General features: G+C 70.7%; 49 protein-coding genes, 1 tRNA gene and 1 pseudogene (2 of these 51 running past the window's edge). 24 read left to right on the top strand and 27 right to left on the bottom strand.

Going from position 1 to position 57,671, the window contains the following annotated elements; translation table 11 throughout:
* The 3 genes from htpG to ACFY1J_RS21310 all read right to left on the bottom strand — a co-directional run.
* Positions 1 to 1,118, bottom strand: the 5' portion of a protein-coding gene (gene htpG, locus ACFY1J_RS21300) for a molecular chaperone HtpG (RefSeq protein WP_390707929.1). The gene continues 781 nt to the left of window position 1, outside the view; 1,118 of the gene's 1,899 nt are visible here — the first part of the coding sequence; the start codon lies at positions 1,116 to 1,118; its stop codon lies off the left edge, out of view.
* 170 nt (positions 1,119 to 1,288) lie between these two features.
* On the bottom strand, positions 1,289 to 2,152 hold the full coding sequence (locus ACFY1J_RS21305) for a choice-of-anchor K domain-containing protein (protein WP_390707930.1): 864 nt from the start codon (positions 2,150 to 2,152) through the stop codon (positions 1,289 to 1,291).
* A gap of 20 nt (positions 2,153 to 2,172) precedes the next feature.
* The gene (locus ACFY1J_RS21310; protein WP_390707931.1) at positions 2,173 to 2,787 is read right to left on the bottom strand and encodes a hypothetical protein; all 615 of its coding nucleotides are present in this window, start codon (positions 2,785 to 2,787) and stop codon (positions 2,173 to 2,175) included.
* Between the two features lie 704 nt (positions 2,788 to 3,491).
* Between ACFY1J_RS21310 and ACFY1J_RS21315 the strand changes: the two genes are divergently transcribed.
* From ACFY1J_RS21315 to ACFY1J_RS21340, 6 genes are all read left to right on the top strand, one after another.
* Positions 3,492 to 4,820 (top strand): serine/threonine protein kinase, encoded by a 1,329-nt coding sequence (locus tag ACFY1J_RS21315; RefSeq protein WP_390707932.1) that lies wholly within the window; start codon positions 3,492 to 3,494, stop codon positions 4,818 to 4,820.
* A gap of 169 nt (positions 4,821 to 4,989) precedes the next feature.
* Positions 4,990 to 6,075 (top strand): hypothetical protein, encoded by a 1,086-nt coding sequence (locus ACFY1J_RS21320; protein ID WP_390707933.1) that lies wholly within the window; start codon positions 4,990 to 4,992, stop codon positions 6,073 to 6,075.
* Complete coding sequence (locus ACFY1J_RS21325; protein WP_390731666.1) at positions 6,068 to 7,720, top strand: polyprenyl synthetase family protein; 1,653 nt, start codon at positions 6,068 to 6,070, stop codon at positions 7,718 to 7,720. The genes ACFY1J_RS21320 and ACFY1J_RS21325 overlap by 8 nt, the downstream gene beginning before the upstream one ends.
* A complete protein-coding gene (locus ACFY1J_RS21330; protein WP_390707935.1) occupies positions 7,717 to 8,415 on the top strand; it encodes a hypothetical protein in 699 nt (232 codons plus the stop codon). The genes ACFY1J_RS21325 and ACFY1J_RS21330 overlap by 4 nt, the downstream gene beginning before the upstream one ends.
* Before the next feature lie 132 nt (positions 8,416 to 8,547).
* Positions 8,548 to 9,018: a hypothetical protein gene (locus tag ACFY1J_RS21335; RefSeq protein ID WP_390731667.1), complete on the top strand. Its 471-nt coding sequence runs from the start codon at positions 8,548 to 8,550 to the stop codon at positions 9,016 to 9,018.
* 214 nt (positions 9,019 to 9,232) lie between these two features.
* The gene (locus tag ACFY1J_RS21340) at positions 9,233 to 11,383 is read left to right on the top strand and encodes an FUSC family protein (RefSeq protein ID WP_390707937.1); all 2,151 of its coding nucleotides are present in this window, start codon (positions 9,233 to 9,235) and stop codon (positions 11,381 to 11,383) included.
* 1 nt (position 11,384) lies between these two features.
* Here ACFY1J_RS21340 and ACFY1J_RS21345 read toward each other — a convergent pair whose 3' ends face one another.
* From ACFY1J_RS21345 to ACFY1J_RS21380, 8 genes are all read right to left on the bottom strand, one after another.
* Complete coding sequence (locus tag ACFY1J_RS21345; protein WP_390731668.1) at positions 11,385 to 12,083, bottom strand: hypothetical protein; 699 nt, start codon at positions 12,081 to 12,083, stop codon at positions 11,385 to 11,387.
* Between the two features lie 79 nt (positions 12,084 to 12,162).
* Positions 12,163 to 13,032 (bottom strand): carbohydrate ABC transporter permease, encoded by an 870-nt coding sequence (locus ACFY1J_RS21350; protein WP_390707939.1) that lies wholly within the window; start codon positions 13,030 to 13,032, stop codon positions 12,163 to 12,165.
* Positions 13,029 to 13,988, bottom strand: coding sequence for a carbohydrate ABC transporter permease (locus ACFY1J_RS21355; protein WP_390707940.1), 960 nt, complete (start codon positions 13,986 to 13,988; stop codon positions 13,029 to 13,031). The genes ACFY1J_RS21350 and ACFY1J_RS21355 overlap by 4 nt, the downstream gene beginning before the upstream one ends.
* Entirely contained in the window at positions 13,982 to 15,322 is a 1,341-nt protein-coding gene (locus tag ACFY1J_RS21360) for an ABC transporter substrate-binding protein (RefSeq protein WP_390707941.1), read from the bottom strand. The genes ACFY1J_RS21355 and ACFY1J_RS21360 overlap by 7 nt, the downstream gene beginning before the upstream one ends.
* On the bottom strand, positions 15,319 to 16,299 hold the full coding sequence (locus ACFY1J_RS21365) for a GNAT family N-acetyltransferase (protein ID WP_390731669.1): 981 nt from the start codon (positions 16,297 to 16,299) through the stop codon (positions 15,319 to 15,321). The genes ACFY1J_RS21360 and ACFY1J_RS21365 overlap by 4 nt, the downstream gene beginning before the upstream one ends.
* Before the next feature lie 123 nt (positions 16,300 to 16,422).
* Positions 16,423 to 17,619 (bottom strand): exo-beta-N-acetylmuramidase NamZ domain-containing protein, encoded by a 1,197-nt coding sequence (locus ACFY1J_RS21370; RefSeq protein WP_390731670.1) that lies wholly within the window; start codon positions 17,617 to 17,619, stop codon positions 16,423 to 16,425.
* Positions 17,620 to 17,778: 159 nt separating this feature from the next.
* A complete protein-coding gene (gene lexA, locus ACFY1J_RS21375; RefSeq protein ID WP_390707944.1) occupies positions 17,779 to 18,450 on the bottom strand; it encodes a transcriptional repressor LexA in 672 nt (223 codons plus the stop codon).
* 113 nt (positions 18,451 to 18,563) lie between these two features.
* Entirely contained in the window at positions 18,564 to 19,106 is a 543-nt protein-coding gene (locus ACFY1J_RS21380; protein ID WP_390731671.1) for a MarR family winged helix-turn-helix transcriptional regulator, read from the bottom strand.
* Positions 19,107 to 19,231: 125 nt separating this feature from the next.
* On the opposite strand from ACFY1J_RS21380, the gene ACFY1J_RS21385 reads away from it, so the two are divergent.
* Positions 19,232 to 20,587, top strand: coding sequence for a pyridoxal phosphate-dependent decarboxylase family protein (locus tag ACFY1J_RS21385; protein WP_390731672.1), 1,356 nt, complete (start codon positions 19,232 to 19,234; stop codon positions 20,585 to 20,587).
* 121 nt (positions 20,588 to 20,708) lie between these two features.
* On the opposite strand, the gene ACFY1J_RS21390 is transcribed toward ACFY1J_RS21385, so the two are convergent.
* The 5 genes from ACFY1J_RS21390 to ACFY1J_RS21410 form a co-directional block, all read right to left on the bottom strand.
* Positions 20,709 to 22,142 carry an alpha/beta hydrolase gene (locus tag ACFY1J_RS21390; protein WP_390731673.1) on the bottom strand — a complete coding sequence of 478 codons (1,434 nt, stop codon included), beginning with the start codon at positions 22,140 to 22,142 and terminating at the stop codon, positions 20,709 to 20,711.
* Between the two features lie 183 nt (positions 22,143 to 22,325).
* Positions 22,326 to 23,045: a DinB family protein gene (locus ACFY1J_RS21395; RefSeq protein ID WP_390731674.1), complete on the bottom strand. Its 720-nt coding sequence runs from the start codon at positions 23,043 to 23,045 to the stop codon at positions 22,326 to 22,328.
* A 145-nt stretch (positions 23,046 to 23,190) separates the two neighbouring features.
* Positions 23,191 to 23,829, bottom strand: coding sequence for an HAD family hydrolase (locus ACFY1J_RS21400; protein WP_390731675.1), 639 nt, complete (start codon positions 23,827 to 23,829; stop codon positions 23,191 to 23,193).
* A 111-nt stretch (positions 23,830 to 23,940) separates the two neighbouring features.
* Positions 23,941 to 24,894, bottom strand: a complete 954-nt coding sequence (locus tag ACFY1J_RS21405; protein ID WP_390731676.1) for an ArsR/SmtB family transcription factor — start codon at positions 24,892 to 24,894, stop codon at positions 23,941 to 23,943.
* Positions 24,895 to 25,045: 151 nt separating this feature from the next.
* The gene (locus tag ACFY1J_RS21410; protein ID WP_390707951.1) at positions 25,046 to 25,231 is read right to left on the bottom strand and encodes a hypothetical protein; all 186 of its coding nucleotides are present in this window, start codon (positions 25,229 to 25,231) and stop codon (positions 25,046 to 25,048) included.
* Positions 25,232 to 25,244: 13 nt separating this feature from the next.
* Here ACFY1J_RS21410 and ACFY1J_RS21415 point away from each other — a divergent pair, with 13 nt between their 5' ends.
* A complete protein-coding gene (locus ACFY1J_RS21415) occupies positions 25,245 to 25,550 on the top strand; it encodes a hypothetical protein (RefSeq protein ID WP_390707952.1) in 306 nt (101 codons plus the stop codon).
* Between the two features lie 111 nt (positions 25,551 to 25,661).
* Positions 25,662 to 26,567 (top strand): hypothetical protein, encoded by a 906-nt coding sequence (locus tag ACFY1J_RS21420; RefSeq protein ID WP_390731677.1) that lies wholly within the window; start codon positions 25,662 to 25,664, stop codon positions 26,565 to 26,567.
* A gap of 27 nt (positions 26,568 to 26,594) precedes the next feature.
* Here ACFY1J_RS21420 and ACFY1J_RS21425 read toward each other — a convergent pair whose 3' ends face one another.
* Positions 26,595 to 27,464 carry an LLM class flavin-dependent oxidoreductase gene (locus ACFY1J_RS21425; protein WP_390707954.1) on the bottom strand — a complete coding sequence of 290 codons (870 nt, stop codon included), beginning with the start codon at positions 27,462 to 27,464 and terminating at the stop codon, positions 26,595 to 26,597.
* A gap of 207 nt (positions 27,465 to 27,671) precedes the next feature.
* Here ACFY1J_RS21425 and ACFY1J_RS21430 point away from each other — a divergent pair, with 207 nt between their 5' ends.
* From ACFY1J_RS21430 to ACFY1J_RS21490, 13 genes are all read left to right on the top strand, one after another.
* On the top strand, positions 27,672 to 28,673 hold the full coding sequence (locus ACFY1J_RS21430; RefSeq protein WP_390707955.1) for a lytic murein transglycosylase: 1,002 nt from the start codon (positions 27,672 to 27,674) through the stop codon (positions 28,671 to 28,673).
* A gap of 54 nt (positions 28,674 to 28,727) precedes the next feature.
* Entirely contained in the window at positions 28,728 to 29,747 is a 1,020-nt protein-coding gene (locus tag ACFY1J_RS21435; protein WP_390707956.1) for a sigma-70 family RNA polymerase sigma factor, read from the top strand.
* Between the two features lie 108 nt (positions 29,748 to 29,855).
* The gene (locus ACFY1J_RS21440; RefSeq protein ID WP_390707957.1) at positions 29,856 to 30,785 is read left to right on the top strand and encodes an ABC transporter ATP-binding protein; all 930 of its coding nucleotides are present in this window, start codon (positions 29,856 to 29,858) and stop codon (positions 30,783 to 30,785) included.
* On the top strand, positions 30,782 to 31,552 hold the full coding sequence (locus tag ACFY1J_RS21445) for an MlaE family ABC transporter permease (protein WP_390707958.1): 771 nt from the start codon (positions 30,782 to 30,784) through the stop codon (positions 31,550 to 31,552). The genes ACFY1J_RS21440 and ACFY1J_RS21445 overlap by 4 nt, the downstream gene beginning before the upstream one ends.
* 3 nt (positions 31,553 to 31,555) lie before the next feature.
* The gene (locus ACFY1J_RS21450) at positions 31,556 to 32,371 is read left to right on the top strand and encodes an MlaE family ABC transporter permease (RefSeq protein WP_390707959.1); all 816 of its coding nucleotides are present in this window, start codon (positions 31,556 to 31,558) and stop codon (positions 32,369 to 32,371) included.
* Between the two features lie 5 nt (positions 32,372 to 32,376).
* Complete coding sequence (locus ACFY1J_RS21455) at positions 32,377 to 33,612, top strand: MCE family protein (RefSeq protein WP_390731678.1); 1,236 nt, start codon at positions 32,377 to 32,379, stop codon at positions 33,610 to 33,612.
* Complete coding sequence (locus ACFY1J_RS21460) at positions 33,609 to 34,646, top strand: MCE family protein (protein ID WP_390707961.1); 1,038 nt, start codon at positions 33,609 to 33,611, stop codon at positions 34,644 to 34,646. The genes ACFY1J_RS21455 and ACFY1J_RS21460 overlap by 4 nt, the downstream gene beginning before the upstream one ends.
* Before the next feature lie 179 nt (positions 34,647 to 34,825).
* Positions 34,826 to 35,806 (top strand): MCE family protein, encoded by a 981-nt coding sequence (locus ACFY1J_RS21465; RefSeq protein ID WP_390708101.1) that lies wholly within the window; start codon positions 34,826 to 34,828, stop codon positions 35,804 to 35,806.
* Positions 35,803 to 36,927, top strand: coding sequence for an MCE family protein (locus ACFY1J_RS21470; protein WP_390707962.1), 1,125 nt, complete (start codon positions 35,803 to 35,805; stop codon positions 36,925 to 36,927). Before ACFY1J_RS21465 ends, ACFY1J_RS21470 begins: the two co-directional genes overlap by 4 nt.
* A complete protein-coding gene (locus ACFY1J_RS21475) occupies positions 36,924 to 38,234 on the top strand; it encodes an MCE family protein (RefSeq protein WP_390731679.1) in 1,311 nt (436 codons plus the stop codon). The genes ACFY1J_RS21470 and ACFY1J_RS21475 overlap by 4 nt, the downstream gene beginning before the upstream one ends.
* Positions 38,231 to 39,508, top strand: coding sequence for an MCE family protein (locus ACFY1J_RS21480; RefSeq protein ID WP_390707964.1), 1,278 nt, complete (start codon positions 38,231 to 38,233; stop codon positions 39,506 to 39,508). The genes ACFY1J_RS21475 and ACFY1J_RS21480 overlap by 4 nt, the downstream gene beginning before the upstream one ends.
* Positions 39,505 to 39,996, top strand: coding sequence for a hypothetical protein (locus ACFY1J_RS21485; RefSeq protein WP_390731680.1), 492 nt, complete (start codon positions 39,505 to 39,507; stop codon positions 39,994 to 39,996). Before ACFY1J_RS21480 ends, ACFY1J_RS21485 begins: the two co-directional genes overlap by 4 nt.
* A gap of 70 nt (positions 39,997 to 40,066) precedes the next feature.
* The gene (locus ACFY1J_RS21490; protein ID WP_390707966.1) at positions 40,067 to 40,864 is read left to right on the top strand and encodes a hypothetical protein; all 798 of its coding nucleotides are present in this window, start codon (positions 40,067 to 40,069) and stop codon (positions 40,862 to 40,864) included.
* Between the two features lie 8 nt (positions 40,865 to 40,872).
* Here the strand turns inward: ACFY1J_RS21490 and ACFY1J_RS21495 are convergent, their stop codons facing one another.
* The 7 genes from ACFY1J_RS21495 to selD all read right to left on the bottom strand — a co-directional run bounded on the left by ACFY1J_RS21495 (position 40,873) and on the right by selD (position 49,626).
* Positions 40,873 to 41,484, bottom strand: a complete 612-nt coding sequence (locus tag ACFY1J_RS21495; RefSeq protein ID WP_390707967.1) for an AraC family transcriptional regulator — start codon at positions 41,482 to 41,484, stop codon at positions 40,873 to 40,875.
* A 76-nt stretch (positions 41,485 to 41,560) separates the two neighbouring features.
* Positions 41,561 to 43,960: a glycoside hydrolase family 65 protein gene (locus ACFY1J_RS21500; RefSeq protein WP_390707968.1), complete on the bottom strand. Its 2,400-nt coding sequence runs from the start codon at positions 43,958 to 43,960 to the stop codon at positions 41,561 to 41,563.
* On the bottom strand, positions 43,957 to 44,700 hold the full coding sequence (locus tag ACFY1J_RS21505) for an HAD family hydrolase (protein WP_390707969.1): 744 nt from the start codon (positions 44,698 to 44,700) through the stop codon (positions 43,957 to 43,959). The genes ACFY1J_RS21500 and ACFY1J_RS21505 overlap by 4 nt, the downstream gene beginning before the upstream one ends.
* Positions 44,701 to 44,823: 123 nt before the next feature.
* Positions 44,824 to 46,290, bottom strand: coding sequence for a glucose-6-phosphate dehydrogenase (gene zwf / locus ACFY1J_RS21510; RefSeq protein WP_390707970.1), 1,467 nt, complete (start codon positions 46,288 to 46,290; stop codon positions 44,824 to 44,826).
* Between the two features lie 3 nt (positions 46,291 to 46,293).
* Positions 46,294 to 47,325, bottom strand: coding sequence for a phosphogluconate dehydrogenase (NAD(+)-dependent, decarboxylating) (gnd, locus tag ACFY1J_RS21515; protein WP_390707971.1), 1,032 nt, complete (start codon positions 47,323 to 47,325; stop codon positions 46,294 to 46,296).
* Between the two features lie 209 nt (positions 47,326 to 47,534).
* Positions 47,535 to 48,374, bottom strand: coding sequence for a universal stress protein (locus ACFY1J_RS21520; protein WP_390707972.1), 840 nt, complete (start codon positions 48,372 to 48,374; stop codon positions 47,535 to 47,537).
* A gap of 238 nt (positions 48,375 to 48,612) precedes the next feature.
* Positions 48,613 to 49,626 carry a selenide, water dikinase SelD gene (selD, locus tag ACFY1J_RS21525; RefSeq protein ID WP_390731681.1) on the bottom strand — a complete coding sequence of 338 codons (1,014 nt, stop codon included), beginning with the start codon at positions 49,624 to 49,626 and terminating at the stop codon, positions 48,613 to 48,615.
* A 34-nt stretch (positions 49,627 to 49,660) separates the two neighbouring features.
* Between selD and ACFY1J_RS21530 the strand changes: the two genes are divergently transcribed.
* A tRNA-Sec gene (locus ACFY1J_RS21530) sits at positions 49,661 to 49,753 on the top strand.
* 35 nt (positions 49,754 to 49,788) lie between these two features.
* Here the strand turns inward: ACFY1J_RS21530 and ACFY1J_RS21535 are convergent.
* The 3 genes and pseudogenes from ACFY1J_RS21535 to ACFY1J_RS21545 form a co-directional block, all read right to left on the bottom strand.
* A pseudogene (locus ACFY1J_RS21535) lies at positions 49,789 to 51,531 on the bottom strand (SelB C-terminal domain-containing protein); the annotation flags it as partial.
* A gap of 12 nt (positions 51,532 to 51,543) precedes the next feature.
* On the bottom strand, positions 51,544 to 52,863 hold the full coding sequence (gene selA / locus ACFY1J_RS21540) for an L-seryl-tRNA(Sec) selenium transferase (protein ID WP_390707974.1): 1,320 nt from the start codon (positions 52,861 to 52,863) through the stop codon (positions 51,544 to 51,546).
* Positions 52,864 to 53,596: 733 nt separating this feature from the next.
* A complete protein-coding gene (locus ACFY1J_RS21545; protein WP_390707975.1) occupies positions 53,597 to 53,917 on the bottom strand; it encodes a hypothetical protein in 321 nt (106 codons plus the stop codon).
* A gap of 163 nt (positions 53,918 to 54,080) precedes the next feature.
* Here ACFY1J_RS21545 and ACFY1J_RS21550 point away from each other — a divergent pair, with 163 nt between their 5' ends.
* A protein-coding gene (locus ACFY1J_RS21550; protein ID WP_390731682.1) for an HAD-IC family P-type ATPase crosses the window boundary here: on the top strand, positions 54,081 to 57,671 show its 5' portion. 810 nt of this gene lie beyond the right edge of the window; only the first 3,591 of its 4,401 coding nucleotides appear in the window; the start codon lies at positions 54,081 to 54,083; the stop codon falls past the right edge of the window.

Raw genomic sequence — 57,671 nt, forward strand, 5'->3', positions numbered from 1 at the left:
TTGTCGGCGTCATTGGCCTTCATCTCCTTGACGGAGGACAGCACCTTCTTGGTCAGCCGACGCTGGATCAACCGGATGTGCCGGTCCTGCTGGAGGATTTCACGGGAGACGTTCAGCGAGAGGTCATGCGCGTCGACGACGCCCTTGACGAAGCGGAGGTACGGCGGCAGCAGCGCCTCGCAGTCGTCCATGATCAGTACGCGCTTGACGTACAGCTGCAGGCCGCGCCGGAAGTCCCGGGTGAACAGGTCGTGCGGTGCGTGCGCCGGGAGGAACAGAAGAGCCTGGTATTCGAAGGTGCCCTCCGCCTGGAGGCGGATCGTCTCCAGCGGGTCGCGCCAGTCGTGGCTGACGTGCTTGTACAGCTCGTGGTACTCGTCGTCGGACACCTCGTCACGCGCGCGTGCCCACAGCGCCTTCATCGAGTTCAACGTCTCGGGGTCGGGCGTGCCCTCGCCGTCCGTGGCCCCCGGAACGAGCCGGATCGGCCAGGTGATGAAGTCGGAGTACCGCTTGACGATCTCCTTGACCGTCCACACGGAGGTGTAGTCGTGCAGCTGGTTCTCGGGGTCGGCCGGCTTGAGGTGGAGCGTGACGGCCGTGCCCTGCGGGGCGTCGTCGGCGGTCTCCAGGGTGTAGGTGCCCTCGCCGCGCGACGTCCAGCGGGTGCCGCTGCTCTCCCCGGCCCTCCGGGTCACCAGGGTCATCTCGTCGGCCACCATGAAGCCGGAGTAGAAGCCGACGCCGAACTGTCCGATGAGTTTCTCGGCCCCAGCCGCGTCCTGGGCCTCCTTCAGCTCCTCCAGGAAGGCGGCCGTACCCGAGTTGGCGATCGTGCCGATGAGCCGCCCGACCTCGTCGTACGACATCCCGATGCCGTTGTCCCGGACGGTGAGCGTACGGGCATCCTGATCGATCTCGATCTCGACGTGCAGGTCGGACGTGTCGGCGTCGAGGCTGTCGTCCCGCAGCGCGGCCAGGCGCAGCTTGTCGAGCGCGTCGGAGGCGTTGGAGACGAGCTCCCGCAGAAAGACATCCTTGTTCGAGTAGACCGAGTGGATCATCAGCTGGAGCAGCTGACGGGCCTCAACCTGGAACTCAAACGTTTCGGTCGGCATGCTCGCGTGTCCCTCACAAGTACCTAGGTCACCGGAAACAGGTGAGAGTCACTTTAAATCACCAAGTCAGCGCAGCATCACCGTTGTTCGGCGAACTTCCGCACCGCACCCTGGATGTGCCCGCTGCCCGGACACATCCAGGAACCCCGGCGGGGGCCGGTGAGGAACCGCTACGGCGCCGCCGTCTTGTTGAAGCCCTTGTCGAGGTAGGGGTACTGGTCCACGACGAAACCATTGTGGACCAGGCGGCCGATGCCGCCCTCGTCACGCCAGACCTGTTCGCAGGAGCCGAAGGAGAATCCGCCGAACTCCTGGCGGACCTCGTCGGTGTAGACCCGGTAGCGCTGGCCGGGCTGGATGACCGTCCCCGGGGGGAAGGTGTAGGTGTGCCCCGTGGGCTTGGACTCCACGACCCAGCCGGTCAGGTCCTGGGGCGCGCCGCCCTTGTTGAGGATCTCGATGTACTCGTCGGGCTGGCCCGTGCCCTTGCCCAGGTAGCGCAGATCGGAGATGATCACGTCCGGCTCGTCGAAGGTGAACATGCAGACGACCTCGGCGAAGTTGACTCCGCCCTCGGGGCTGCGGAACTGCCGGACGATCTGGCCGCCCCGCTTGAACCCGCTCAGGACCGCCTTGTACTGCTTCCCGTCGATCGTGACGGGCTGAGGGTGGATGAACTCCTGCAGGTCGACCAGATCGTCGTCCACGGGACTGCTGCCGGTGCTGTTGGGTGTCTCGTAGTGATGGAAGGCGAAGTTCAGATCGGTCGTGCTGCCGTCCTCGAACATGACGTTGACGGTGAGCATGACGTTGAACTTGCTCGGGCTGACACTGGTGGGGAGATTGCGGTGCACGAAGGTACCGACGACGAACTCGGTGCCGTCGAGCTGGACGTCCGCGGCCGCACCGCGGAACTGGTACCCGCTCTGGGAGCCGCTGCTGCCCCACCTGACGTCTGCGGTGCCCAGCCCGTTGACCGGGGAGATGGCGGGGCTGGTGGTCGGGAAGACGCCGGAAGTGACGACGGTGGTCATGGTGTCTGACTCCTGCTCTCTCAGTCCTCGTCCTCGATGACCTCGGCCTTGAGCTTGGCCGGGGGTGCGGTGCCGATCTGGGCGACGCCGTCGGTGTGGCGGCCGGGCTTGGCGCCGTCGACGGCTTCGAGACCGCAGGTGTAGACGATGCAGTCCTTGTCCTGGTCGGTCGTGTTCAGGTGCACGTGGTAGGTGAAGGTCAGCGTGCGCCCGTCCTCGCTCACCTTGGCCTGGACGGGTGGCAGGCTGCCGCCCGTGGTCTGGTCCATGCGCTTGTACTGGGCGCCCACCATGCCGTTCCAGCGAAATCCGGTGGGGGCGGTGAAGACGTGCTCCCGTTCGCCGGCGTCGACGGTCTCGGTCCAGTTCGGTGTGCGGACGCAGATGTTGATGGTGGTGCCGAGGCCACCGGGTGCGTCCTCGACCCCGCCCTCCTGCCACACCACGAGGTCCAGCTTCTGCGCACGGCCCTGTTCGTAACCCCAGTCGTAGCCGTTCGCGTAGTGGTCCTTCTCGCCGCGTGTGCCGTCGCGCGGCGGGTCGGCGTACGGGCGTCCGGCGAGCGCGTCGGCACGCCCCTGTTCCTCTCCCCGTTTGTAGGCTTCCTTCTTCGTGGACTGCACGTCAGTGGTCATCTCCGGGTCCTCCTGGGGCTGTGATCGAACGTGCGGTGAAAGGGAGACGCCCTGGCGCGGCCACCCGGTCCGGCCCGCGGGGGCAGGCAGGGGCGGGCACGGCATGCCGCGCCGGTTCACGGAGCACGGGACGCCATGGGAGCGGTGTCCCCAGACGGAACGCGGAACGCCGCCAGGGGCTACGGCCGGGGTGTTGCGCAGGCATACGGATGCACCGGGCCGTCATCCGCCTCCATGGTTAGCCCAGGTCTGCGGGCGATATGCCGTCGTTCCTCCGTTTGGAATGAGGGATCGATTCTGCATCACTTGTTCGAGTGGAGCTGGGGCACGCGGGCGCACGGAATGCAGTGCGCAGCAGCCACGCGCCCGTTGACCGCTCTTCCCCCGTGCGGGTGGAGCGCTCGGTGCGCTGCTCTCGCGGTTGTGGCCCGGCCGGTATTCAGGGGGTGGCAGCGACGGCTCGGAAAGGAGACCGACATGCGGGTGACGAGGCCGTGGAAGGTGAGCGACGCCGAACGTGCACCACTGCGACGGTGCCGGGTGGTGACGGCGTGACGGCGAAGGCAGCGGCCCCGACGCGGGAGCGGTGCTCTTCGGACGAGCACGATCCACTGGTCACCGTGGCAGGAAACGGCACTGCCGGATTCTCGGGCGACGGGGGGTCGGCCGCACAAGCGCAGTTGGCCTTTCCCTCGGATGTGGCCGTGGGCCGAGGGGTCGTCTTCATCGCCGACCATGCCAACCACCGGGTGCGCCGAATCGACGGTTCCGGTGTGCTGACGACGGTCGCCGGTGACGGACTGCGGGGCTTCGCCGGGGACGGCGCGGACGCGGTGCGGGCCCGCCTGGGCTTCCCGGCCGCCCTCGCGGTCGACGCGGACGGGGGTGTGCTCATCGCCGATGAGATGAACCACCGGATCCGCCGGATCGACCCCTCGGGTGTCATCGACACGGTCGCGGGAGACGGGTGCCGCGGCGGCGACGGCGACGGCGGTCCCGCCGACCGCGCCCGGTTGGACGCCCCGTGCGCCCTGGCGGTGGACGGCGCCGGATCGCTGTACATCGGCGAAGCGGGCAGCCCCAGGGTGCGCCGAGTCGGTGTTGACGGCGCCATCAGCACGGTCGTCGCGGCAGACGGGCGTTCAGATGCGGCCGACGCCGGCGAGGCATTCCTGCCCGCAGGTCTGGCGACCGACGCGTCGGGCCGCCTGTACATTGCCGACCCGGTGGGCCGTCGGGTGCTGTTGCTGGGCACGGACGGGACTCTTCGGGTGCTGGCGGGGCCGCCGGGCGGGAACTCCGACGTCACCGCAGTCGACTGGAGTGCCCCGTGCGCCGTGGCGGTCGACGCCCAGGGGGTCGTCCACGTCGCCGACATGAACGGACACCGCATTTGGCGGCTGGCCGACGGAGTGGCCCGCGCCGTTGCGGGGCAGGACCCGGCAGTCGACATCTCGCTGGCCTATCCGTGTGGTCTGGCCGTGGACCCGGCGGGACGACTGCTCGTGGCGGACAACTTCCACCACCGGATCGTTGCCCTGCCTCTCGCCCCCGGTGCCTCTCAGGTCGCCGAGCCGGAACCGGAGGAGAACACCACCGCGGAGACGGCCGCTCGGCTGCTGGTGCGCCAGGAAGTCGGGGTGGAAATCCCGCGCGGCGGCAGCGAGTTGATCCATGTGCGGGTCTCCTCCACGGACGCCTGGGCCCCCGGGCGCGTGGAGCACCGCTTCACCGCTCCGACGGGGCTCTTCTTCGACGGCCGGGCGACATGCGCGTACTACCGCGTGGACGGCTCCGTGGTCGCCGCTCCGGAGCCGACGGCAGCCGTGCGGGAGGGCGGCAGGTCGCTGTCCATGACGGACGAACCTTGGCTGAACACCCCCGGCAATCCGGCGGCGGCCCTGGTGTACACCCTCGGCGTACGGGCCGGGACGGATGCCCGGCCGGGCCGGTATGCCGACGGGCGAGCGCTGATCGCGGGCCGGCCGGAAGTACGCCTGAGAGCAAGCGTTCTTGGAGACGACGAGGACTAGCAGAAGGTCGACGCAGAACCCGGAGCCGTCTGTGGCGGAGTGTCCGCCACAGACGGCTCTTCGCGCTTCAAACATCGAATATGCAAGTGAACGTTTCTTTGCTCCCAGGTCACCCGCTCGAACGTCACATGTTGTAATTGCAATGCCACGTTGCGTTAGCTTTCGGGACGTGTCCACGCCGATCCTCGCGAGACTCGGGCCCCCGGGGCCGTTCCCGCACACCCCCCTCACCCATCCACTCGACCGCAAGTGGCTCCACTACGCGTTCCTGTCACGGTGCGGCCGACAAGCCCTGATCGCCAACCTGTCCGTCCTGGGCTCCTCCACGGGCGCGGTTTTCGCGGATCCCGGCGCTCCGGACACTGGACGGCGCAGTGGTACCGGCACGGCGGCCGAGGGCCAGCACATGGCGATCCTCCTCGTCTACGCGAGGGATCGCGGCTGGAGTGCCACGCAGTTCAACGCCGACCAGCCCGAACTTCCCTGGTCCGCCTTCCGGTTACCACACCCGCACGGCGCGTCCGGCGCGTTCCGGTTGGCGGCCCGGTCGGCGGCACCGGCGGCCGATGTACGGCTGACCCGGACGAGCAGGCCGTGCACCTCGCAGTGCGCGCCCTTCGGTGAGGACGAGCACCTGCGCTGGCAGTCGGAGCCCGGCATCCTGGGTGCGGGCACCCTGAGGCACGGCGACGGCACGGCCACGGAGACGGAGCTGCTGGGCTACCACGAACGGGTGCGCGGCCGGTGGTCCTGGCCCACGCTGGGGGGCTGGGTGTTCGGCTTCGTCAACGACCCGTCCGGCCCCACCGGCGCCGCCCCGCCCTTCGCGGTGGTCTTCACCTTGATCCAGCCCGAGTACCCGGCGGACGCGGCCAACGGATCGGTCATGCTGTGGCGCGACGGACGTATGATCCGTCACTTCCCGCGCCGCAACCTGCGGGTCGCGGTCAGCGGCATCCTGGACCGCGACCGGGTGGTGATGGTGCCGCCGCTCGCGGGCACGCTCGGCACCCCGCCGACGGCAACGGTCCCCGGTCGGCTGCTGATCACCGCCCGGCTGGGCGATGACCGTCTGGTGCTGGACTTCCGCTCCCACACGGCGGGCCGGATCGCCAACCCGTCCGAGACCAGCCTGCACCCGTTCAGCGTGCACGAGACGCTGGGCCCGTGCACGGTGGAGGGCCGGGTCGGCTGGCACACCATCGGCTTTCACACCGAGGGCATCGTGGAGTTCGCCGGTGGCGCCCATGACTGAGACCGTGCCCGCGTTCACCGGTGCCCGGCTGCTGGACGAGACCCTCGCCGCCCTGTCCGACCGGGCGCCGGCCATTCTCGCCGCCGCGGCCGACCAACTGCGCGGCATCCGGCTCGGCCTGCGGTTCAACGACGACAGCCACGCCACGCTCACGGCACGGCACAGCCGTATCGTCGTACGCCAGGACCGGTGCCCGGATCCGGACGTCGAGGTCGTCTTCGACAACCGGGCCATGAATTTGCTGTTCGACCTCCAGCGCCCGCCCGTCGACCAGGTCCTGCCCGACAGCCTCGACGTGCGCGGATCCCGGGAGGACACCCTCGCGGTGTGGCGCGCCTTCACGCTGCTGTCCCAGCGTGCGGCGGGGCTGCGCAGCATGCAGGAACTCTGGGGCGCCTACCGCGAACAGGCCCCCCGCCTGTGGGGCGGTGCGGCGCCCGCCGCCGTGGAGGCGGCCGTCGCGCCGGTCGACTGGACGGCGCTGGACTTCCTCGCCCGGCGCTCGCCCGAGGACGGGCCCGCGCCACTCGCGCTGATCGGCGACACCACCGTCAGGCCTCCGCGTCTGCTGTGGGACGGCCGCACCAGTACGAGCTGGTCGCTGGAGGACACCGTCCGCGACGCGGACCTCATGGAGACCATGCGCCGGTGCCGGGCCCGCACCAACGAGGAGATCGAGCGGCTGCTGCCGGACCGGGAACCGCGCGCCGAGCTGTACGACCTCATGCGCTCCTACCCCGCCCGGCAGGGCAAGGGTCTGCGGCCCACCCTGACCATCGCGGCCTGCGCCGCCTTCGGCGGACGGCCCAACGACGCCGTACGCGCCGCCGCCGCGTTGGAGCTGTTTCACAACGGCTTCCTGGTCCACGACGACATCGCCGACGAGTCGACCCATCGGCGCGGCCTGCCCACCATGCACGAGCAACACGGCCTGGGCCTGGCGGTCAACGTCGGCGACGGGCTGAACCTCCTCGCCGTCGACGCCGTCCTGTCCAACCTCGAAACACTCGGCCTGGTGCGCACGCTCGGGCTCATCCACGAGGCGCTGCACATGTGCCGGGAGTCCATCGAGGGCCAGGCCATGGAGCTGGGCTGGATCCGTCACGACGTCGTCCCCGAGGCCGACGACGCCTACTTCACGATGAGCACCAAGAAGACCGGCTGGTACACCTGCATCAGCCCCTGCCGCATCGGCGCCGTCTGTGCCGGCGTCACCGACCCCGCCGTACTCGGCCGGTTCGACGAGGCGTTTTGTCTCATCGGCATCGCCTTCCAGATCCAGGACGACATTCTGAACCTGGTCGGCGAGGAAGCCCTCTACGGCAAGGAGCCCCTCGGCGACCTGCTCGAAGGCAAGCGCACCGTGATGCTGATCCACCTCTTCCGCACCGCCCACACCCACGAGCGGCCCCGCCTCTTCGACGTCCTGCGGCAACGCCGCGCCGACAAGACCCAGCAGCACGCCGAGGAACTCCTCGCCGCCATGCGGCGGCACGGCTCCATCGAATACGCCACCGACCTCGCCGACCGGCTCGCCGCCGAAGGCATCGCCCGCTTCGAAGAAGACCTGCGGATCATCCCCGAGAACGATGGCAAAGCCGTCCTGCGGCAGATCGCCCACTACGTCACCTCAAGGCCACTGTGACCACCACGACCACACCCCCGCCGGCCGACGACACCACCGGCCCGCCGGCCCCGACCGACCACCGGGCCTTCGCCTTCCTCGGCCAGGTCAACAGCTGTCTGCGCCAGTGCCTGTGCACTCTGGCCCGGCACGGCGTGGCCCTGCGCCGGCGCGAGCCCGAACGGGCCCGTGTCCTGCTCGACACGGTCCGGCCCTGGCCCCTCTACAAGGGCGGCCAGTTCCTCTTCGACCTCATGGAGTGGGAGGACCTCATGGTCGACGGCGAGCCCCCGCCCCTGATGTCCGCCGAACGGATCGTCTCCGCCTGCACGCTGCCCGTGCAGTGGCTCGGCGCCGCCACCGCGGAGGCCCCCACCGCGGCGAGGATGATCCCCGGACAGCGCACCGCCGCCGCCCTGGACCTCCCCCTTCGCCTGCTGGCCACCACCGCCCGCGCGGCCCTCCAGGGCGCCGCCATCGACCTCACCGACCTCCTCGGCATGCCCGCGGCGCAGGGCGAAGCCGACGACGACACGCGACACGACGCCGCTGCGGACGCCGGCGCCGGCGTCAAGGACTCCGAATCCGAACCGCCGCCCTTGGAAGCGGGGTTCTACCTCTACGAGGACATCATCCTCGGCGCCCTTGTCGTCCTCGGCCCGCTTCTGGCGGAGCACGCACCCCCCGCCATCCCGCCCATGCCCGGCAGCGACTGAACGCACGCCTGCTCCCGGCGCCCAGCGGAGCTCACGCCGCCCGTCATCACCCCGACGGCAGCCGCGCCCGCCACAAGCCCGCCACCGGCGGTTCCGTTCACGCGGACAACACCCATCCACAGAAGGGCAACCATGGCCACGCAGACTCAGGCACCCGTCAAGCCGGGCTCCGAGAATCAGCTGTACATCCTCCAGCAGGGCATCGTCGAAGACGCACCGGGCGGTGTACCGGCCCACCTCAGCTTCGGCGTGCTCAGCACCGTCCCCGACCCGGTGAACCCCGGCGACATCAACTTCGCCCTCAAGGCACCCACCGGCTTCGCCTTCACCGGCTGGCTCTCCTGGGCCTACCACGATGTCAACACCCTCCAGGCGAAGGGCAACCTCAAGACCACCCAGGGCACCCTGGGCGACGGAGGCCGCATGCTGACCTTCACCCACAACCCGTACCTGTCCACCAACCAGGAGTGCATCGGCTACGCGGCCCAGGTCACCGCCGTCGACGGCGCGACACCGGGCCGCTACACCGACGGAGAGCTCCGCGTGGGCATGGCCACCCCCGTCAAGCTCAAGGGCCGGGTCCTCGACCCTGACGAGGACTGATCCCACCGACCCACCCCCCATCGGTGGCTCCGGCGCTGAACCCGGAGCCACCCACGGTCCCGGGGGCCATGGGCCGGCCAACGGCGGCGCGCCACCCGATCGGCGCCGGGAAGGTGCCGGGTTCCCGGTCGTACGTGATCCTGTAGGGGTGTGGGGTGTGCCAGTCGGCCGGATCCGGGCGGCCTACGCGTCCTCGGGTCGCCGGGCGCTCCGCGTGACCTTGGTTGCCTCGGTCGCCTTCTACCTCTTCCGCTACGGCCTCGATCGACCCGTCGCCGCCACCTACGCCCTGTTCGCCACCGTTGCGCTGGGCGGACTCTCCAAGATCCCCGGCAGCGGCCGTCAGCGCGCCGCGCTGACGCTGCGCCTGGTGCCGGTGTGCTGGGTGCTGGTGGTCGTCGGCACCTATCTGTCGGTACGGACCTGGAGCGCCGTCGTCGGCATGCTCGTGGTCGGCTTCGCGCTCGCCTTCTCCGCCGTGGGTGGTCCACGTCCGGCGGGGGCGGCACCAGGCCTGCAGCTCCTCTACATCCTCCCGTCCTTCCCACCGTACGATCCCGGCTCGCTCGGCGACCGGCTGATCGGGACGACCACGGGGCTGGCCCTTTTCATCGCCGCCGAGGCGCTGATCCTTCCTGAGCCCGCTCCGCCGTCGTACCGGGAGCGAGCCGCCGAGGCCGCGCAGACCGCCGCGCACTGCGCGACACTGCTCGCCGCGACTCCGTACGCCCTCGAGGACGCGGACATCCGGGCGTTGAGCGACGGCGCGCAGGCGCTGCGGTCCCTGAACGTGCCGGAAGCGGAACGTCCCGCCGGACCGGGAGTGCACGACCGTGCCCTCGCCCACATCGGGCTGGCCACCCGCACCCTGCTCAGCCGCCTGGAGCAGTTGCCCGCCGCGCCGGCCGTCGGTCCCGGACCAGACGTGACGGGCGTACTGGAGGCGGTGGCGCGGCTGGCCACGGCCACCGCGGCCTGTCTGAGGTCGGGGCCGTCGCCCGTGGTGGCGTACGAAGAACTGGTCACGGCACGCGCCCACCTGTCGGCAGTGTCCGGCGGCGCCGCCCCCACGATGACCTCGGCCGCCGTGGTCACCGGCGGGAGCGATCCCGCGCCGGAGTTCCCGCCCGCAGTTCTGCGTCGGCACGCTGCCGTGCTGGAGATCGCCGACGCTGCGCTCACGATGGCCACGGCGGCGGATCTGGCGGTACGAGGCCGACGGGCCGCGGTGCAGGTCTCGCCGAGTCGCTTCTGGTACGCCACTGCCTGGGCCCCGTGCCTGTGGTGGCACCGGCTGCGCGGCCATGCCGGGCGCCGCTCGGTGTTCTTCCAGAACGCGGTTCGCATTTCCCTGGCCCTGACGGCGGCCAGGTTCGTGTCCGGGGTGGACACACTGCCCCACGGGTTCTGGGCCATGCTGGCGACCCTCACCCTCACCCGGACCACCATGGACGAAACCTGGAGCACCATCCGGGTGGCGCTTGCGGGCACCTTGGCCGGGGCTCTGGTGACCGCGGGGCTGCTGGACCTGGTGGGGCCCCACACCTTGGTGTATGCCGCCGTACTGCCGATCGGGATGCTGTTCGCCTTCACGGTGGGGCCGGTCAGAGGAGTCGGCTGGGCACAGGGCCTGTTCACCGTGGTCGTGGCCCTGGTCTTCGCCCAGCTGGCGCCGCCGACCTGGCGGCTGGCGGAGGTCCGGCTGCTGGACGTGCTGGTCGGCAGCGCGATCGGCGCGGTCTTCGGTCTGCTGGCCTGGCCGCGCGGGGCCCACAACGAGCTGTGCAATGCCTCGGCGGAACTCCTGCGCAGGGCGGCCGAGATCGTGGTGGCGACCAGTGCCTCGGTGGCGGGAGGCGGGGCGGCGGCCGCGCCGTCCGGGGTGCCCGGCCACCGGTCGCTCCAGCACGCGGTCATCCTCGCGGAGTCCGCGTACGCGCAGTACCAGAGCGAGCCGACACCCTTCGGCGGACCGACCAGGAGCGTGGCACTGCCCAAAATGGACTGGCAGGCGACGCTGATGGCCGGCCATCACACCCTGTGGGGGTCGGAGCGGCTGTTGGAGCCGCCGCTCACCGCAATGGGCCCGGCGCCGGCCGACTTGGTCGGCGGCCTGGGGGACCGGGTGTGCGGGCGTATGTTGCTGGTCTCGGCAGCGCTGGACCCCGGGGACGACACCCCCACCGCGCCCGTGCCGCTGAACGACCCGGCCTTCAAGGGGTTCGCCACGGAGCCGCCCGGCGCACCACGGCTGTACTACGCGACCGTGTCATGGCTGGACGCGCTGATGCACGATCTGGCACGGGTCGCACGCAGCGGCCCCGAAGCCGTGCAAGGCGGACCGACCCCTGCGCGGCCAGGCTGACTCATGCCTGCTTTGCCCCGCAGAACGGGCAGTTGGCGCTGTTCGCCTTCATCAGGAGTGTGGGAAGAGCGCCGTTGAGGATCTGTTCGCGCGGCAGCGTGAGGTTGAAGTGCTCCTCGATGGCGGCGAGGCACGCCCGATGGGTCCTGCGTCGGTCGTCCCAGCGGTCTTCGGGGTCGTCGAGGGAGAGACCGGCCGCCGTCAGCCTGGCTTCGAGTGCGCGGGCCGGCTCCGGGTCCCCCTCGACCCTGCTCGATCCCCATGAGCCGTCGAGGTGCAGGTTGAAGTGGCACAGTGGGCGGCCGTCGTGCTCGTAGGCGAAGTAGGGCGGCACGGGTTTGCCGTTCTCCTCCTCGTACCACAGGCGGAACACATGGGCGCCACCGCGGGAGACGGGCGGTTGGGGCCCGAACTCCGCGTACCAGAAGCCGTGCTGGACCACATAGGCCCACTCGCCCGTCTCGCCGTAGCGCAGAGCGATCGCGTCATGGGTGTCGCCGAACAGCCCGGTCATGACATCGTCGGCCTGGCCGGCGGTGAGGTTGCCCAGGAAACGTGGTTCTTGGAGGTTCCGGCCGAACCGGGTAGCCGCCACACGCCGGGCCAGCGTGTCACCGGCGAGGTCTTGAGCGATGATGACGCTGTAGCCGCCCCAGTCGACGGACTTCGGTTCGGCGAGCCAGGTGATTCCCTCGGTCATGACGATCACCTCAGCAGGCCCGGAGCACACTGGCTATGGCGGAGGCCACAATTCCGAGCCGCCTTCCATGGACGAGGCCTCACTTGAGGCCGCTGAGCATGACGCCGCGGATGTAGTACTTCTGCAGCAGCAGGAAGAGGATCAGGACCGGCAGGATGCTCAGCACGAGGCCTGCCATGACGATGGGCATCGTGCGGGTCGGGTCGACGTAGTCCTGCAGGAGCTGGATGCCGACGGGCAGGGTCATCACGTCCGGGTTGGCGGTCGAGACGAGCAGCGCCCAGATGTACTCGTTCCAGGCGTCGACGAAGGTCAGCAGCCCGAGCGTCACCACGACCGGCTTGGTCTGCGGCACCACGATGCGCCACCACACGGCGAACTCGCCTGCCCCGTCGATGCGCGCGGCCTCGAGGACCTCGTCCGGGATCGAGAGCATGAACTGGCGCGTCAGGAAGATCCCGAAGCCGTTGACGAGGAACGGCACGGCAAGCGCCGCGATGCTGACGGTCAGGCCCGCGCCACCGCGCCCGAACAGGTCGTTGCCGCCCGCCAGTGGCCAGTGCACAAGGATGAGGAAGTGCGGGATGAAGAAGAGGAACGGGGGGAACATCATCGTGGACAGTACGAGGCGGAAGATGAAGTTCCGTCCGGGGAAGCGGAGTTTGGCGAGCGCATAGCCGGCGAGTGACGACGTGAGCAGCACCGATCCGGTGATCACGGCGGTGGCGATGACGCTGTTGCAAAAGAGCACCGGCAGATCGAGCTGCTCGATCGCCGCCCGGTAGTTGGACAGGTCGAACGCCTGGGGCAGGAACCGGTACGGCAGTGTGGCGGACTCGCCGGGCCCCTTGAAGGACGTCATCACCATGTCGAGGAACGGCACCACCGTCAGCACGGCGCCGGTCACGACGACCAGGTACGAGAAGAGCGGGAAACGGCGGCGGTTCATGCGTCCTCCCCCTTGCGCCGGAAGATCCACAACTGCGCCAGTGTGACCGCGAGGACCACGACGAACAGCACGAAGGCGGCGGCGCTCGCGATGCCCCAGTTGCCGTACGAGAAGGCCTGTCGGTACAACTCCAGCGCGGCGACGTTGGTCGCGTCACCCGGCCCGCCCTTGGTCATCACGATGATCAGCGCGAACGACTGCAGGCCGGTGAGGAACTGGGTGACGCACACGAACAGCAGGGACGGCCTCAGCAGCGGCAGCGTGATCTTCCAGAAGACGGTGACGGGCCCGGCGCCGTCGAGCGCGGCGGCCTCGTAGTACGACTCGGGAATGGACTTCAGCCCGGCGGTCAGGATGAGGATCGCCGAGCCGACCGACGCCCAGGCCTGTACGACCACGACCGAGGGCAGCGCGGTGTCCGGGTCCTGCAAGAACGCCACCGAGCCGAGACCGAGGGCGTTGAGGACGCCGTTGACGAGCCCGCCCGGCTCGTACATGTACTTCCATACGTTGCCGACGGCGACGACGGTCGTGACGATCGGCAGGAAGTACAGGGTGCGCCACAGGCCCTGGAACCGCAGGTTGTCGATGCAGGTGGCGACGAGCACGGAGCCGGCGAGCGCGAGGGCCACGGTGCCCAGGGCGAACAGCAGCGTGTTGGTGAGGATCGGCGCCAGGAACGTCGATCCGTCCGCGAAGAGGTCGGTGAAGTTGTCCAGGCCGACCGGATCGATGTCACCGAGGTCGAACCCGGCCCAGCGGGACATCGACAGCAGCAGCGCGAAGCCGAGCGGCAGGATCAGGAACACCGCGAAGAACAGCAGCGTCGGCGCCAGGAAGACGTAGGCGACGACGACCTGGCGGCGCCGGGTACGGCTGCGGCCGTCGACGGCGAGCCCGGCGGAGCTCGGGCTGTGCGCCCGCTCGGTCGTCATGGACGTCAGGGTGTTCACCATGCGCGCGACACCTCCTGATCGACCTGACGGCGGGTGGTGCGCAGTGCCTCGTCGACCGACTGCTGACCGGTCCACAGCGCCTCGATGTTCTTGCGCAACAGCGACTTGGCCTGCTGAGCGCCCGGCACGTTGGGCTCCGGTACCGCATAGGCCAGCGCGTCCAGGAACGGGCGCAGGTTCGGATCGCTCCCCTCGCTCAGGAGTGTCCGCATGTCGTCGGCGCGGCCGGTCAGCGAGCCGACCGACACCTGCAGGGAGCTCATGCGGGTCGCCGTTGTCACCTTCTTGGCGCTCTTCACACCCACCTTCGCGGTGTTGAGCCAGCGCAGGAAGTCCCAGGCCGCGCGCGGGTGTTCGCTGGCCGCGTTGACCCCCAGCATGAAGCCGGTGGAGAGGGTGGCGCGCTGGTCGCCCGCCTCGGGCACGGGCAGCGGCGCGACGCCGACATCGCGGTAGTCCTTGCCCATCAGGGGCTTCAGGCTCCCGGTCCACCAGCCGGCGCTGATCACCATGGCCACCTGCCCGGACGGAAACGCCTTGTAGACGTTGACGCCGGGGGCGCTCGCACCTTTGGTGACCAGGCGGTGCTCCAGATCGAATACGGCACGTCCGGCCGGCGAGTCGATCGCGGTGCTCCTGCCGTCCGCGGAGACGAACGTTCCGCCGGCGGCGTTGAGGAGGGCGAGCGTCTGGCCGACGGTGGTGGAGTCGTCGTACGTCGACAGCCCGAAGCCCTGGACCAGCGTGTTGCCGTACCGGTCCCGCCTGCTGGTGCGGTAGGCCGCTTCCTCCAACTCCCGCCAGGTGCGCGGAGGACCGTCGATGCCTGCCTCGCGCAGCAGCCGTTTGTTGTAGTAGAGGGCGTACGTCTGCATCTCGGTGGGGTAGCCGTAGAGTCTGCCCCCCACCGATGAGGAGCCGACCGCGGCCTCGCCGTAGCCGTGTCTGATCTCCTCGGCGTGCTCGGGGGGAGCGGGTCGCAGGACGCCGGCCCGGACCAGTTGTCCGGTCCACAGGCAGTACGGGTGGAGGATGTCGGCGCCCTGGCCCGCGGCCTGCCTGACCATGAACGTGGTCAGCAGATCCGTGAACTCGACGGCCTTCGTCTGCACCTTGATCCGGTCGTGCGTGGCGTTCCACTCGTCGACCGGGCCCTGCAGGGCCGCCTTGAGCTCCCCGCTCGCGTAGTGGGAGAGCAGGGTGAGGACGATCGGATCCCCGGGCCGCCCGGTGCCCTGGTGCGGCGCGGTACATCCGGAGGCGAGCAGCGCCGAGGGGAGCGCTAGCGCGAAGTGACGGCGGCTCAGGCCGTGGGTGCGCCGTGCCCGCGTCATGGGGTGGCCTCCCGCCGCATCACACGGAACAGCCGGGTCGTGGTGAAGCCGGCTTTGCGGTACAGATGGCCCGCCGGGGATCGCTCGCCGGTCCACAGGAACCACGCGGAGTGCGCACCGCGCGCCCGCATCCGCTCCAGGACCAGATGGAGCAGGACCTTGCCGAGCCCGGTGCCGCGCATCTCCTCCAGCACACCGAACGGACCGAACCGCTCGACCACCGACTCGTACGCACCGTGCATCGCCCAGCCGACGAGGCGGCCGGAGGGTTCCCGGACGACGACGATCCGGTCGAGCGGCGTGCCCGCGGCCAGACACTGCCGGATGACGCGCGCCCAGTCCGGGTTGAAGTGGTTCCCGGCGAGGGCGACGAGTTCCACCAGGTCGTCGTCGGACGGGGTGGCGAACCGGTGGCCCTGCGCCGTCAGTTCGTCCAGGCGGCTTGCGACATCGTCCGGGAGGCGATGGCCGACGAGGCCGCGGTCCATCGCCGCCGCCTCGTACAGGGTGCGAAAGCCCAGCGAGTCAAGGAGCCCCGCCGCCTCCGGGTACGCCTCGGCGTCCAGGCCGGGGAGGATGTAGTTCGGGGTGTACGAGGAGAAGTCCACCCGGGTGCGGCCGTGGTTGTGCAGCCAGTCGAGGGCGTCGGTCAGCAGCCGCCGCCCGAGGCCGCGCCCGCGGGCCACCGGGTCGACGAAGAAGAACGGGATCCAGCCCTGCTCCGGCTCAAGGTCGGTGCCGGTCATCGGCGTCAGACGGCGCACCGCGTAGGCGGCGCCGACGACACGGTCGCCGTCGACGGCGACCCGAAGCCCCTCGGGGTCGAAGTTGGCGTCGAGCAGCACCAGGGAGCGGAAGCGGTCCGGGGTGATGGGGTCGGCAGGCGCACTTCGACACCACGCCTCCACCAACTGCGGGCCGTCCCCCGCGCGAAAGCCGCGCATCGCGGCAGGGGATGTCGTCGTGGGGTCGGTCATCGGCGGGGTTGTCCTTCCATGGGTCCGCGATGGCGAGTTGGGGGACTCGCCTGCCATCGCGCGCCCCTACGGAGTCTCGCGTCGGTGCCGGGCCGGCAGGTCGCGGCGGTGGGGCGGGAGGTCTCAGGTGTAGAGCAGCACGTCGTCGCCGACCCACCGGCCGGGCGGCGCCGGCGGATCGCACAGCGGCAGCGGGTCGTCGCCCGCGTCCACAACGCGCCGCAGTCCGTCGGACCCCCACAGCAGGTCGATGAAGTGACGATGGCCGGTCCCCTCCGCGCCGCCGTTGGTGGTGCGCCAGGCGAAGTCGTCCGGGTACAGCCGCCGCAGCGTGGCGAGCATGGCGACGGCCGTACGTACGGGAGCGAACACCTTGCGATCGGTGATGTGGAGCTGGACCCCGCGCAGCGGCTGTCCGGCGTGTTTGTGGAAGGTCGGTACGTACCGCAGATCACGGAAGTGCACTCCGGGCAGGGCGAGTTCAGCGAGCGAGGGCGCGAACCGGGCGTCGATGTACGGTGCTCCCACGATCTCGAAGGGCTGCGTGGTGCCACGGCCCTCCGAGACATTCGTCCCCTCGAACAGGCAGGTGCCGGGGTAGACGGTGGCGGTGGCGGGCGTCGGGATGTTCGGTGAGGGCGCGACCCACGGCAGGCCGGTGGACTCCGCACCCATGGCACGCTGCCAGCCGTCGACCTCGATCACCGTCAAGTCAGCGGCGCTGCCCGCCATTCGGGGCACAGCCGTGGCGTTGAGATGCCGGGCGAGTTCGCCGCAGGTGAGGCCGTGCCGGACGGGTATCGGTACGCGCCCGACGAAGCTGGCCCACGCCGGGTCGAGCAGCGGGCCCTCGCTGAGGAGTCCGCCCAGGGGGTTCGGCCGGTCGGCGACCACGAACCGTACGCCCGTACGGGCCGCCGAGACCATCAGGTCGAACATGGTCCACACGTAGGTGTAGAACCTGGCCCCGATGTCCTGCAGGTCGTACACCAGGGCGTCGACGCCGCTCGCGAGCAGCAGTTCATCGAGGCGTTCGCCGCTGCACCGGTATGTGTCATGGACCGGGAGCGCGGTCGCGGGATCCACCTGGGCGGCCTCGCTCTCGCCGGCCTGGCCGGTCCCGTACAGCCCGTGCTCAGGACCGAACAGGGCGACCAGCCGCGCGCCGGCCTCCAGCAGCGCGGGCGCGGCCGGGCGCAGGTCGGGGAGGACGCCGCTGTGGTTGGTCACCAGCCCGAGTCGGCCGGGCCCGGCAAGTCCGGGGCACACGGCCAGTCGTGCGATCCCGGTCGTCACCGCGACGCGGTCGTCCGTGCTCATCCTGTGGCCCCGTCTGCCGGTGACATCTCGAAGCAGTTGTCCGAAATTTACTGGCATGTCTTGCAATTTGGCAATGATCTACCAATAGCCCACACGGAGGGTGGCACAGGTCGAGCCGGACGCCTCACACACCCGTTGCGCGTGCCGGACGCTGCCTGATCACAGGCGCCGCAGGACGCCCACCACCTTGCCCAGGATCTGTGCCTGCTCACCGGGGATCGGCTCGTACGCGGGGTTGCGGGGCATGAGCCACACGCGCCCCTCCTGCCGACGCAGCACCTTGACCGTGGCCTCGTCCTCCAGCAGCGCGGCGACGATGTCCCCGTGGTCGGCACTGTCCTGCCGCCGGACGGTCACGATGTCTCCGTCACAGATCGCCGCGTCGATCATGCTGTCGCCGGAGACGGTCAGGGCGAACAAGTCGCCCTCCCCCACGATCTGGCGGGGCAGGGAGTAGACGTCCTCGATCATCTCCTCGGCGAGCAGGGGCGCACCGGCGGCGATCCGACCCACGAGCGGCACGTCGACCGGCGCGGCGCTCCTGCCGCCGAGGTCGGGCGCCCAGGAGGGCCGCACCTGGTAGGCGCGGGGACGGTGCGGGTCGCGATAGAGGACGCCTTTGCGTTCGAGGACGGTCAGCTGGTAGGCCACCGAGGACGTACTGGCGAGATCCACGGCCTGGCCGATCTCCCGCATCGACGGAGGGTAGCCCTGCCGGTCGACCGTCTCCGTGATGTATCGGACGATGGCCGACTGACGGCCGGTCAGCTCTCCCTCACCGGCCCGGACCCCTGGGGGACGGCCTCGGCGAGCGGGCGCGGCGTTCTCCATCCGGGCACCTCCGTACAAGATCGTTCGGGTTGACCATAACCCGCCATCCACCAAAAATGGAACACCTTGTCGAATACCTGGAGCCCGGGCGTCGTATGCCCAGCCAGACCGGGTCATTGCCCGCTCGGCTCCGTCGACCGGCGCCGGCCCGCCTTGCCTCCGACTCGCCGCCCGGCGCCGCCCTGCACGGCTCTGTCGATCTCGGTCAGGGCTCGAACGAGGGAACCGTAGTCGCCTCCCGCCACCGGGGTCACGAAGCATTCCTCGACCACCTCCGCGTGGACGGCGGCCGCCTTGAGGAAGACGGCACACCCCTGCTCGGTGGCCTCCACGACGGTGACGCGCCGGTCGGTTGGGGAGGGGCGGCGGCGGACGAGGCCGGACTCCTCCATGCGGTCGATCAGCCGTGTGGTGCCGCTGCTGGTGAGGACCAGCTCATCCCCAAGACTGCGCTGTGACACCTCCTCGCCGGGTGTGCGGTAGAGCCTGAGCAAGAGTTCGAACATGGTGTGGTGGATGCCGCACCGCTCCCGCAGGGCCGCGTCGATCCGCTGTTCGAGGCGGCCCGCAGCCTTGAAGAGCAGGCCGAAGTCGCGCACCAGATCGCTGCCCGCCGCCCGCGCAGCCCGCTGCTCCGCGTCGTCACCATTGCCCACCAGAGATTTTCCTTCGGACTCAAACGAATTCATTGACTGCTCACTCACTGACTGCTCAACTAAATCTAACGGGCCGGGCGCCACCTGTCGGCGGCGTCGCGTCATGAGCGAAAGGGAGAGCAGGCATGGACCTCAACCGATGGCTGGGCGAAGCTACCCAGGCGGTCCAGGACTGGTCCGCGGACTTCGGCCCCTACGAGCCGCACCCCGCGCTGAAAGTCACCGACGAGGCATTCGCCCCCGTGTTCGCCGACTTCACGGACCGGCTGCGGGACAACTATCCGTTCTTCCATCCCCGGTACGCAGGCCAGATGCTCAAGCCGCCGCACCCGGCCGCCGTGGTCGGCTACCTCACCGCCATGCTGATCAATCCGAACAACCATGCCCTGGACGGCGGCCCGGCCACCGCGCGGATGGAGCGGGAGGCCGTGGCACAGCTGGCGGCCATGTTCGGGTTCGACCAACACCTGGGCCATCTCACCACCAGCGGCACCATCGCCAACCTGGAAGCCCTCTTCGTCGCCCGGGAGAGTCACCCCGGCAAGGGAGTCGCCTACAGCGCCGAGGCCCACTACACGCACGGGCGCATGTGCGGCGTGCTCGGCATGGAAGGGCACCCGGTTCCCGCTGACGACGCGGGCCGCATCGATCTCCTGGCTCTGGAGGAGGTACTGAGCACCGGGCGGGTGGGCACGGTCGTACTCACCGTCGGGACCACCGGACTCGGTGCGATCGACCCCGTGCACCAGGCGCTGCCGCTGTGCCGACGCCACGGAGCCCGGGTCCATGTCGACGCCGCGTACGGGGGCTTCTTCACCCTGCTGGCCGGGGCCGAGGGGCCCGAGGCGCTCGCGCCGGAGCCCTGGCGCGCCATCGCGGACTGCGACTCCGTGGTGATCGACCCGCACAAGCACGGGCTCCAGCCCTACGGCTGCGGCGCGGTCGTCTTCCGCGACCCCGAGGTGGGGCGCTTCTACCTGCACGACTCCCCGTACACGTACTTCACCTCCACCGAGCTGCACCTCGGCGAGATCAGCCTGGAATGCTCCCGGGCAGGCGCGGCGGCTGCGGCGCTCTGGCTCACCTTCCAACTGCTGCCGCCCACCGCGCAGGGGCTGGGACGCGTGCTGGCTGCGGGCCGCAGAGCGGCCCTGCGTTGGGCAGAGCTCATCGACGCGTCCGATCTACTGACTCTGTATCAACAGCCCGAACTCGACATCGTCAGCTACTTCCCCGCCGTCGAACCGGCCACCCTCTCCGCCATCGACCATGCCTCGGCTCGCGTCCTCAACGACGGCATGACCGCCCGCGACGCCATCTTCGTCAGCACGCTCCGGGCCTCCGCCGACGCCTTTGCCCGCCGCCACCCCAAAATCGACCGCGACACCGATGGCGCCCGCATCCTGCGCAGCGTGCTCATGAAGCCCGAGAGCGAACACCACGTCGAGCAACTGCACGCCGCCGTGGAACGCCTCATATGACACCGCTCCTGCGTCCCCCGCACGAGCTGGAGCAAAGATGCGAGGTCGGCGAACCCGATCCGGGGTGGCGCAGTAGCCGTCACCCGTCACGTCATCGCAAAGTCGCGGGTCGCGGAGGCACTCACGGCGCCGGGGTCGCCGGACACGTGGCGTTGTCGGCCGGGAGTTGCCCGGTGAGGAGATAGCGGCTGCCGTGGCGGTCCATGCAGGTGTTGCCGGCGAACAGATACTGCCCGTGGTTGCCGCCGCCCGCGACGACCAGGCGGGAACCGGTCAGTGCCTGGTGCATGCGCCGGGCGCCCACGACCGGGGTCGCCGGATCGTCCTTCGCCTGGAGCAGCAGGACCGGCGGCACGTGAGCCGAGCCGATCTTCACGGGCCGGGCCGTCGGGGCTTTCCAGTATGCGCAGGGCGCGCTGTACCAGGTGTTCAGCCAGGCGAACAGTGGAGCCTTACGGGCCGACGCGGCCGTGTCCCGGTGCCAGGTCGCCCAGTCGCGGGGCCAGGCGTCGTCCACGCAGTTGTAGGCGAGCTGGGCCGGATCCACGCCGCCGAGGGCGAGCTGGTCGGTGGCGCTGAGCAGGCCGCTCGCATCCCCGCGCCGGTAGTCGGAGACGGCCTGGGCCACATCGCCCCAGGTCAGGTCCGTGTACATGACGGACGCCAGCAGATCGTCGAGCTCGGCGCTGCCCGCCCGGCGCCCGGCCGGCTTGGTGTCCAGCTTCTTACGGGTGGCCTCCCACGCGGCCGCCACCTTGGCCTGCGTGGCACCCAGGTGGTAGGTCCCGTCCTTCTTCGCCACCCAGGCAAAGAACTGGCCGGCCCGGTGCTGGAGCGCCGGATTCTGCTCGTACTGCGAGGCGTAGGTGGTGACGGTCGGGTCGACGACGCTGTCGAGAATCATGCGACCGGTGTGCGAGGGGAACAGTGTCGCGTACGTGGCGCCGAGCTTCGTCCCGTACGAATAGCCGAGGTAGTCCATCTTGTCGCGGTGGAACGCGGTACGGATCCGGTCCATGTCGCGGGCCGCGTTCTCGGTGGTGATGTACGGCAGCAGGGCCTTGGACTTCGCGTCGCACTGCTCGGCGATCTTGCGGGCAACGGTGCGCCGCGCCTGCTCCTGCCCGTCGTTCGCGGGCGTGTACGGCACCGCCGGGTGCTTGATCAGCCTGGTCGTGTCCCCGCAGGAGACCGGGGTGCTGGCACCGACGCCGCGCGGGTCGAAGCTGACGACGTTGTACTTCGCGCCGACGTCCTGGGGCAGCGAGCTCAACACGAGCTTGGCCGTACCGATCCCCGGTTCACCCGGCCCGCCCGGGTTGACCACGAGAGTGCGCGGGGCGTTCACATCACCCACCATCGACAGGGTGAGCTTGATCTGCCGTCCGCCCGGATCGGCGTAGTCGAGAGGGACCTTGAGGGTGGCGCAGTACGTGCCGCGGGGAGCGTCCGAGCCCGCGGGACAGGTGGACCAGTGGAGGGCGGCGGGTCCGGTGGCCGTGGTGGCCGGCGTCGCGGTGGCCGCCTGCGGCCCGGCGAGGGCGACAAGCCCCAAGGCGGTGACGACCGCCGCACCGCGTCGTGTCAGAGGAGAGCGCGCACTGGACAAGTGCTCCTGCTTTCAGGTCAGTTCTGCTGCTGCCGGCAAGCAAGATGAGGCGGAGGGCCAAAGGGTTGTGTTGCTGCGAAGGTTGTCTTGACTCTGACCCGCGCGACCGGCGCGACCGGCGCGACCGGGCTACCGAGGAGTGGCGGAGCGCACCCGCCACAGGTCGCGGAGCAGCGCGATCTCGGCCATGTGGTGGATGAATTCGAGGTTGGCGCCCGACAGCACGGCGATGAAGGGATTGTCGGCGTCGTTGCTGTACGGGTACTGCGAGAAGCCGACCATGTCGAACTGCTCGTCGGTGACGGCGGCGACGCTGTCGCGCCAGCGGTCGATCAGCGCCCAGAACCGCTCGAGCGCCAAGGCGGCGCAGGGGGTGAAGTCGACCAACCGCTTCGGTTCCTGCCGCCGTTCACCGAAGGTCCACTCCCATCCGCCCGCGAAGTGGAAGTGCAGGTGTCCCAGCCGCCACGCGATGGTCGTGATCGGCGTCTCGTCGGGCTCCGGTGCACCGGTGTGGGCGAGGACCTGCTCGACACGCTCGATGCTCACGCTCCAGTCAGCGGCGATCTTGGCGAGGGTCATTCCGTCTGCGGCCTGTCGGGCGACCTCGGCGTACTCGCTTGCCGGGATGTCCGGGGCGCCCAGGTCGAGCACCCACTCCCCCGGCCCGAACGCCCTGGGCGTCGCGGCCTCGCCCCGGCGCCGTATCGACCAGGAACCCGGCGCCGGTTCCCACAGGTACTCCTCGTCACCGAGCCCCGTCAGCCGCACCCGGGCCATCTCCCTGGCCTGGTCGAACTGGTCGAGCAGCAGGCCCAAACGGTCGGTTCGCGCACCCTCGGTCTCCATACGTGGCTCCCTTCGCGGTCGCGTCTCGTACGACACTGCGCTCAGGCGGAAGTTAACGGCTGGTCCATCGGGGCGCGACCGATTTTGGCCCAGCCGACCACGGAGATGCGCGCGAGGCGCCCGCCGGCTGTTCGGCCACCGTGACCTACTGATCGTCCCGGATCGGGAAGGCCACCACCTCGTCCACCGGTCCCCGCAGATCCACCGTGAAACCCGCGTGCTCAAGCGCTTGGGCACCCTGCCTGGTAGCCATGGCGAGTGCGAGCCGCTCGGAGACGAACTCCACGACAACGGCCTCGGCCTCGTCCACGGCCGTGGTCAACTCGGGCAAGCCCAGGCCGTCCGGCAGCTCGATCCTCGTCCGGAGTACCGGTCGGTCCTCCATCGCGGCAATGGCGAACACCGGGTGAGCCGCCGTACGCATTCCGGCCTCGCGTGCGCAAGCGCGCTCCTCGGCGTCCTCGCCCACGAAGACACAGTCGTCGGCTGCCGCTCCCCCGGTGCTCGCGAGCGCCTGGTCGAAGATCCTACGGCTGTCCTTCGTACCCCAGTGCACAAGTGCCTCGTCGGAGAAGTGGCCGGGGAACGCCTCCCGCAGCGCGGCTGCCGCACGTGCGGCAGCACCATTGCCCGGACCGGGGTCGGAGATGATGCCCTTGCGGACCTCCTGGAGGGCGTCGAGCACAGCCATGACACGCGGTCGGGGCTGAAGAGTCAGGGAGCCGTCGGGATCCACATGGGCATCCGCCAAGGTCGCCCCGATGTCGAAGAAAATCACTGGCATGTGCAGTGCCTCCCCGTGGTGAACGCCTTCGAGTCGCATCCACCCGGGTGATAGTCGCGAAGGTGCTCAGCTCAACGACCTGTGCGCGCGCTCAACGACCTGTGCGCGCGCTCAACGACCTGTGCGCGCGCCCAATGGTTGAGACCCGACCACCAGGGAGGCGCCGGTCGGAGTCAGTGTGTGCAGGACGTGCGCGGCATGCCGGCTGCTGGCCAGCAGGCCCGCGTCACGCAGGACTCCGGCGTGCTTGCTCGCGGAGGGTGCGGAGATCCCGACCGCACGGGCGATCTCCCCGGTCGTGGCGCCCGCGCCCGCCGCGACGACGCAGAGCACGGTCGCCCGGGTACGGCCCAGCAGCGCGGCCAGTGGGGTGGCCGGCCGGATGCTGAGGGCGGTCGGTTCGTGCAGCAGGGGGTAGACCAGCACGGGCGGCAGCTGGGAATCGGCGAGGCTGATCGGGCTGCTCCAGCAGAAGTAGGACGGCACGAGACGCAGCCCCCGGCCGTCCAGGTACAGATCCCGGTCGTCGACGGGATAGCGGACTTCCAGGATCGGAGGCCGCCAGATCAGCCCGGGGCCGAGCCCGGCCAGCATGCGGTCCACGCCGCCGTCGAGCAGATCGCGGCAGCACTGCGACCGCGCCGCTTCGATGCGCGAGTGCATCGCCTCGGTGAACGGGGCGACGGCCGCCTCGTAGTAGGCGCGGATCGCCGCGACGAGCTCCGCGCGCTCCTGTCGGTCCGTCAGTCGTCGTACCCAGGCCGGAGCGCCCACACGGTGGTCGAGCACCGTCAGCTCATCGCGCACACGGCGGGGCGGGGTGGACATGATGGTGTCGAGACCGGCGTTGAGCCCATCGTCCAGGGCGGGGGAAGGCGTCAGGAAGTCCGGAAAGTAGACGGCTCGTGGGTACAGCGGCAGGAGCAGATCACGCAGGGTGCGTTCGAGGTGGTTCTCCCGGATGCGGGCGCCGGCCGTGCGGTACCACTCGGCGTAGGCCCAGCGGCCGGCGCGGGTCTGGAAGCGGTGCAGACTGGCGGCCACCTCCCACAGGGGATCGGGCACCCGGGCCACTCTGGTTCTCGCCAGGTCGATCTCTGAGAAATGAATGCGGAGCATCCCGGTCCCCTGTCCGGCCTCGGCATTTTCCTCCTGGCGACACACCATGGACCACTGAGGCGGAATTGGCAACAGTGGACGCGACCAACCGCACACCTCAAGGGGGAATGGTGAGACGAATATTAGCCATGATCGCGGGAGTTGTGATTCTGCTCGGTGCGATGGCCGGAACATCGGCGGCCAGTTCGGCAAATGATTCCGCAAACCACGGCAAGGCATCCGCGGTGACATCCTTCACCTCGGTGAAGGCTGCCGCGGCACCTGCCGGCTGTACTTCCGGCAATTTCTGCTTCTGGGTGAACGCGGGATACTCCGACGGGCCGGGAAAGCTCTCCGGAAAGAACTCCGACTGGTCCGTCTTCGGTCACTCCAGCTGTCCGAGCCGCACCTGGAACGACTGCGCCTCGTCGGACTACAACAACGGAGTCAGCTGTGACGCCGTCGTGTGGACCGGCAAGTCCTACGGCGGAACCGGCGGCTGGATCCCGAAGGGCACCGGCGGGAACTTCAACTCGACGTTCAACGACGCCGTCTCGTCGAACAGCTGGGGCGTCTACGCGACCGGCGGCACCAACTCGACCTGCACCGGCCCCGTGCCGTAAGGGACGGGACAGCTGACGGGACAGCTCAACTCCCCAGGTTCCAGGTGCCCGCGGGCAGCAGTCCGCGGGCACCGCCCGGCCCACACCGCCAACCGAGAGGCCCAGGACACCATGCGACGCGCATCGCTCGCCTGCGCGGTGGCGGGAGTCCTCGCGCTCACCGCCGCGTGCGGTACGACCGACGACGCGCACGAGAAACGCGAGCGACCCCTCGCCGCTGCCGAACTCGACCTGCTCACCCGGTCCGGGACCTTCGTCAGGACCAGTACCGGGCTGGCGAACAAGGAATCCGAACTCATCGCGGCCTGCATGGCAAAGAAGGGATTCCGCTACCGCGCCGACAAGATGGCTCGGCCGGCCGGATCCGACGAGCAGCGGACGTTGAACATGCGAGACCGTCGAAGCCGTGGATACGGCCTGGGAGATCAGTACGCATCCGGATCACACGGTCGCGGTTCATCACCGAACGACGCCTATGTGTCGTCGCTGTCGGAGAAAGAGTCGGCCGCCTATATGAAAGCACTGCGCGGGAGCGGTTCGGATTTCCGCGAGATGCGTTTCGGGGGCGGCCAGAAGGTCACGTTCTCGGCACGGGGCTGCGAGGCCGAGAGCCGGAAGCACCTCTACGGAAGTGTCGACGACTGGGTTTCCGTCGCTTACTACCCGCAGAATCTCAACGGCCGCCTCACGCCTCTGGTGGAGGAATCCCCGAAGTACCGCAAGGCCATGACCGACTGGAAGACATGCATGCGGGCCGAGGGATACCCGTACGGCTCTCCTGACGACGCCTACGAACGGCTCAGGGCCGCCTATCACAAGCAGGGTGCCGACCCGGCGCTGCGCAATCGCGAGGTCTCCGTCGCCGTGGCGGACGGCAAGTGCGCCGCGAAACTCCACATCCCGAGCCTCGCGCTCGCTCTGCGCCGGAGCTACGCCAAGTCGCTGCCGGACGACGACAAGGCCCGGCTGCGGTACCTCACCTCCGTCTGGCGGGCGGCCGCCGCCCGGGCGCGTTGAGGTCCGGGCTGGGCACCTTCAGCAGGGTCACCACAACACCGGCGGCCCCTGCTCGATGCGGCGCAGCACCGGTGTGAGCCGGTCGAGCGCTTCGCTGGTCTGGATCTGCCGCTCGTCCCACCAGGTGGCTCCCGCATCGGCCAACGGACCGATCAGATCACGGGTCTTGGCGGCGTCGTCGCCCGGGGTGGCACCGCCGAGGACGATCTCGAAGGGAGCGCCGGACCGGTCGTCGCGCTCCTTGCGCACGAATGCGACCAGGTCGCGCACCTGACCGACAGGCGGCACATGACCGTGCCTGGCGTCGGTGAACAGGGGGACCGCACCGTCCCAGCGGGCGGCCCGGCGCATCGGCGGACGGTTCGGCCAGAAGCCGGCGACCCAGACCGGCGGCCGAGGGCGTTGCGCCGTGGCGGGCAGCAGGGTCACGTCCCGTACCTGGTAGTGCTGTCCGTCGTGGTTCACCGGTTCGCCCGACCAGAATCGCTCCAGCAGGTCCAGGCCCTCGTCCAGCCGCTCGGCCAGCACCTTGGGGTCCGTGGTGTCACCGAAGCTCGCGTACTCGTCCTCAAGGGGCCCGCCCAGCCCCGCGGCGAAGACGACCCGACCGCCGCTCATGGCATCCAGGGTCGCCACCTGGCGGGCGAGCTGCTGCGGGCGTCGCCGGGCGACCGGGGTGACCAGCGTGCCCAGCCTGATCCGGGAGGTCGCCAACGCGGCGGCGGTCAGCAGCATCCACGGGTCACCGAAGGGCCTGCCCTGATGCTTGCGATGCAGTACATGATCCCAGACGAACAGCCCGTCCCACCCTGCCTGTTCGGCCGCCACGGCCACTTTCGCGACGGTCCTGGGATCGGCGAAGTCACCGAAGTTCGCAATGTTGACCGAGAAGCGCATCCCCGCATCCTGCTGCACGGCAGGGGGACCGGCAACGGAATAGCGGACCCGCCTGCGCAGCCCACTTCCGAATTCGCCCACCCTTCGCGCGACGGACCCGCCGCCCTGCCCCGTAGAGCAGACGACATCGGTCCACAGGGAGGGGAGCACGACTTGGCAGGGCACAGGGTCAGAGGCGCCAGAAGTGCGGCGATCACGGCAGCAGCCATGGCGGCGCTGACCGCCTCACAGCCGCCGTGGGCGGTTCCGGCACGGGTCTCCGCACCCGCACGGTCGGCGGCACCCGCCGAGCGGGGGCCGAGCGTGACGGGCGACACCCCGTACCGCACCGATCTCCCGCCACTACGGACGGGGGAGCAGAAGCGTGGGGCGGCGGTGGCGAGCGCCGCGCTGCCGGTGAGTGTGTTCGCCGCCTACCGTCATGCCGAGGCGGAGCTGGCGCGCACGGCGCCCGGCTGCCGGCTGCGGTGGCAGCTGCTGGCCGCGATCGGCCAGGTGGAGTCCGGGCAGGCGAAGGGCGGTCGGGTGACGGCGGACGGTACGACCGTGACGCCGATCCTCGGGCCGCGGCTGGACGGCGGCGCGTTCGCCCTGGTGCGGGACACCGACGGCGGCGCCTACGACGGGGACCCGGCCTACGACCGTGCGGTCGGACCGATGCAGTTCATCCCCTCGACGTGGGCCCGCTGGGGCACGGACGGCAACGGCGACGGCCGGGCCGACCCGGACAACATTTTCGACGCGGCGCTCGCCGCCGGGCGCTATCTGTGCGCGGGCGGGCGGGACCTCTCCGATCCGGCCGGACTGGACCGGGCGATCCTCGGCTACAACCACTCGCAGGCCTATCTGAGCACCGTCAGAGCCTGGTACGCGTACTTCCTGGCAGGGCACCGGGTGGTGCCGGACAGCTCGGCAGGGTCGTCGGCGCGCCCCGAGCGGTCGCACCAGGAGCCCGCCCCGAAGCCGACACCGTCCGCCCGTCGGAGCCCCGCCCCGTCCCGAACCCCGTCCGCGCCCGCGTCACCGACTCCCGCCGACTCACGACCGGCGCCCCGGGCCGGTGAAACGGACGAGCCCCAACTCCCCTTGCCCCGCACGGACATCGAACCGCCCGGCGACGGCCTGTTGCCCAGCGACGGTCCGCTGACCAGCAACGGAGTGGTCTCGTTGACCGCCGCCCCCTCCCCAACCGCGGATACCGGGCGGTAATGTCGCCACCCGCCGGACAGCACGAGACCGGCGAGTGAGCGCAAAGGGGCCCTCATGGCGACGGACATGTCGGACATGCCTGCGGAGATACAGGCGGCCCACGACCGCTGGCAGCGCATGTGGAGCCACCGCGAGCAGTTGCTCAAGGTGGCCCGGCGCAGGTCGATGAGCCTGGAGGACGCCGAGGACGCGGTGCACGAGGCGATGCTGCGCGCCGCGGAGCGGCCCGACCTGGACGACGAGCGTCTCGGCGCCTGGCTGACGACCGTGACCATGCGGCTGTGTGTCGACCGGTATCGCCAGGTCAACCGTGAGGCCAAGGTGTCCGGCAGTCCCACGCTCGTCGCGCCGGGCCCGGTGCCCATCGACGAGGCCGTGTGCGACCGGGCCGAGGCCAGATGGCTGGCCGTACGCAGCGGGGAGCTGCCCGCACGCCAGGCCGAGGCACTCCGGCTGAAGTCGGAGGACCTCGACGTCGGCCAGGTCGCCGTGCGCATGGGGCTGAGCTACCGGACCGTCGAGTCGCTGCTCGCCCGGGCTCGGCGCACGCTGCGCAACTCACTGGCCGCCACTCTCGGGTTCGCGCTGTTCCTGTTCGGGCGGGGGCGACTGCGGGCGAGCGGCAAGGCACAGGCCGTGGCAGCCGCGTCGACGGCGGCGACCCTGGCGGTCGCGGGATTCGTACTGCCGCACACGCTCGGAGGGGGCGGGCCGGACGCGGCGCCCCTGCCCTCGGCATCCTCCGTGTCCGGGACCCCTGCCGAGACCGTCCGGCCCGACGGCACCGCCGGGACACCCGCCCCGAAGGCCCGCGAGCTGTCGGCCCCCGCAACGGCTTCCGGAGCGACGGCCCCACCCGGTGATCACCACGATGCGCTGCTGCCGCTGACGGTGCCGCCCGTGCCGGAGGCCTCCCTGTCACCCTTGCCGGCCGTTCCGGAGGTCCCGAGCGTGTCGGGCCTCCCGAGTATGCCCGCCCTTCCCGATCTGCCGGACGCGTCCACGATCCCGGCGGCTCTTCCGTCCGTCCCGGCGACTCCCACCGAGGTATCGGTGCCGACCGCACTGCCGTAGTCCCCCGGCGAGCCCTTCCGAAAAAAATCTCCGTTCCCCGCGACGGACACCCCGCCTCTCCCCGTAGAGCAGATGTCGGAGCTGCTCCGCGGCGGAAGGGTGGAACGGATGGGTGTCGAGATCTGTGTGGAAGGGCTGACCAAGTCCTTCGGTCACCAGGTCATCTGGCAGGACGTCTCGCTGACGCTGCCCGCCGGGGAGGTCTCGGTCATGCTCGGGCCGTCGGGCACGGGCAAGTCGGTGTTCCTCAAGACGCTCGTCGGACTGCTGAAGCCGGACCGCGGCTGCGTGAAGGTCGCCGGTCGTGACATCACCAGGCTGCGCGAACACGAGCTCTACGAGGTGCGGAAGCTGTTCGGCGTGCTGTTCCAGGACGGCGCGCTGTTCGGCTCGATGAGCCTGTACGACAACATCGCCTTCCCGCTGCGCGAGCACACCCGGAAGCCCGAGAGCCAGATCCGGCGCATCGTGCTGGAGAAGATGGACATGGTCGGGCTGATCGGATCGGAGGGGAAGCTGCCCGGTGAGATCTCGGGCGGGATGCGCAAGCGCGCGGGCCTGGCACGGGCGCTCGTGCTGGACCCCGAGATCATCCTCTTCGACGAACCCGACTCCGGCCTCGACCCGGTGCGCGTCGCCTATCTCAACCAGCTGATCGTCGACCTCAACGCGCAGATCGACGCGACTTTCCTGATCGTCACGCACGACATCGCCTCGGCCCGCCAGGTGCCGGACAACATCGGGCTGCTGTTCCGGCGCGAGCTGGTCATGTTCGGCCCGCGCGAGAGGTTGCTGACCAGCGACGAACCCGTCGTACGGCAGTTCCTGAACGGGCGGATGCAGGGTCCGATCGGTATGGCGGAGGAGAAGGACGCCGCGCAGGTGCAGCAGGAGCTGGCCCAACTCGTCGACAGGGCGCCCGTCCGCGAACCGACACCGCGGCTGCTGCCGGGACCCGGCATCATCCGTCCGCCCCGCTGGGAGGCGATCGCGCGACGGGAGGCCGAGCTGCGCCGGAAGGAGGTGGCGGACCGATGAGAGTGTCACCGACCGGGGCGCTCAGGCAGTCCGGGAACCTCTTCGCGATGGCCCTGGACGTCGTCCGGACCCTGCCCCGACGGCCGTTCCAGGCAAGGGAGTTCATCCAGCAGGCCTGGTTCGTCGCGAGCGTCACCATTCTGCCGACGGCCCTCGTGTCCATCCCGTTCGGAGCGGTCATCGCGCTGCAGATCGGCAGTCTGACCCGGCAGCTGGGCGCCCAGTCCTTCTCCGGGGCCGCCTCGGTGCTGGCGGTGCTGCGGGAGGCCTCGCCGATCGTGACCGCGCTGCTGATCGCGGGCGCGGGCGGTACGGCGATCTGCGCGGATCTCGGGGCGCGGAAGATCCGCGAGGAGATAGACGCGATGCAGGTGCTCGGCATCGATCCCATCCACCGGCTGGTCGTTCCGCGCGTGCTGGCGTCGATGGTGGTGGCGGTGCTGCTCAACGGCCTGGTGTCGGTGGTCGGTGTCGCGGGCGGCTATTTCTTCAACGTCGTTCTGCAGAACGGCACTCCGGGCGCCTATCTCGCCTCCTTCACCACGCTCGCCCAGCTCTCCGACCTGTGGGCGGCCGAGATCAAGGCGCTGGTGTTCGGTGCGATCGCCGCGATCGTTGCCTCGTACAAGGGACTCACCGCGAAGGGCGGCCCGAAGGGTGTGGGCGACGCGGTGAACCAGTCGGTGGTGATCACCTTCATGTTGCTGTTCGTGACGAACTTCGTGATGACCGCGGTGTACTTCCAGGTCGTCCCGCAGAGGGGTTAGCCAATGCGACTTCTCGAACGACCACTGCGCTCTCTCGAAGAGCTCGGCACCCAACTGTCCTTCTACGGCCGCTCACTGGCCTGGACCGGCCGCACACTGCGCCGCTACAAGAAGGAGATCCTGCGACTGCTCGCCGAGGTGAGCTTCGGTCGCGGCGCCCTCGCCGTCGTGGGCGGCACGGTCGGCGTCATCGCCTTCCTGTCGTTCTTCACCGGCACGGAGGTGGGCCTGCAGGGATATGCCGCGCTCAATCAGCTCGGCACCTCCAACTTCGTGGCATTCCTCTCGGCGTACTTCAACACCCGTGAGATCGCCCCGCTGGTGGCCGGGCTCGCGCTCTCCGCAACCGTCGGCGCCGGATTCACCGCTCAGCTCGGCGCGATGCGGATCAGCGAGGAGACCGACGCGCTCGAAGTCATGGGCGTGCCCTCGCTGCCGTTCCTGGTGACCACCAGGATGATCGCCGGTTTCGTCGCGGTCATCCCGCTGTACGTCATCGGCCTGCTGTCCTCGTATCTGGCGGCCCGCGCCATCACCACCGGCTACTACGGGCAGTCGGCGGGCACCTACGACCACTACTTCCAGCAGTATCTGCCGCCGGTCGACGTGCTGTGGTCCTTCGGGAAGGTGCTCGTCTTCGCCGTCCTGATCATCCTGGTGCACTGCTTCTACGGCTACTACGCGAGCGGCGGCCCGGCGGGCGTCGGTGTCGCCGTGGGCCGCGCCGTGCGGACGTCGATCGTCGCGATCAACGTCCTGGACTTCTTCCTCTCGTTGGCGATCTGGGGCGCCAACACGACCGTACGGATTGCGGGGTGAGCCGGATGAGGGTGCTGAGACTACGGCTGTACGGCGTCGTGTTCATCGCCGTACTCGCCCTGCTGCTGTCCCTGTCCGTCGCCGTCTACCAGCAGGCGTTCACCCCGGCCGTACGGATCAGGCTGGAGGCCGACAGCCTCGGCAACCAGCTCGATCCGCGCGCCGACGTCAAGCTGCGCGGGCTGCTGGTCGGCGAGGTCCGCGCGGTGCACGCCGACGGGACGAAGGCGACGCTCGACATCGCGCTCAAGCCGGAGTACGTCGCGTACATCCCGTCCGACGTGCACGCGCGCCTGCTGCCCAAGACGCTGTTCGGCGAGAAGTACGTGGACCTGGTCGCGCCCGTGCACTCCTCGGCTCGCCCCATCCACGCCGGGGACGTCATCACCCAGGACCGCACCCGCGTCGGCATCGAGCTCCAGCAGCTGATGAACGACCTGCTGCCGCTGCTGCGGACCGTGCAGCCCGGCAAGCTCAACGCCACGCTCTCCGCGTTCGCCACCGCCCTGGAAGGACGCGGCGACCGGATCGGCGACAACCTCATGCGCGTGGAGGACTATCTGCACCGGCTCAATCCTCATCTGCCGTCCCTCACCGAGGACTTCGCGCGCCTGGCCGATGTCGCCGGGGTGTACGGCGACGCGGCTCCCGACCTGATGGAGATCCTGCGCAACACCGTCACGACCAGCCGCACCCTGGTCGAGCAGCGCGGCCGGCTCGCCTCCGCGCTCACCACGACGGCGACCGCCGCCAGCACCACGGAGGACTTCCTGGACGCGAACGGCGACCGGCTGATCACCCTCGGCCGGGTCTCTCGCCCCACGCTCGCACTCTTCGCCCGCTACTCGCCCGAGTACCCCTGCCTCCTGGCCGGCCTGGTCCGCGAGGAACAGGCCTCCGAGCAGGCGTTCCGGGGCGGCAAGATGCACATCACGCTCGAAGTCGTACGACAGCAGGGGCCGTACGAGCCCGGTGAGGAGCCGCGCTACGACGACCGCTCGGGACCGAACTGCCGCGACCTGCCTCATCCCCCGGTGCCCGCACCCGGGGTTCACCTCAACGACGGTTCGAGCAAGGGGAGTTCGAGCGGTCCGCTCGGTGTGTCCGCCACCCGGGCCGAACAGCGTGCCGTCGGCTCGCTCGTGGCGCCCGTCATGGGCGTGCCCGCCGACGAGGTGCCACCGGTCGCGACGCTGCTGTTCGGGCCGATGGCGCGCGGGACGGCGGTGAGCGTCGCATGAGGACATCGAGTGCCCGGCAGACCGCCGCCCCGCTGATCAAGTTCAGCCTCTTCGCGCTGGTGACGATCCTGGCGACGGCGCTGCTCGCCGCCACCATCGTCAACATCTCCCTCACACCCGAGCACACCTACCGCGCGGTGTTCGCCGACGTGACCGGCCTGGAGAAGGGGGACGACATCCGGGTGGCCGGGGTGCGGGTCGGCGAGGTCGAGGGGATCCGGATCAAGGACCGGACACTGGCCGAGGTCACCTTCACCGTCACCGCGGACCGTCCGCTGTTCAACAGCACCGGCGCGGTCATCCGCTACCGGAACCTGGTCGGACAGCGTTACGTCGCCCTGACCGAGGGGGTGGGAGACGGCACCCGGCTGAAGTCCGGAGCCACCATCCCGCTCTCGCGCACGCAGCCCGCGCTGGACCTCAACGCGCTGCTGAACGGCTTCAAGCCACTGTTCGCGGCGCTCAGCCCGCAGGACGTCAACCAGCTCGCCACCGAGATCATCCGGACGCTGCAGGGCGAGGGCGGCACCGTCAACAGCCTGCTGGTGCACACGGCCTCGCTCACCACGACGCTGGCCGGCCGCGACAAGCTGATCGGCTCGGTGATCGACAACCTCAACACCGTGCTGGAGACGCTGGACAAGCGGGGCGCCCGCTTCTCCGGGCTGCTCAAGCAGCTGCGCCGGCTGGTCTCGGGGCTGTCCGCCGACCGCAAGCCCATCGGTCGGTCGCTGGTGAGCATCGGCGACCTGACGGACGCGACCTCGGGACTGCTCAAGGACGCACGTCCGCCGCTGAAGGACGACATCGCCGAGCTGACCGATCTCACCGGAACCCTGAACAGGAACGACAAGACCGTGGAGGGCGTGCTGAAGCGGCTGCCGAACAAGCTGGGCGAGCTGACGGGGACGGCGTCCTACGGCTCGTGGTTCAACTTCTACCTGTGCGACTTCGACGGCCGGATCATACTGCCGAAGACGAAGCAGGTGCTCACTCCCGAGCTGCATGTGGCGAGAGCGAGGTGCGGCGCATGACGAAGCACCTGCGCAAGCGCCGCCCGGAGCCGTTGGTCAAGGTCCGTATCGACCCGCCCAAGCTCCCGAGAGTACGGCTCCTGCCGCGCCGCGCGCCTCGCCCCCGCCGCCCGGAACCACTGATCAAGGTCCGCATCGAGCCGCCGCGGCTTCCCCGTGTACGGATACGCCGCCCGCGCCTGGTCCCGTTCCGGGAGCGCAACGCCGTGGTGATCGGGGCCGTCGGCCTCACCACGCTCGCGCTGCTGACCGTGGCCGCCTTCAACGTCGACAGCCTGCCGCTGATCGGTGACGGCGACACCTACAGCGCCGCCTTCTCGGAGGCGGGCGGGCTCAGGCCCGGTGACGAGGTGCGCATCGCCGGGGTCAAGGTCGGCAAGGTCGAGGGCGTCGATCTGGAGGAAGACCACGTCAAGATCACCTTCAAGATCAAGGGCGATCCCGGGTTCGGCACCGAGACCGGCGCCTCCATCCGGGTCAAGACGATCCTCGGCGCCAAATACCTCGCGCTGCACCCCAAGGGACCCGGTCAGCTGAAGCCCGGCAGCGAGATACCGCTGAGGAGGACGGTCCCGGCGTACGACGTCGTGCAGGCGTTCAGCGATCTCACCACCACGACGGAGCAGGTCGACACCGACCGGCTGGCGAAGGCCCTCGACACCATCTCCACCACGTTCCAGGACTCCCCCGCCGAGGTACGGGCGTCCATCAAGGGCCTGTCCAAGATCTCCCGGACGGTGGCCTCACGGGACAAGACACTCGGTGAACTCCTCGACCACGCGAACGGTGTCACGGGCGTACTGGCCGAGCACACCGAGGACTTCACCGCACTGGTCAAGGACGGCGACCAGCTGTTCAAGGAGATCAGCAAGCGGCGCGAGGCGATCCACAAGCTGCTGAAGAGCTCCGCCGCGCTCGGCATCGAACTGTCCGGCCTGGTCGAGGACAACAAGAACGAGATCGGGCCGGCGCTCAAGGGCCTCAACCGCGTGGTCGAGATGCTCGAACGCAATCAGTCGAGCCTCGACCGGAGCGTCGAGCTGCTCGCCCCGTACGTCCGGCTCTTCACCAACACCCTGGGCAACGGCCGCTGGTTCGACTCCTACGTCCAGAACCTGGTCGCCGCTCCGGTGGTGCCGCGCACGGGAGGCTCGCAGTGAACAACCTGAAGCGGCGCGTGGCCCTGGTCACCGCACTCGCCCTCGTCGCCGCGCTCACCTACCTGCTGTGGCCGCGCTCCGAGCCCGTGCACGTCACCGCGTACTTCCCGCGCACCGTCGGCATCTATCCCGGCTCGGACGTCCGCGTCCTCGGCGTCCGGATCGGCGAGGTCGAGAAGATCAGGCCGGAGGGCGACCGGGTGCGGGTGGAGCTGGAGTACGACGCAGGCCGCAAGGTCCCGGCCGACGCCAAGGCCGCGATCATCAACTCCTCCGTGGTCAGCGACCGTTACGTGCAGCTGCTGCCGGTCTACCGCAGTGGTCCGGCGATGCGGAACGGTGACGTCATCCCCGAGACGCGGACGGCCGTACCGGTCGAGCTGGACCGGATCTTCGACAGTCTGCACACGACGGCCGAAGCGCTCGGCCCCAAGGGCGCCAACAAGGACGGCTCGCTGTCGCGGCTGCTCGGGGTGAGCGCGGACAACCTCGACGGCCAGGGCGACAACCTCCATCAGACGGTCGAGGACCTCTCGCAGGCCGTCACCACCCTGTCCGACGGCCGCACGGACCTCTTCGGCACGGTACGGAACCTTCAGGTCTTCACGGCGGCCCTGGCCGCCGACGACCAGAGCGTGCGGTCGTTCAACTCCAGTCTCGCCAAGGTCGCCGGGCAGCTCGCGGGCGAGCGCAAGGATCTCGCCGCCGCGCTGCTGAATCTGGGGACTGCGCTCGGTGACGTGTCGGACTTCGTGAAGAAGAACAAGAAGTCGCTGACCTCGAACGTGGCGGGCCTGAGCAAGGTGACCAAGGTGCTCGTCACCCAACGGGCCGCACTGGACGAGCTGTTGAAGGTCGCCCCCGCGGGTCTGTCGAACCTGAACAACGCCTACAACCCGTCCGCGGGCACCCTCGACACCCGCAACAACCCCGACCGGCCCCAGGATCCGGCCTCGCTGCTGTGCTCCGTACTGAGGACGACCGGCGACGAAGGCGGCAAGAACCCCGACTGCAAGGAGCTGAAGGCGCTCTTCGACTCCCTGCCGAAGGTGCCTCGGGGATCCGCGGTGACGGGCACGGTCGACCGGACGCTCGGCGGAATCCTGGGGGCGAGCGCATGAACGCACTGCGCAAGGGTGGGGCGCTCGCCTGGGCGGCCGTCGGCTCGCTGCTGCTGTCCGGCTGCGCGTTCAACGGCTGGTACGACGTCCAGCTGCCCGGCGGAGCCGCCGCCGACGGCCACGCCTACCACGTCACCGTCGAGTTCCGTGACGTCCTCGACCTGGTGCCGCAGTCGGCGGTGAAGGTCAACAACGTCACCGTGGGCGCCGTGGAGAAGGTGGAGCTGGACGGCTGGCACGCGCGTGTACGGCTGAGGGTCGCCGACTCGGTGAGGCTGCCCGCCAACGCGGTTGCCGAGTTGCGGCAGACCAGCATGCTCGGCGAGAAGTACGTCGCACTCTCCGCTCCGTCCGGTACGGCCCCCGTGGGCAGGCTCGGCGACGGCGACCGCATCCCGCTGTCCCGCAGCGGCCGCAACCCGGAGATCGAGGAGGTGCTGTCCGCACTGTCCGCGCTCCTCAACGGCGGCGGAGTGGCCCAGCTCAAGACCATCACCGTGGAGCTGAACAAGGCCCTGGACGGCCGCGAGAACCGGGTGAGGTCGCTGCTCAAGGAGCTGAACACGTTCATCGGCGGTCTGGACGACCAGCGCAAGGACATCGTCCGCGCCCTCAAGGCCGTCGACCGCCTCGCCCAACGGCTCGGGAAGGAGAAGAAGACGATCGCCCAGGCCGTGGACACGATGCCGCCCGCCCTGAAGGTCCTCGCCGACCAGCGGCGCGATCTGACGAGGATGCTCACCGCCCTGGCGAAGCTGGGCACGACGGGCACCAAGGTGGTCCAGGCGTCGCACGACGACACGGTCGCGAACCTCGAAAAGCTGCGGCCGATCCTGCGGCAGCTGAACAAGGCGGGCGACGACCTCCCCAACTCCCTGGAACTGCTGACCACTTATCCCTTCCCGCGCAACGCGGTGGACGCCGTCAAGGGCGACTACGTCAACCTGGACATCACCGCCGACCTCGATCTGTCGGACCTCTACGGGAACCTGACGGGCGGGTCCGGCAAGTCCGGCGGGGGAAACGGCGGTTCCCAGCAGCCCGGGACTCCCGACCTGCCGGAGCTCCCGGACGTGCCGGGCGTCCCGACGCCCACCGCGCTGCCGAGCACGCCCGGCCTGCCGTCCGCTTCGGTGCCGTCGGCCCCGCCGGCCCCGTCAGGCGGGGGCGGGCCGCTCTGCCCGCCGGTGTGCACCAGTGCCTACACCGCCCGAGGAACGCTGCCCGAGGGGCTTGAGGGTCCCGAGAGTCCCGAGGGGATAGATCTCGCGCTCGCGGAGCTGATGCTGAAGGGGGTTCAGCCGTGATCACACGGACGGTCAAGGCCCAACTGCTCGCCTTCGCCACCGTCACCGCCGTCGGGGTGTCCTATGTCGGCGCCGAGTACGCCGGCCTGCTCGACGACATCCTGGACCGCGGCTACACGGTGCAGGCGGACTTCGCCGACTCCGGGGGAGTCTTCCCGGGCGCCGAGGTCACCTACCGGGGGGTGCCGGTGGGCCGGGTCGGCACGCTGCGGCTGACCGGATCCGGCGGAGTCTCGGTCTCCCTCGACATCGAGGACGGCGCGCCGCGCATCCCGGCGGACACCCTCGCCGTGGTGGCGAACCGATCGGCGGTGGGCGAGCAGTACGTCGATCTACAGCCCCGCACGTCCAACGGCCCGTACCTGCTCGACGGAAGCGCCATCCCGCGCGGCAGCACCCGCGTACCGCTGCCCACGACGGACCTGGTCCTCAGTCTGGACCGGCTCGTGAACTCGGTCGGCAAGGACGATCTGCGGGTCACCGTGGACGAGTTGGGCCGGGCCTTCGCCGGCACCGGACCGAACCTGAGCCGACTGGTGGACTCGGGCAACGCGCTCATCGCGTCGGCGTCCGACTCACTGCCCCAGACGATCGCGCTCATCGAGAACTCGCGGAAGGTCCTCAAGACGCAGGCCGACCAGGGCTCCTCCATCAAGTCGTTCGCGCACGACCTGGCGGCGCTCACCGCACAGCTGAAGTCGAGCGACGGGGACCTGCGCAAGCTGATCGGCAACGCGACGCCGGCCGCGCAACAGGTGAACTCGCTGTTGAAGTCCACCGGGCCACGGCTGTCGGTCCTGCTGGCCAACCTGATCAGCGGCGGCCAGGTCACGCTGGCGCACCTGCCGGGTGTGGAGCAGGCGCTCGTCACTTTCCCGGCGCTGGTCTCGGGCAGTTACACCGTCGTCCCGGGCGACGGCACCACCCACTTCGGCCTGGTGGTCAACGCCGACGACCCGCCGCCGTGCACCCAGGGATACGGGACGACGCGCCGTGACCCGGCGGACACCAGCACGCGCGAGGCGAACACCGACGCGCGCTGCACGGCCCCGCGCGGGAGCAAGTCGTCGGTCCGGGGCGCCCAGAACGCCCCCGGCCCCACGGCAGCTCCCGGCGGCGCGAACCGGACGGCGTACGTCACGCCGTACGACCCGGATACCGGCACCGCCACCGGCCCGGACGGAAGGCCCGTCGAGATCGGCTCTTCGGGCGGCCAACAGGCGGTCTTCGGAAAGGAGTCGTGGCAATGGTTGCTCGTCGGACCGATGGCATGAGCAGGGCCCTGTCGGGCAGGGCCGGGTCGGTGGGGCTCGTCGTGGCGACCGTCCTCACGACCGCGCTGACGATCTGGCTGAGCCTCGCGCTGTACGACCAGCACGAGACGGAGCAGCGGCGTCAGGACATCCTGGCCGCGGCTCGCCAGTCGGCGCTGAACTTCACCTCGCTCGACTACCGGCACTACGACCGGGACAGCGCGAACGTCCTCGAAGGCGCCACCGGCGACTTCAAGAAGCAGTTCGCCGCGCAGACCGAGGAGCTGACCAAGCTCGTCGCCGAGAACGAATCCGTGTCCGAGGGCCAGGTCCTGGAAGCGGGCATAGTCCGGTCCGACGAACACTCGGCGCGTGTCCTGGTGGTCGCCGACAGCAAGGTGACCAACACGGCCGCGCCGAAGGGCGAGGCGCGCACATACCGGCTGCAGCTCGACCTGGTGTACCGGGACGGCCGCTGGCTGACGTCCGACGTCGAGTTCGTCGGCTGACTCCAACCACCATCCTCCGCCCACCACCCTCCCTGCCCTCTCCGCCCTGCAAGACATGAGGAGTAAGACCGTGGCGAAGACGACCACCCGAGGCCGCGGCTCCGGTTCCGGCACCCGGCGCACCATGACCGCGGCCGCCCGCGCGGCGGCCAAGCGCGCGGAGCGCGGAAACAGCGAACCAGGGCCGACGGCCACCGATGAGGCCGGCCCGGGCCGGCCCGAGACGCGCGATGCCGGACGCACCGTGCTCATCGAGCCCCCGAAGCACGGCTGGGAGGACCCGCCCGAGCCCTCGCCGGAGTCCTTCGAGGAGGAGGATGCACCGCAGGAGGAAGGCGAGCCCGGCCCCGCAACGCCGACGCGGCGCGCTCGGCGGCTGCTGCTCACCGCGGTCCTGTGCGTCCTGCTCGTGGCGGGCCTGATCGCGGCGGCCGTGCTCGGCTGGCGGTACCGGGAGGGGGTGGCTGCCGAGCAGGCACGAGGGCAGGCGCTCGCGGCCGCGCAACAGGCCGCGCCCGTCGTGCTGTCGTACGACTACCGGCATCTGTCCCGCGACTTCGCCGCGGCAGGCACCCGGCTCACCGGGCACTTCCGCGACGAGTACCGCAAGACCACGACGACGGTGGTCGGCCCGACGGCCAGGAAGTACCACGGGGTCGTGAAGGCAACGGTGGCGACGCCGACCGACGGCCCTCCCGCAGCCTCAGTGATCTCGGCATCGGCGGACCGAGCGGTGGTCCTCCTCTTCGTCAATCAACTGACCACCAGCACCCAGGTCTCGGGCTCCCGCCTGGACCTGAACCGGGTACGGATGACGCTGACCCACACGTCCAACGGCTGGAAGGTGAGCGCGGTCGACGCGCTCTGACACGCGCGTCACCGCCCCAGTGCAACCTCGCCCGCGTGGACGGCACGCAGGGCGCGCTCGACGGTCTCCTGGTTCTCACCCACCGGAGCCACATGGCCGAGGACGTCGCGGGCGGCGTCCTCCCCGAGCGACCGGGCGATCACCCAGGTGGCGAGGTACTGAGACGCCAGGCAGCCGCCCGCCGTGGCGATGTTCCCCTCGGCGTGGAACGGCGCGTCCAGAACGGTGACGTCGCAGGCTTCGACAAAGGGCCGGCTCTTCCTGTCCGTGCAGGCGGGCATGCCGTCCAGCAACCCGAGCCGGGCGAGCACCAGCGCGCCGGAGCACTGGGCGCCGATCAGCTGTCGGGCAGGGTCGAGCGGCAGCCTGGAGATCAGCCGGTCGTCGGCTACCACGTCTCGCGTCTTCACCCCGCTTCCGATCAGCACGACATCGGCTTCGGTCACGAACTCCATCGGGCGCTGCCCGGTTGCCTGGACGCCGTTCATGGAGGTGACTACCGGGGTCGGTGTCGTGATGAAGGCCTCCAGGCCGTCCTTCCGGCATCGGTTGATCAGCGCGGAGGCGATGAAGCTGTCGAGCTCGTTGAATCCATCGAAGGTGACCACGGCTACCCGCACGGCATCTCCTCCCAGTACGGCACGGGAGGTGCAGTCTCTCAGATGCGCTGTGCGCAGGTCCCAGGCCGCTTCCTTTTCATTGCTCCTGGGGCGCGCCCCAGGATTCCTCCCCGCCGGGCAGCCCGACCGGACGCCGGCCCCGGGGCTGCTGCGGCTCGGGGCGGGCGGGTGCGGGAGGCACCGGGCGGTCCAGTGGTGTGCCGGTGGTCAGGGTCATCGGCTCGCCGTGGTGGAGTACCTCCAGCGGGTCGCCTTCCTCCAGGACGTAGCGTGCGTTGGCCGGGCCGATGTCCACCTTCAGCCGGCGCCCGCGAACCGTCACCGTGAACGCCAGCCGGGACAGCGCCTCGGGCAGGCGCGGCACGAAGCCCAGCCGGTCCGGATGCCCTTCCTCGCCGGCGTGCCGGCGCATGCCTCCGAAGCCGATGACCAGCGCGATCCATGTGCCGGCGAGCGAGGCGATGTGCAGCCCGTCGCGGGTGTTGTGCTCCAGGTCCTCCAGGTCCATCAGCGCCGCCTCACTGAGGTACGCGTAGGCCAGCCGCAGATGCCCGGTCTCGGCGGCCAGCGCCGCCTGGCAGCACGCCGACAGGGAGGAGTCGCGGACGGTGAGGGCCTCGTAGTAGGCGAAGTTGCGGGCCTTCTCGTGGTCGGTGAAGGCGTGGGGGCACACCATCATCGCCAGTACCACGTCGGCCTGCTTGACCACCTGCTTGCGGTACAGGTCGAAGTAGGGATAGTGGAGCAGCAGCGGGTAGTTCTCGGGCGGGGTCTCGTCGAAGTCCCAGTGCTGGAAGCGGGTGAAGCCGGCCGACTGCTCGTGCACGCCGAGGCCTTCGTCGTACGGCAGCGCCATGCGGCTCGCGGCGTCCCGCCAGGCCGCCGTCTCCTCGTCGTCGACGTCGAGTTCCTCGGCCCGGTCCGGATGGCGCGTGGCCGTTTCCGCCGCGGCCAGCAGGTTCTGGCGCGCCATCAGGTTGGTGTAGAGGTTGTCCCGGGCGACGGCGCTGTATTCGTCGGGTCCGGTGACCCCGTCGATGTGGAAGACGCCTTCCGCGTCGTGGTGGCCGAGGGAGCGCCACAACCGGGCGGTCTCCACCAGGAGTTCCAGTCCCTCACCGCGCTCGAACTGCTCGTCGCCGCTCACCATGACGTACCGGACCGCGGCCATGGCGATGTCGGCGTTCACGTGGAAGGCGGCCGTCCCGGCCGGCCAGTAGGCGGAACACTCGGCGCCGTTGATGGTCCGCCAGGGGAACGTCGCCCCCGCCAGCCCCAGTTGACGCGCCCGTTCCTGGGCAGCCGGCAGGGTTCCGTGCCGCCATCTCAGTACCGGGGCGACGGTCTGTGGCGCGGTGTACGTGAGCACGGGCAGCACGTAGGACTCGGTGTCCCAGAAGGAGTGGCCGTCGTACCCGGTTCCGGTCAGTCCCTTCGCGGGGATCGCCCGTTCCTCCCCGCGGGCGGCCGCCTGGAGTACGTGGAACAGGGCGAACCGTACGGCCTGCTGGATCTGCGCATCGCCCTCCACCTCGACGTCCGCGCCGGCCCAGAACTCGTCCAGGTAGGCCCGCTGTTGGGCGACCAGCCCCTCCCAGCCGGCACTGACGGCGGCCGCCACCGCCCCGTCGACCTGGTCGTGCACCGCGGGCAGCGAGCGCTGTCCGGACCATCCGTAGGCGACGAACTTGACCAGCCGCAGCCGCTGTCCGGGCGCCAGGTCCGCGGTCACCGTCAGGCGGCTGACGTCCGGCTCGCACTGAGCCGTCCAGCGGGTGCCGTCGGGCCCCTCGATGAGATGGTCGGCCGCCGCTCCCACGCGCAGTGCGCTGCGCTCGGTGCGGTGCACGAGCCGCAGCCGGGTGTCCTGGGCGAAGTTTTCCTCCGCCGTCAGCGGGGACTCGGTCGCCGCGGCGACCCGCGGGTCGCCCTCGGTGTGCGGCAGCGGTTCGTTGGCGACGAGTTCGGACTGCACGGCCACCGTGGCCGGTCCGTCGACCGGCTCGACCTCGTACATCACCGCGGCCACCGCCCGTTGGGTGAAGGACACCAGGCGCCGCGAGGTGATGCGGACGGTCCGCCCGCCGGGCGTGGTCCACCGCGCGGTCCGGCTGAGCACACCGGAGCGGAAGTCCAGGACCCTTTCGTGCGCCAGGAGTTGCCCGTAGCGCAGGTCGCACGGATGGTCGTCGACCAGCAGCCGGATGACCTTGCCGTCGGTGACGTTGATCACCGTCTCGCCGGACTCGGGATAGCCGTAGCCCGCTTCCGCGTACGGCAGCGGATGCCGCTCGTACACACCGTTGAGGTAGGCGCCGGGCAGCCCGTGGGGCTCCCCCTCGTCGAGGTTCCCGCGCCACCCGACGTGCCCGTTGGACAGGGCGAAGACCGATTCGCTCTGGGCGAGTACATCCAGGTTCAGCTCGGTCTCGCGCAGGCACCAGGGCTCGACCGTGTAACTGGGATGGGTGATCACCGCGACTCCAGGAGTTCGGCCAGGTCACTTACCACGACGTCCGCGCCGTGCGCCCTCAGCTGCTCCGCCTGGCCCATCCGGTCGACCCCCACGACCGTGCCGAACCGTCCGGCCCGCCCCGCCTCCACACCGGCCAGGGCGTCCTCGAACACGGCGGCCGCGGCCGGCTCCACCCCCAGGACGCGGGCCGCCTCCAGGTAGGTGTCCGGAGCCGGTTTCCCGTGCAGTTCGCGCTCGCGCGCCACGATCCCGTCGATCCGCTCGTCGAACAGCTCCTCGATGCCGGCCGCCACCAACACGTCCCGGCAGTTGGCGCTGGACGACACCACCGCGCTTCGCAGGCCGGCTTTCCGAACCGCGTGCACGAACCTGACCGAGCCTTCGTAGGGCTCCACCCCGTCCTCGCGAATCCGGCGCAGCACCAGGTTGTTCTTGCGGGTGCCCAGCCCGTTCACGGTCTCCGCCTCCGGCGGGTCGTCCGGCGATCCCTCGGGCAGGTGCACTCCGCGTGCGGCGAGGAAGGTGCGCACCCCGTCCTCGCGGGGGCGCCCGTCCACGTACTCGTCGTAGTCGCCGACCGCGTCGAACGGCACGAACGCGGTCCCCTCACGTGCCGCCCGCTCGCGGAGATAGCCGTCGAACATCTCCTTCCAGGCGGCCGCATGCACCTTCGCGGTCTGGGTGAGCACCCCGTCGAGGTCGAACAGACAGGCACGTACGTGATCAGGAAGACCCAGCATGGCGTCGAGGCTAGAAGTGCCCGGCGGGTTGCGTCGGGCAGTCGTCACCCGGCGCGCCGGAAGGAACCCGCTCGGTCGAGGCGCAGGCGGCATCCGGAGCAACGCGGCCGGACGACCCGTTGGTCAGTGCTGGTCCGGGAGACTCCACCGGTAGGGAGCGATGAGCTGCTGGATCCGGTCGGGCCCCCAGGAACCCGGCTCGTAGAGCTCCACGGGCGGCGGGTCCTTCAGCAGCGGGGTGGCCGCCTCCCACAGGCGTTCGATGCCGTCCGAACGGGTGAACAGGGACTGGTCCCCCAGCATGGCGTCCAGGATGAGCCGCTCGTAGCCCTCCAGCGCGTGCTCCTCGTTGTACGAGCCCGCGTACCGGAAGACCATCTCGGCGTCCTCCAGGCGCATCGCGGGTCCGGGTTCCTTGGTGAGGAACCGGGCCGTGATGCTTCCGGGATCGTCGAAGTCGATCACCAGTGCGTTGCTGCGCGCGCCGCCGCCGCATTGGTCGATGTCCACCGGGAACATACGCAGCACCGGCTCGCGGAAGCCCAGGGTGACCACGTGTCGGCCCTGCGCGAGGGATTTGCCGGACCGCAGGAAGAAGGGCACGCCGGCCCAGCGCCAGTTGTCCAGTTCGACGCGCAGGGCCACGAAGGTCTCGGTGTCCGAGCGCGGGTCCACTCCCGGTTCGTCGCGGTAGCCCGTGTACTGGCCGCGGACGACGTGGGCGGGGTCCAGTGGCCGCAGGGACTGGAACACCTTCTCCTTCTCGTCCCGCAGCGCCTGCGCGTCGAGCGTGGTCGGGGGTTCCATCGCCACGAAGCCCATGAGCTGGAAGAGATGAGTGACGATCATGTCCCGGAAGGCGCCGGTCCCTTCGAAGAAGCGGGCCCGGCCCTCGATGCTGATCTGCTCCGGTACGTCGATCTGCACATGGCTGATGTGGTCCCGGTTCCAGATGGGCTCGAACAGGCCGTTGGCGAACCTCAGGGCCAGGATGTTGTCCACCGACTCCTTGCCCAGGAAGTGGTCGATGCGGAAGATCCTCGACTCGTCGAAGACGGCGTGGATGGTGGCGTTCAGGGCCCGGGCCGACGGCAGGTCGGTGCCGAAGGGTTTCTCCACGATCACCCGCGCGTTCTGCGCGAGTCCCGTGTCGCCGAGCAGTTGGACGACGGAGGAGAAGGCGACCGGCGGCACGGCCAGGTGGAAGAGGCGGCGCGGCCGGCCGCCGAGCACCTGCTCGGCCTTCTGGACGGCGGCCAGCAGCGGCTGCGGATCCTCCGGGTCCGCGGCACCGAAGCTGAGCGCCGCTTCGAACGCCTCCCACACCTCTCCCTGCGGTTTCGACCGGCCGAACTCCGCGACCGCATCGCGGGCATGCGTGCGGAACTCCTCGTCGCTGAGGGCGTCGGCGCCGGGCGCGGATCCCACCACCCGGTAGTGCTGGGGCATCAGTCCGGCGTGGGCCAGATGGAACAGTCCGGGCAGTAGTTTGCGGCGGGCCAGGTCGCCGGTCGCGCCGAAGAGCACGATCACATGGTCGTCCGGGCGCGGCTCCGAGGACGAGGTCCGGGTGGGGGTCGGCTGCGCCACGGTTCAGCCCGCCTTCTCGACGTGCCCGCCGAACTCACCGCGCATCGCGGACAGCAGTTTGTCGGTGAACTCGCCCAGTCCGCGCGAGGCGTACCGCTGGTAGAGAGCCGTGGTGATCACGGGCGCGGGCACGCTCTCGTCGACCGCCGCCAGCACGGTCCAGCGGCCCTCCCCGGAATCGGAGACCCGGCCGGCGAAACCGTCGAGCTCCGGCGACCTGGCCAGCGCATCGGCGACCAGGTCGACCAGCCAGGAACCGACCACCGAACCGCGCCGCCACACCTCGGCGACCTCGGCGACGTCGATCTCGTAGGAGTAGGCGTCGGGATCGCGCAGTGGGGCGGTCTCCGCGTCGACCGTCCGCTTGCGCAGGCCCGCGTCGGCGTGCTTGATGACGCTCAGGCCTTCGGCGATGGCGGCCATCATCCCGTACTCCACGCCGTTGTGGACCATCTTCACGAAGTGGCCGGCGCCGCTGGGCCCGCAGTGCAGATAACCGTCGGGGGCGGTGCCGGTGGTCGCGGTCCGGCCGGGCGTGGGTTCCGCGCAGCCGGCGCCCGGGGCGATCGTCCGCAGGAGGGGGTCCAGGCGCTGGACCGCCTCCCGGTCTCCGCCGACCATCAGGCAGTAGCCGCGCTCCAGGCCCCAGACGCCCCCGGAGGTGCCGCAGTCCACGTAGTGGATACCGCTCGGCGCGAGCTGCTGGGAGCGGGTGATGTCGTCGCGGTAGTAGGAGTTGCCGCCGTCGATCACCGTGTCCTCGGGCGCGAGCAGGCCGGCCAGTTCGTCGACCGTGCCCTGCACCACGCCCGCGGGGAGCATCAGCCAGATGTTCCGCGGCCGGTCGAGCTTGCCGACGAGGTCTTTCAGGGAGGACGCGCCGGTGGCGCCCTCCTGCTCCAACTCGCCGACGGCATCGGCGCTGAGGTCGTACACCACGCAGGTGTGGCCGTCGCGCATGAGTCGGCGCACCAGGTTGGCGCCCATGCGTCCGAGCCCGACCATGCCGAGTTGCATGGGGGTGTTAGTGCTCATGGTCTGCCTCCCGCGCACTGGGGCGTCCTGGCTCCGCCTGCTGGACGGTGTCCATGCACAGGCCGCGCATGGTGTCCACCGGCAGCATGTCCTGGTCGGTCATGCGCAGCCGGTCCGATCCCTTCGGTGCTCCTGCGCTTCCAGTACACGCCAGATCACCGGTGCCCGCATGCCCGTGGCAGTCGGCCTCGCCGCCGGGGCCGGGCCGGTCAGGCGTGCGGGACGACGGCAACGGGGCAGTCCGCGTGGTGGAGCACCGCATGGGCGACGGCACCGAGATGGCCCAGCCGTTGCCTGCCCCTGCGCCGGCCCACCACCGTGATGCCGGCTCCGGCCGCGGCCTCGACGAGTCGGCCGGCCGCCCGTCCTGCGGTGGCCTCCTCCTGTACCTCCACCTGGGGGAAGCGCTCGCGGTAGGGCCGCACGGCCTCGCTCAGCGCCGCCCTGCCCGCCTCCGCCTCCTTGCTGCCCTCGCCGTGCGGGTGCATGGGGTGATGCAGGGCGGTCAGGCCCCAGGTGTGCAGGACATGGACGGGTACGGAGCGCCGTGCGGCGAAGTCGAAGGCGAACTGGAGCAGTTCCTCGCCGGGAGACCGGATGTCCAGACCCACGACGACACGGCCGCCCTTGTCCGGCTTGCTCCCGCGTACCAACACGACCGGGCTGTGCGCCTCGGCCGTCACCTCTTGGCCCACGGAGCCGACCGTGTAGCCCGCGCCGGAACCGTACGACCCGAGCACCACGAGGTCGGCGTCGGCGGAAGCGGACACCAGTACCGAGTCGGGCGCGTCCTCGATTTCCTCCTCGCTGGTGGTGATCCCGCTGTGGCGGGACCGGGCCCGATCCGTCATGGTGTCGAGCAGGTCCTGCGCGCGTGCGGCCAGCACGTCCCGGGACGGCCGGACCGCCACGAGGGCGTGCTCCTGCCAGAGCGAGGCGTTCACCAGGCGCAGTTCGGCATTCCGTAGCGCGGCTTCGTCCGCGGCCCAGTCCACCGCCCTCATGCTCTCTTCGGAGCCGTCCACTCCCACCGCGATGCGTCCCGGCATGGCTGCTTCTCCTCGTTTAGGGGTCATGCACGGTGGCCGCCCCGGCCCTGAGCCCGGAGGGCGCCCACGAGGAAGCCACAATGCATGCCGAATCATGCCATTTCGGGTGCATCAGGTGAGGTATCTCAGGCCTGCTGCTCCATCTCCTGGCTTCACCATGCATGTGCGTACCAGTCGGCGCGAGCGCGGGGCGTCTTGCGGTCACCTCCACCGTCACGTCGTCTCCCTTGCGCGGCGATCACCTGAGCACGATCGAGTGCGCCCCGGACGGCACCAACTCCCCCACCACCGGCGCTCCGGGCACCTCTCCGGCGACCAGCAGTCCGCCGGAGGTCTGCGCGTCGGCCAGCAGCAGCCGGGTGTCGGTGTCCGTGGTCCCGAAGTCCGTGTGGGGCGCCACCCACTCCAGGTTGCGCCGGGTGCCGCCGCTGACGTACCCGTCCCGGACCGCCTCCCTGGCACCGTCGAGGTAGGGCACGGCGGCGGTGTCGACCACGGCCGTCACGCCGGACGCCCGGGCCAGCTTGTGCAGATGGCCGAGGAGGCCGAAGCCGGTGACATCGGTGGCGCAGGTGACGCCGGCCGCGAGGGCGGCAATGGACGCGTCCCGGTTCAGGGCCGCCATGGTGGCGATCGCCTGCTCGAACCGCTCGCCGGTGGCCTTGTGCCGGTTGTTGAGGACACCCAGGCCGAGTGGTTTGGTCAGCGAAAGGGGCAGGCCGGGCCGGCCGGCGTCGTTGCGCAGCAGCCTCGCGGGGTCGGCCAGTCCGGTGACGGCCATGCCGTACTTGGGTTCGGGGTCGTCGACGCTGTGCCCGCCGCCGATGTGACAGCCCGCCTCCGTGGCCACGTCCAGTCCGCCACGCAGCACCTCACGGGCCAGATCGAACGCCAGCCGGTCGCGGGGCCAGGCCAGGAGGTTGACGGCGAGTACGGGACGGCCACCCATCGCGTACACGTCGGACAGGGCGTTGGCGGCCGCGATGCGTCCCCAGTCGTACGGGTCGTCGACGACGGGCGTGAAGAAGTCGGCTGTGCACACGAGCGCCGCACCCGGATGCGCGGGCAGGGCGGCGACGGCCGCGTCGTCGCCGGTGGCGAGGCCGACCAGCAGCGGGGTGTCGCCCCCCGCAAGCGGTGCGCCCAGACCGCTGACGACCTCCTCCAGTTCTCCGGGCGGGATCTTGCAGGCGCAGCCGCCGCCGTGGGCGAACTGCGTGAGCCGTACGGAGGCTTGGCGGGTCGGTGTCATATCGGTCTCCCGGGGAACTAGCCTGGCGGTCGATGGAGGCGTGTGGGTGCCTGGTGGCCCTCCCGGTCTTCAAAACCGAGGTGCCCGAGGATCTCGGGCAGGCGGGTTCGATTCCCGTCCGCCTCCGCTCCCCGCACCGTCCCGGCAGCGCCGCCGCCGGTCGTCCACACGCTCCGTGTAGCCCTGGGCGTCCAGGTGCTCCAGCAGCGGCACGGCCACCCGGCGCGTGGTGTCCAGCGCCTGCCGGGCCTCGCTCGCGGTGAACGGCTGCGGCAGCCGCGCGAGCACGGCCGCGGCCCGCGCGTCCGCGCCCGGCAGCAGCACGATCCCGTCGGCCACCCGGAGCAGCGCACCCGCCGCCACAGCTGCGGCCACCGCCTTACGGGTGAGGCCGAGTTCGGCGAGGCGGCCGGCCTCCGGCGCGCGGAACGGTGCCGTCGCCAGATCCCGGCATACGGCGTCGACGCCCTCCTGTACGTCCTGCGGAAGGGGCGGCCGGAGGCCTTCGGAGCCGTACAGCCGCCCTTGCCGGCACGTGAGCCGGGAGGTCCCCGCCGCGAGGGCGTCCACCAGCGACCGGTCGGGCAGGCCGAGCAGATGACGGGCGGCCTCCAGGGAGAGCCCGGGGTCCAGGGCGTGCTCCTTCGCGTGCCGCTCCACCTCGGTGACCAGGCGCTCGCCCAGCTCAGCCCAGTGGGTGGGGTCGGCGAGCCAGTCCCCTGCCACGGGAGCGGCCGCGGACGGTACACCCATCGCGAGCAGTTCCGAGCGCGTGACCAGCCTGCGGCGCCGCAGCTCGGCCGTGGCGTCCGGCAGGCCCGTCATGGTGGCCAGCTCGGCCGCTCTGGCCCGCGCCGCGCCCCGTCGGCGCAGCCGCGGCGGGCGAACGTCCAGCACGGTCACGCCACAGGGCACGCGCCGGCCGCCCGGTTCGCGCAGGACCGCGCGGTCGCCGACGCGCAGCGCCAGCTCCCGGCTCGGGGTCAGCCGGGCGGTGTCCTCGCCCAGGGGGCGGACGGTCACCGGGACGGCGGCCGTGCCGATGTGCAGGGTGACGGTCCGGGGCAGGTCGGCAACGGGCTGCCCGACGACCCGGACGTCGAGAAGATCCGAGCACAGCCAGCGCTCCGGCGCCAGCAGCACGTCCCCGCGTCGCAGGTCGGCGGCGGCGGACCCGTGCACGTTGACCGCCACGCGCGCCACCCCGCTGACCTCGGAGTGATCCTCGTGCAGGGACTGCAGCCCGCGCACCCGCAGTGCGGCCGTCCCGTCGCCCGTCACCAGCCGGTCCCCAACGCGCAGGGTGCCGGATCCGAGCGTGCCGGTCACCACCGTGCCGTGGCCGCGCACCGTGAAGGCCCGGTCCAGCCACAGCCGTACGTCCGCGTCGGCGGGCGGGTCCGGCAGCGCGGCCGCCAGCCGGGACAGCTCGGTGCGCAGGCCGTCGAGCCCCGAGCCGGTCACCGAACTGACCGCAACGGCCGGTACGGCGCCGAGCGAGGTGTCGGCCATGCGCGCGACCGCATCGGCCAGGACGGGCCCCGGGTCGGCCAGGTCGCTGCGGGTCACCGCGAGGACGGCGTGCCGCACGCCGAGCGCGTCCAGGATCGCCAGGTGCTCCTCGGACTGCGGCTGCCAGCCCTGGTCGGCGGCGACGACGAAGAGCACCGCGGGGACGGGGCCGACCCCGGCGAGCATGGTCGGCACGAACCTCTCGTGTCCCGGCACGTCGACGAAGGCGAGGTACTCGCCGGCCGGACCGAGCCGGGTCCATACGAAGCCGAGGTCGAGGGTCAGTCCGCGGCGCCGCTCCTCCTCGAAGCGGTCGGGTTCCATGCCGGTCAGCGCCCTGACGAGGGCGGACTTGCCGTGGTCGACGTGTCCGGCGGTGGCCAGCACCCGCATGACGCCTGCCTCCTAGCTTCCCGCCGCCGCCCGCACGGCCTCGGCGAGCCGTTCGTCGTCCTCCGCAGGCACCGCCCGCAGATCCAGCAGGCAGCGGCCCGCCTCCAGACGCCCGACGACCGGGACGCGTCCGGTGCGCAGCGCGGCCGCGAACCGTTCCGGCAGGGACAGTGCGGCGCTGGGCAGCGTCACTCCGGGTGCGCCGCCCCCACCGACCGTCGCGTCGCTCTCGACGGCCCGTAGGTCGATGCCGTGCGGGCGCAATGCCGAGGCGAGCCGTTCGGCGCGGGCCCGGAGAGTGGTGGGGTCGGCGGTCAGCGAGTCGTCGGTCGGGGTCGGCGGCCCGGTGAGGGTGGCCTCCAGGGCGGCCAGTGTCAGCTTGTCCACGCGTACGGCGCGGGCCAGCGGGTGCCGGGACAGGGTGCGCACGATGTCTTCCCGGCCCAGCAGGAGTCCGCACTGCGGTCCGCCGAGCAGTTTGTCGCCGCTGGCGGTGACGAGGGAGGCACCGGCCCGCAGCTGCGTCTCGGCGTCCGGCTCCTCGGGCAGCAGGGGATGCGGGGCGAGCAGCCCGGAGCCGATGTCGACGACCACCGGGACGCCGAGTCCGGCCAGTTCGCCGATGTCGGCGGCGCGGGTGAAGCCGGTGATGCGGAAGTTGGAGGGGTGCACCTTCAGCACGAAGCCCGTGTCCGCACCGATCGCGGCGGCGTAGTCGGCGGCGGTCGTGCGATTGGTGGTGCCGACCTCACGCAGTCGGGCGCCGGTGGAGACCAGCAGGTCCGGGAGCCGGAAGCCGTCCCCGATCTCCACCATCTCACCGCGGCTCACGACGATCTCCCGGCCCGCGGCGAGCGCGGTGGCGGCCAGGACCAGTGCGGCGGCTCCGTTGTTGACGACGTGCACGGCTCCCGCGGACGGCACGCGCTCGTGCAGCGCCCGCAGTGCCGTACGCCCGCGGCGGGCCCGTACACCGGTGCGCAGGTCCAGCTCCACGTCGGTCGGCCCGGCGGCCTCGGCCACCGCGCGCCGGGCCGCGGCCGACAGTGGCGCGCGGCCGAGGTTGGTGTGCAGCAGCACCCCGGTCGCGTTGATCACCGCACGCAGTCCGCCGGCCGTGTCCGGGAGCAGGGCGGCCGCCTCGTCGGCCACGCTTCCTGGCGCGACGCGGCCGGTCCGGGCCCGTTCCTGCGCCTCCCGGACCGCCGCCTTGACGACGGACGCCCCGAGCAGACGGGCCGCCTCGACCAGCCGTGGATCACGCAGAAGGGCGTCCGTCCGCGGAATCCGCCTCCGTACGTCGTCATCCGGCCCCGCGAACGCCTCAGGCATACGACCCCTGCCTCTCCCGCCTGCCTCCCCCACTTCATGTCCGTGGACGCCCATCGTCTCCGACTGCCCCGAGCCGGTCGTCCAACACGCCCGAGCGATGGGTGTGACTCCGGAAGATGTGCCTGTTCATCGCCGTCGACGTGAATTACCGCCCAGCGAGGGAACCCGCAGAAGTGAGGTTGGCGAGTCATCGTAAGGAGCCCCACATGGATCACGGGGCCAGTCACGCATTCGATCCCGCCCCGCGTGCTGATCTGCTGCTGTCGAGGGACTGCAGGGAGTGCTGGGGCTGGGGAACGGTAGTAACTCTGGACGGCCGTCACGAGCTCTGTCCGGTGTGCCAGACAACCGAGCAGCACACCACCACGGTCGCCACCGCGGCACACGCCCACAAGGCATGACTCCGCTTCCGGCGCGGCGCCACCCCGTCTGTTCACCTACGTGACTTCATAGGTACATCTGCGCGGCACCCACAGCGGAGGAAAAGGCTGCATTGTCTGGTTTCGGACACCCGTATCCGAGCACAGAAAGCCAGCCGACATGGGCGAATTCCTTGTAGCCATGGCAACGAAGGTCGCCATGGCGCTCGCCGAGGCGATCATCATGCGCCTCGTGTGGGAGCTGTGGGCCGCTTGCTCACGCTCGCTGCGCATGAACTTCGCAGCGGCTGCCGCGTGACCCCCATGGCGCCCGGCAGCGTCGCTCACGCCACCGCGCGCCATGGGGGTATGAGCTAGCGCTTGGCGCCTGAGCCCTGCTTTTCCTTCCGCCCGCTGCGCAGCAGCCAGGTGGCTCCGCCGACAGCGAGGGCGACCGGCCATTCCAGGGCCCCTGCCACGGTCAGTGCTCCGAGACCTCCGTAGTACAGGAGATCCTTGGCGGGCGGCGCACTGGGCAGTCGTGCCGTGGCCGCGTGGGCCGTGCTCGTCATCTCCTCCTTGGTGAAGTACGGAACCGGCACGGGGGGATGAAGGGTGCGCATGTGCAGGTGCAGACCGGCACCGTCGTGCGCCTGGGGTTGCTGTCGTGTGGTCTCCGTTGCCGTCTTGGCCATCCCCCTCCTCCTTTCTCCGGAGTCGGTGTGGTTGTGCCTCCTCAATTGTCGCGCGCCTCCGGTGGCGGGTGCGCGGTCAAGGCGTTGCGATGGAAAACGGGGGTTGCCGAGCCACCCGTGCATACGGGGAGGGTGCCGGGCCGCAGGGAGCTGGTGATGCGCTGTGGCACTTCCGGGACGCGGACTGCTGAGGACTGTGGTGTCGTCCGCGGCCGGTGTGCTGCGGACCGAGACCCGGGTACGCGTACGGTTCTTCGGCAACCGCGCGCACGTGGCCGTACGGGGTCTGCGCCCCGGCGACCTGCCCGAGGCCGCGGCGACGAAGCTGGCCAAGGAGGTCGAGCGGCGCCTGGCCGCCGTGCCCTCGGTGGACTGGGCCGTGGTGAACACCGTGCTCGGGCACGCAGTGGTCGGCACCGACGGCTCGTCCGAGATGGAAGCCATCACGGACGCCCTGATCGAGGCGGTCGAGGCGGTGGAGGAGGCCCACGGCGTCGCGCACCCGCTGCCCGAGCACCCCACGTCGGGTGCGGCGGTCCGCAGGTCCACCTCGGCGACGGCCCTGCATGTGGCGGCTGCCCCCTTGGCAGTGCTAGCAGGTCTGACGCGGCGGACCCCCATCCCCGCGGGCATCGCGGCGCTCGCTCCGATCGTCGACGCCCACCCGCGCCTGAGGCATGTCGTGGAGGACGCGGTCGGCACCGAGAACGCCGGACTGCTCCTGGCCTCGCTGACCGCATTGGGGCAGGCCGGCTCGGGCGGTCTCGCCGGGGTGGTCGTGGATACCGCCCGGCACGTCCTGCGCACGATCGAGGCCGACGCGGAGGCCGACGCCTGGGCCGCGGCCGAGCCGCGCCTCGCGGGCAGCGCCGCGGCGGGGGCCCATGGCGCACCGCCCGCGCCGCTTGCCCGGGAGACGCCGCTGAAGCCCGGTCCGATCGAGCACTACGCCGACCGGGCACCCGTCGTGGGCGCGGCGTCCTTCGCCGGATCGCTGCTGTTCACCCGGCGTCCCGGGCGGGCCGCCGGCGCGGCGCTGGCGGCGGTCCCGAAGGCACCGGTCCTTGCGCGCGAAGGCTTCGCCTGCATTCTCGGCCGGGGCCTGGCCCACCGGGGCATGGTCGTGGCCGATCCGGAGGCGCTGCGCAGGCTGGATCGGATCGGGGTCCTGTTGCTCGACACGGACGCGCTGGCCACCGGGTCCCATCGGCTTGCCGATCTGGTGGCCCTCGACGAGGACACGTCCGCGGGTGAACTCGCTGCCACGGCGCACCGGCTCTTCGACGGCTCCGCCCCACAGCGCGTACAGCGGGACGCGGAGTGGAGCCTGGGGCCGGTCGAGCGTCTGACGCTGCAGGGGCGAACGGGCAAGCGGGCCCGGGAGGGTCTGCGGCGGGACGGTGCGCGGTTCGTGCTGGGCCTGGCGCGCGGACAGAGCCTGCTCGCCGTGATCAGCGTGCTGCCCGAGATGCACGACGCCGCGAGCACCATCGTCCCCGCCGCGCATGCGGCCGGGCTCAGGGTTGTGACCGCCGGTGCGCACACCGCACAGGCCTCCGTACGGGAGGCCGACGCCGTCAGCGAGGCGGGCGATCGGCTGCTGGATGCCGTACGGGCCCTGCAGCGCGACGGCGAGGGCGTGCTGCTGCTGTCGCACGACCGGCGGGCACTTCAGGCCGCCGATGTCGGCATGGGTGTGGCCGACCCGCAGGACAGGCCGCCCTGGGGCGCGGACCTGTACCTGGACGGCGATCCCGGAGCGGCCGTGGTGATCGTGGAGGCCTGCCGCACCGCACGGGAGACGGCGCGCCGGGGCGTGCGGCTCGCCGAGGCCGCGGCCGTGGTCGGCGAGACGGCGGTGCTGGCGGGGCGGGCACAGCGGCCGGCCGCCCGAGGTACGACGGTGTTCAATACGGCGGCCGGACTGGGCACCGTGGCCGGTGTGTGGGCGGCCGTACGGCTGCTGCGGCGCCCTGCCCCGCAGCCCTCGTCGCGGCAGCCGTGGCACACCATGGATCCGTCCACCGTGCTCGCCAGAACCGGTGGCAGCGAAGGCGGCCCGGCGGACGAGAAGGCACGGGCGCGGGCCACGACCACCGGTGAGCCGGCGCCGACGACGTCGCTCGGCCGGGCCTACCTGTCCGAGATGGCGAACCCCCTCACACCCGTCCTCGGTGCCGGGGCGGCCATGTCGGCGTCGGTGGGCGCTGTGCTCGACGCCGTCGTCATCGTGGCGGTCACCGCCGTGTCCGGGTTCCTCGGCGGGTTCCAGCGGTACCGGACGGACCGTGCGGTCGCCCAACTGCGGCGGGAGTCGGCCGTCATGGCCAATGTGGTGCGGGACGGGGAGGAAACCGTCACCGCCGCCGAGGAGTTGGCCGTGGGCGACGTGGTGAATCTGAACCCCGGTGACGTGGTGCCGGCGGACGGCCGGCTGCTGGAGGCGCACCATCTGGAAGTCGACGAATCCGCGCTGACCGGCGAGTCGCTGCCGGTGGCCAAGGGTGTGGAGCCCGTGCTGGCCTCGCACCTGGGCGACCGTACGTCCATGGTCTACGAGGGCACCACCGTGGCGGCCGGCCGCGGCAGTGCCGTCGTCGTCGCCACCGGCACGGCCACCGAGGCGGGCCGCGCCGCGGCCGGCGGGCGTGGGGCGCCGCCCTCCACCGGCGTCGAGCACCGACTGGCCCGGATCACCCACACCACACTGCCGGTGGCCCTCGGTTCCGCAGCCGCCGTGGTGGCGGCGGGCATGCTGCGTGGGCGCCCCATCCGGGACACGGTGGGGGCGGGCGTGGGACTGGCCGTGGCCAGCGTGCCCGAAGGACTGCCGTTCCTGGTCTCGGCCGCCCAACTCGCCTCCGCCAGAAGGCTTTCAGCTCGCGGAGCCCTGCTCAGGCACCCCCGCACCATCGAGGCCGCCGGCCGCACCGACGTCCTGTGCTTCGACAAGACGGGGACCCTCACCCAGGGGCGGATCTCCCTCGTCGCCGTCGCCGCCGACGGCCACAGCCGTCCTCTCGAAAAGCTGGAGGACGAGCAGCGTGCCGTCCTCGCCGCGGCGCTGCGGGCAACACCACGCCCGCACAACGGTGGAGAACTGGAACACGCCACCGACGGCGCGGTCGCCGACGGCGCTCAGGAGGCGGCAGTGAGCCGGACCACGGCCGCGGCGGGCTGGCGGCGCACCTCCAGCCTGCCGTTCGAACCCAGTCGTGGTTTCCACGCCACGCGAGGCCGCTGCGGCGAGCGCCGGATCCTGTCGGTGAAGGGGGCACCGGAAGAGGTCGTGGAGCGCTGTGCCACCCGCGACGGCCGACGCCTGGACCGCAAGGGAAGGAAGGCCATCCTCACGGCGGGCGAGCGGCTCGCGGCCAAGGGCCACCGGATCCTCGCGGTCGCCGAACTCCGGGACGCGCCGGGCGGCAAGCTGACCGACGAGACGGTGGACGGCCTCGATTTCCTCGGCTTCCTCGCGTTCGCCGACCGGGTGCGCGGCACCGCAGGCGACGCGGTGCGCCGACTGGCGCAGGCGGGGGTGCACATCGTGATGATCACCGGGGACCATCCGAGCACCGCCGAGTCGATGGCACGCGAGCTGGGTGTCGTGAACGGCAGACGGGTGGTGACGGGAGCCGAACTCGACGACATGGACGACCGCGCCCTCGACCGGCTGCTGCCCGATGTCGGTGTCGTCGCCCGCGGCACCCCCGTGCACAAGGTGCGCGTGGTGCAGGCGTTCCAACGCCTGGGC

The organism is Streptomyces sp. NPDC001406, from assembly GCF_042895285.1.
Taxonomy (GTDB): Bacteria; Actinomycetota; Actinomycetes; order Streptomycetales; family Streptomycetaceae; genus Streptomyces.

Bases quoted from the DNA above. Each gene is read 5' to 3' on its own strand.
- ACFY1J_RS21305 (WP_390707930.1), bottom strand. From the start codon at position 2,152: ATGACCACCGTCGTCACTTCCGGCGTCTTCCCGACCACCAGCCCCGCC.
- ACFY1J_RS21310 (WP_390707931.1), bottom strand. From the start codon at position 2,787: ATGACCACTGACGTGCAGTCCACGAAGAAGGAAGCCTACAAACGGGGA.
- ACFY1J_RS21325 (WP_390731666.1), top strand. From the start codon at position 6,068: ATGACTGAGACCGTGCCCGCGTTCACCGGTGCCCGGCTGCTGGACGAG.
- ACFY1J_RS21335 (WP_390731667.1), top strand. From the start codon at position 8,548: ATGGCCACGCAGACTCAGGCACCCGTCAAGCCGGGCTCCGAGAATCAG.
- ACFY1J_RS21345 (WP_390731668.1), bottom strand. From the start codon at position 12,083: ATGACCGAGGGAATCACCTGGCTCGCCGAACCGAAGTCCGTCGACTGG.
- ACFY1J_RS21350 (WP_390707939.1), bottom strand. From the start codon at position 13,032: ATGAACCGCCGCCGTTTCCCGCTCTTCTCGTACCTGGTCGTCGTGACC.
- ACFY1J_RS21355 (WP_390707940.1), bottom strand. From the start codon at position 13,988: ATGGTGAACACCCTGACGTCCATGACGACCGAGCGGGCGCACAGCCCG.
- ACFY1J_RS21360 (WP_390707941.1), bottom strand. From the start codon at position 15,322: ATGACGCGGGCACGGCGCACCCACGGCCTGAGCCGCCGTCACTTCGCG.
- ACFY1J_RS21365 (WP_390731669.1), bottom strand. From the start codon at position 16,299: ATGACCGACCCCACGACGACATCCCCTGCCGCGATGCGCGGCTTTCGC.
- ACFY1J_RS21370 (WP_390731670.1), bottom strand. From the start codon at position 17,619: ATGAGCACGGACGACCGCGTCGCGGTGACGACCGGGATCGCACGACTG.
- lexA (WP_390707944.1), bottom strand. From the start codon at position 18,450: ATGGAGAACGCCGCGCCCGCTCGCCGAGGCCGTCCCCCAGGGGTCCGG.
- ACFY1J_RS21385 (WP_390731672.1), top strand. From the start codon at position 19,232: ATGGACCTCAACCGATGGCTGGGCGAAGCTACCCAGGCGGTCCAGGAC.
- ACFY1J_RS21395 (WP_390731674.1), bottom strand. From the start codon at position 23,045: ATGGAGACCGAGGGTGCGCGAACCGACCGTTTGGGCCTGCTGCTCGAC.
- ACFY1J_RS21400 (WP_390731675.1), bottom strand. From the start codon at position 23,829: ATGCCAGTGATTTTCTTCGACATCGGGGCGACCTTGGCGGATGCCCAT.
- ACFY1J_RS21420 (WP_390731677.1), top strand. From the start codon at position 25,662: ATGCGACGCGCATCGCTCGCCTGCGCGGTGGCGGGAGTCCTCGCGCTC.
- ACFY1J_RS21425 (WP_390707954.1), bottom strand. From the start codon at position 27,464: ATGCGCTTCTCGGTCAACATTGCGAACTTCGGTGACTTCGCCGATCCC.
- ACFY1J_RS21430 (WP_390707955.1), top strand. From the start codon at position 27,672: ATGGCGGCGCTGACCGCCTCACAGCCGCCGTGGGCGGTTCCGGCACGG.
- ACFY1J_RS21435 (WP_390707956.1), top strand. From the start codon at position 28,728: ATGGCGACGGACATGTCGGACATGCCTGCGGAGATACAGGCGGCCCAC.
- ACFY1J_RS21440 (WP_390707957.1), top strand. From the start codon at position 29,856: ATGGGTGTCGAGATCTGTGTGGAAGGGCTGACCAAGTCCTTCGGTCAC.
- ACFY1J_RS21445 (WP_390707958.1), top strand. From the start codon at position 30,782: ATGAGAGTGTCACCGACCGGGGCGCTCAGGCAGTCCGGGAACCTCTTC.
- ACFY1J_RS21450 (WP_390707959.1), top strand. From the start codon at position 31,556: ATGCGACTTCTCGAACGACCACTGCGCTCTCTCGAAGAGCTCGGCACC.
- ACFY1J_RS21455 (WP_390731678.1), top strand. From the start codon at position 32,377: ATGAGGGTGCTGAGACTACGGCTGTACGGCGTCGTGTTCATCGCCGTA.
- ACFY1J_RS21460 (WP_390707961.1), top strand. From the start codon at position 33,609: ATGAGGACATCGAGTGCCCGGCAGACCGCCGCCCCGCTGATCAAGTTC.
- ACFY1J_RS21475 (WP_390731679.1), top strand. From the start codon at position 36,924: ATGAACGCACTGCGCAAGGGTGGGGCGCTCGCCTGGGCGGCCGTCGGC.
- ACFY1J_RS21485 (WP_390731680.1), top strand. From the start codon at position 39,505: ATGAGCAGGGCCCTGTCGGGCAGGGCCGGGTCGGTGGGGCTCGTCGTG.
- ACFY1J_RS21505 (WP_390707969.1), bottom strand. From the start codon at position 44,700: ATGCTGGGTCTTCCTGATCACGTACGTGCCTGTCTGTTCGACCTCGAC.
- gnd (WP_390707971.1), bottom strand. From the start codon at position 47,325: ATGAGCACTAACACCCCCATGCAACTCGGCATGGTCGGGCTCGGACGC.
- ACFY1J_RS21520 (WP_390707972.1), bottom strand. From the start codon at position 48,374: ATGCCGGGACGCATCGCGGTGGGAGTGGACGGCTCCGAAGAGAGCATG.
- selD (WP_390731681.1), bottom strand. From the start codon at position 49,626: ATGACACCGACCCGCCAAGCCTCCGTACGGCTCACGCAGTTCGCCCAC.
- selA (WP_390707974.1), bottom strand. From the start codon at position 52,863: ATGCCTGAGGCGTTCGCGGGGCCGGATGACGACGTACGGAGGCGGATT.
- ACFY1J_RS21545 (WP_390707975.1), bottom strand. From the start codon at position 53,917: ATGGCCAAGACGGCAACGGAGACCACACGACAGCAACCCCAGGCGCAC.